The organism is Salegentibacter profundi, assembly GCF_054121475.1.
In genome coordinates, this window is record NZ_JBSYGG010000001.1 from 57,672 (window position 1) to 102,059 (window position 44,388).

Annotated in this window: 48 protein-coding genes and 1 riboswitch (1 of these 49 cut by a window edge); of the genes, 31 read left to right on the forward strand and 17 right to left on the reverse strand. The window is 38.3% G+C overall.

The annotated features are described in order from the left end of the window. Positions 1-374, reverse strand: the start of a protein-coding gene (locus ACW6NC_RS00280) for a TonB-dependent receptor (protein WP_457862936.1). Its footprint begins 1,918 nt before the window's first position; only the first 374 of its 2,292 coding nucleotides appear in the window; its start codon is at positions 372-374; the stop codon falls past the left edge of the window. Between the two features lie 157 nt (positions 375-531). Between ACW6NC_RS00280 and ACW6NC_RS00285 the strand changes: the two genes are divergently transcribed. Next, positions 532-2,283 carry a M14 family metallopeptidase gene (locus tag ACW6NC_RS00285; RefSeq protein WP_457862938.1) on the forward strand — a complete coding sequence of 584 codons (1,752 nt, stop codon included), beginning with the start codon at positions 532-534 and terminating at the stop codon, positions 2,281-2,283. Here the strand turns inward: ACW6NC_RS00285 and ACW6NC_RS00290 are convergent. Continuing rightward, positions 2,251-2,874: an NUDIX hydrolase gene (locus tag ACW6NC_RS00290; RefSeq protein ID WP_457862940.1), complete on the reverse strand. Its 624-nt coding sequence runs from the start codon at positions 2,872-2,874 to the stop codon at positions 2,251-2,253. The genes ACW6NC_RS00285 and ACW6NC_RS00290 overlap by 33 nt on opposite strands. Before the next feature lie 7 nt (positions 2,875-2,881). Here ACW6NC_RS00290 and pyrE point away from each other — a divergent pair, with 7 nt between their 5' ends. Together pyrE and ACW6NC_RS00300 are read left to right on the forward strand one after the other, a co-directional pair. Continuing rightward, positions 2,882-3,523: an orotate phosphoribosyltransferase gene (pyrE, locus tag ACW6NC_RS00295; RefSeq protein ID WP_457862942.1), complete on the forward strand. Its 642-nt coding sequence runs from the start codon at positions 2,882-2,884 to the stop codon at positions 3,521-3,523. A 2-nt stretch (positions 3,524-3,525) separates the two neighbouring features. Next, positions 3,526-3,918, forward strand: coding sequence for an SRPBCC family protein (locus tag ACW6NC_RS00300; protein ID WP_457862944.1), 393 nt, complete (start codon positions 3,526-3,528; stop codon positions 3,916-3,918). A 54-nt stretch (positions 3,919-3,972) separates the two neighbouring features. Here ACW6NC_RS00300 and ACW6NC_RS00305 read toward each other — a convergent pair whose 3' ends face one another. Continuing rightward, complete coding sequence (locus ACW6NC_RS00305) at positions 3,973-4,704, reverse strand: biotin--[acetyl-CoA-carboxylase] ligase (protein ID WP_457862946.1); 732 nt, start codon at positions 4,702-4,704, stop codon at positions 3,973-3,975. A gap of 94 nt (positions 4,705-4,798) precedes the next feature. Here ACW6NC_RS00305 and rsfS point away from each other — a divergent pair, with 94 nt between their 5' ends. The 6 genes from rsfS (at position 4,799) to ACW6NC_RS00335 (ending at position 9,705) form a co-directional block, all read left to right on the forward strand. Next, positions 4,799-5,170 (forward strand): ribosome silencing factor, encoded by a 372-nt coding sequence (rsfS, locus tag ACW6NC_RS00310; RefSeq protein ID WP_081209067.1) that lies wholly within the window; start codon positions 4,799-4,801, stop codon positions 5,168-5,170. Between the two features lie 19 nt (positions 5,171-5,189). Then, the gene (gene ftsH / locus ACW6NC_RS00315; protein WP_457862947.1) at positions 5,190-7,262 is read left to right on the forward strand and encodes an ATP-dependent zinc metalloprotease FtsH; all 2,073 of its coding nucleotides are present in this window, start codon (positions 5,190-5,192) and stop codon (positions 7,260-7,262) included. 97 nt (positions 7,263-7,359) lie between these two features. Next, positions 7,360-7,971 carry an LUD domain-containing protein gene (locus tag ACW6NC_RS00320; protein ID WP_457862949.1) on the forward strand — a complete coding sequence of 204 codons (612 nt, stop codon included), beginning with the start codon at positions 7,360-7,362 and terminating at the stop codon, positions 7,969-7,971. A gap of 3 nt (positions 7,972-7,974) precedes the next feature. Next, on the forward strand, positions 7,975-8,778 hold the full coding sequence (locus ACW6NC_RS00325; protein WP_457862950.1) for a phosphatidate cytidylyltransferase: 804 nt from the start codon (positions 7,975-7,977) through the stop codon (positions 8,776-8,778). Beyond that, positions 8,768-9,427: a phosphatidylserine decarboxylase family protein gene (locus ACW6NC_RS00330; protein WP_457862952.1), complete on the forward strand. Its 660-nt coding sequence runs from the start codon at positions 8,768-8,770 to the stop codon at positions 9,425-9,427. Before ACW6NC_RS00325 ends, ACW6NC_RS00330 begins: the two co-directional genes overlap by 11 nt. 2 nt (positions 9,428-9,429) lie before the next feature. Beyond that, positions 9,430-9,705 (forward strand): acyl-CoA-binding protein, encoded by a 276-nt coding sequence (locus ACW6NC_RS00335; RefSeq protein WP_457862954.1) that lies wholly within the window; start codon positions 9,430-9,432, stop codon positions 9,703-9,705. Positions 9,706-9,744: 39 nt separating this feature from the next. Here ACW6NC_RS00335 and ACW6NC_RS00340 read toward each other — a convergent pair whose 3' ends face one another. Beyond that, complete coding sequence (locus tag ACW6NC_RS00340) at positions 9,745-12,375, reverse strand: valine--tRNA ligase (protein ID WP_457862956.1); 2,631 nt, start codon at positions 12,373-12,375, stop codon at positions 9,745-9,747. 208 nt (positions 12,376-12,583) lie between these two features. Between ACW6NC_RS00340 and ACW6NC_RS00345 the strand changes: the two genes are divergently transcribed. Further along, complete coding sequence (locus ACW6NC_RS00345; protein ID WP_457862958.1) at positions 12,584-12,970, forward strand: DUF1573 domain-containing protein; 387 nt, start codon at positions 12,584-12,586, stop codon at positions 12,968-12,970. A 47-nt stretch (positions 12,971-13,017) separates the two neighbouring features. Here the strand turns inward: ACW6NC_RS00345 and ACW6NC_RS00350 are convergent, their stop codons facing one another. Continuing rightward, on the reverse strand, positions 13,018-14,352 hold the full coding sequence (locus ACW6NC_RS00350) for an aspartyl protease family protein (RefSeq protein ID WP_457862960.1): 1,335 nt from the start codon (positions 14,350-14,352) through the stop codon (positions 13,018-13,020). Positions 14,353-14,451: 99 nt separating this feature from the next. Here ACW6NC_RS00350 and ACW6NC_RS00355 point away from each other — a divergent pair, with 99 nt between their 5' ends. Then, a complete protein-coding gene (locus ACW6NC_RS00355; RefSeq protein WP_457862962.1) occupies positions 14,452-15,642 on the forward strand; it encodes a pyridoxal phosphate-dependent aminotransferase in 1,191 nt (396 codons plus the stop codon). Positions 15,643-15,648: 6 nt separating this feature from the next. After that, a complete protein-coding gene (murB, locus tag ACW6NC_RS00360; RefSeq protein ID WP_457862964.1) occupies positions 15,649-16,662 on the forward strand; it encodes a UDP-N-acetylmuramate dehydrogenase in 1,014 nt (337 codons plus the stop codon). Between the two features lie 98 nt (positions 16,663-16,760). Next, positions 16,761-16,849, forward strand: a riboswitch (TPP riboswitch). A gap of 132 nt (positions 16,850-16,981) precedes the next feature. Here murB and ACW6NC_RS00365 read toward each other — a convergent pair. Beyond that, entirely contained in the window at positions 16,982-17,596 is a 615-nt protein-coding gene (locus ACW6NC_RS00365; RefSeq protein WP_457862966.1) for a fasciclin domain-containing protein, read from the reverse strand. Between the two features lie 165 nt (positions 17,597-17,761). Between ACW6NC_RS00365 and ACW6NC_RS00370 the strand changes: the two genes are divergently transcribed. The 7 genes from ACW6NC_RS00370 (at position 17,762) to ACW6NC_RS00400 (ending at position 24,834) form a co-directional block, all read left to right on the forward strand. Then, complete coding sequence (locus tag ACW6NC_RS00370) at positions 17,762-17,977, forward strand: membrane or secreted protein (protein ID WP_457862968.1); 216 nt, start codon at positions 17,762-17,764, stop codon at positions 17,975-17,977. Positions 17,978-17,981: 4 nt separating this feature from the next. Then, positions 17,982-19,085: a glycosyltransferase gene (locus tag ACW6NC_RS00375; RefSeq protein WP_457862969.1), complete on the forward strand. Its 1,104-nt coding sequence runs from the start codon at positions 17,982-17,984 to the stop codon at positions 19,083-19,085. Beyond that, a complete protein-coding gene (locus tag ACW6NC_RS00380) occupies positions 19,076-19,648 on the forward strand; it encodes an RNA polymerase sigma factor (RefSeq protein ID WP_457862971.1) in 573 nt (190 codons plus the stop codon). Before ACW6NC_RS00375 ends, ACW6NC_RS00380 begins: the two co-directional genes overlap by 10 nt. A 73-nt stretch (positions 19,649-19,721) precedes the next feature. After that, positions 19,722-20,600 (forward strand): lipoyl synthase, encoded by an 879-nt coding sequence (lipA, locus tag ACW6NC_RS00385; RefSeq protein ID WP_457862975.1) that lies wholly within the window; start codon positions 19,722-19,724, stop codon positions 20,598-20,600. A 13-nt stretch (positions 20,601-20,613) separates the two neighbouring features. Continuing rightward, positions 20,614-21,621 (forward strand): type I glyceraldehyde-3-phosphate dehydrogenase, encoded by a 1,008-nt coding sequence (gene gap / locus ACW6NC_RS00390; protein ID WP_457862977.1) that lies wholly within the window; start codon positions 20,614-20,616, stop codon positions 21,619-21,621. 40 nt (positions 21,622-21,661) lie between these two features. Further along, complete coding sequence (locus tag ACW6NC_RS00395; RefSeq protein WP_457862979.1) at positions 21,662-23,881, forward strand: ATP-binding protein; 2,220 nt, start codon at positions 21,662-21,664, stop codon at positions 23,879-23,881. 131 nt (positions 23,882-24,012) lie between these two features. Then, positions 24,013-24,834, forward strand: a complete 822-nt coding sequence (locus tag ACW6NC_RS00400) for a hypothetical protein (protein ID WP_457862981.1) — start codon at positions 24,013-24,015, stop codon at positions 24,832-24,834. Here the strand turns inward: ACW6NC_RS00400 and lpxK are convergent. Beyond that, complete coding sequence (lpxK, locus tag ACW6NC_RS00405; RefSeq protein ID WP_457862983.1) at positions 24,818-25,840, reverse strand: tetraacyldisaccharide 4'-kinase; 1,023 nt, start codon at positions 25,838-25,840, stop codon at positions 24,818-24,820. The two genes, ACW6NC_RS00400 and lpxK, sit on opposite strands and share 17 nt — an antisense overlap. A gap of 90 nt (positions 25,841-25,930) precedes the next feature. Between lpxK and ACW6NC_RS00410 the strand changes: the two genes are divergently transcribed. From ACW6NC_RS00410 to ACW6NC_RS00430, 5 genes are all read left to right on the forward strand, one after another. Continuing rightward, a complete protein-coding gene (locus ACW6NC_RS00410; RefSeq protein ID WP_457862985.1) occupies positions 25,931-27,025 on the forward strand; it encodes a Nif3-like dinuclear metal center hexameric protein in 1,095 nt (364 codons plus the stop codon). 2 nt (positions 27,026-27,027) lie between these two features. Next, a complete protein-coding gene (locus ACW6NC_RS00415; RefSeq protein WP_457862987.1) occupies positions 27,028-27,810 on the forward strand; it encodes a zinc ribbon domain-containing protein in 783 nt (260 codons plus the stop codon). Between the two features lie 143 nt (positions 27,811-27,953). After that, a complete protein-coding gene (locus ACW6NC_RS00420) occupies positions 27,954-28,562 on the forward strand; it encodes a hypothetical protein (protein ID WP_457862988.1) in 609 nt (202 codons plus the stop codon). A gap of 3 nt (positions 28,563-28,565) precedes the next feature. Then, positions 28,566-29,228, forward strand: coding sequence for a peptide-methionine (S)-S-oxide reductase MsrA (gene msrA / locus ACW6NC_RS00425; protein WP_457862990.1), 663 nt, complete (start codon positions 28,566-28,568; stop codon positions 29,226-29,228). Positions 29,229-29,333: 105 nt separating this feature from the next. Further along, entirely contained in the window at positions 29,334-30,827 is a 1,494-nt protein-coding gene (locus ACW6NC_RS00430) for a potassium/proton antiporter (RefSeq protein WP_457862992.1), read from the forward strand. Here the strand turns inward: ACW6NC_RS00430 and ACW6NC_RS00435 are convergent. Continuing rightward, entirely contained in the window at positions 30,824-32,179 is a 1,356-nt protein-coding gene (locus ACW6NC_RS00435) for an FAD-dependent oxidoreductase (RefSeq protein ID WP_457862994.1), read from the reverse strand. The two genes, ACW6NC_RS00430 and ACW6NC_RS00435, sit on opposite strands and share 4 nt — an antisense overlap. Positions 32,180-32,378: 199 nt before the next feature. Between ACW6NC_RS00435 and ACW6NC_RS00440 the strand changes: the two genes are divergently transcribed. From ACW6NC_RS00440 to ACW6NC_RS00455, 4 genes are all read left to right on the forward strand, one after another. After that, entirely contained in the window at positions 32,379-32,624 is a 246-nt protein-coding gene (locus ACW6NC_RS00440) for a hypothetical protein (RefSeq protein ID WP_457862995.1), read from the forward strand. Between the two features lie 109 nt (positions 32,625-32,733). Next, positions 32,734-32,892, forward strand: coding sequence for a lmo0937 family membrane protein (locus ACW6NC_RS00445; RefSeq protein WP_457862996.1), 159 nt, complete (start codon positions 32,734-32,736; stop codon positions 32,890-32,892). Between the two features lie 100 nt (positions 32,893-32,992). Then, the gene (locus ACW6NC_RS00450) at positions 32,993-33,148 is read left to right on the forward strand and encodes a lmo0937 family membrane protein (protein ID WP_106197114.1); all 156 of its coding nucleotides are present in this window, start codon (positions 32,993-32,995) and stop codon (positions 33,146-33,148) included. 96 nt (positions 33,149-33,244) lie between these two features. Continuing rightward, on the forward strand, positions 33,245-33,901 hold the full coding sequence (locus tag ACW6NC_RS00455; protein ID WP_457862998.1) for a hypothetical protein: 657 nt from the start codon (positions 33,245-33,247) through the stop codon (positions 33,899-33,901). Here the strand turns inward: ACW6NC_RS00455 and ACW6NC_RS00460 are convergent. Further along, entirely contained in the window at positions 33,898-34,815 is a 918-nt protein-coding gene (locus ACW6NC_RS00460; RefSeq protein ID WP_457863000.1) for a serine hydrolase, read from the reverse strand. The two genes, ACW6NC_RS00455 and ACW6NC_RS00460, sit on opposite strands and share 4 nt — an antisense overlap. Before the next feature lie 29 nt (positions 34,816-34,844). Then, positions 34,845-36,122 carry a kynureninase gene (gene kynU / locus ACW6NC_RS00465; RefSeq protein WP_457863002.1) on the reverse strand — a complete coding sequence of 426 codons (1,278 nt, stop codon included), beginning with the start codon at positions 36,120-36,122 and terminating at the stop codon, positions 34,845-34,847. A 129-nt stretch (positions 36,123-36,251) separates the two neighbouring features. Here kynU and ACW6NC_RS00470 point away from each other — a divergent pair, with 129 nt between their 5' ends. Continuing rightward, positions 36,252-36,893, forward strand: a complete 642-nt coding sequence (locus tag ACW6NC_RS00470; RefSeq protein ID WP_457863004.1) for an O-methyltransferase — start codon at positions 36,252-36,254, stop codon at positions 36,891-36,893. Here ACW6NC_RS00470 and ACW6NC_RS00475 read toward each other — a convergent pair. The 6 genes from ACW6NC_RS00475 to ACW6NC_RS00500 all read right to left on the reverse strand — a co-directional run bounded on the left by ACW6NC_RS00475 (position 36,886) and on the right by ACW6NC_RS00500 (position 42,304). Beyond that, complete coding sequence (locus ACW6NC_RS00475) at positions 36,886-37,443, reverse strand: phosphatase PAP2 family protein (protein ID WP_457863005.1); 558 nt, start codon at positions 37,441-37,443, stop codon at positions 36,886-36,888. The two genes, ACW6NC_RS00470 and ACW6NC_RS00475, sit on opposite strands and share 8 nt — an antisense overlap. An 11-nt stretch (positions 37,444-37,454) precedes the next feature. After that, positions 37,455-37,736: a Sec-independent protein translocase subunit TatA/TatB gene (locus ACW6NC_RS00480; RefSeq protein ID WP_457863007.1), complete on the reverse strand. Its 282-nt coding sequence runs from the start codon at positions 37,734-37,736 to the stop codon at positions 37,455-37,457. Between the two features lie 87 nt (positions 37,737-37,823). Then, a complete protein-coding gene (locus ACW6NC_RS00485; RefSeq protein WP_457863009.1) occupies positions 37,824-40,127 on the reverse strand; it encodes a M1 family metallopeptidase in 2,304 nt (767 codons plus the stop codon). A 57-nt stretch (positions 40,128-40,184) separates the two neighbouring features. After that, complete coding sequence (locus tag ACW6NC_RS00490; protein WP_457863011.1) at positions 40,185-40,691, reverse strand: DUF6702 family protein; 507 nt, start codon at positions 40,689-40,691, stop codon at positions 40,185-40,187. Between the two features lie 29 nt (positions 40,692-40,720). Further along, a complete protein-coding gene (locus ACW6NC_RS00495) occupies positions 40,721-41,467 on the reverse strand; it encodes a hypothetical protein (RefSeq protein ID WP_457863013.1) in 747 nt (248 codons plus the stop codon). Between the two features lie 42 nt (positions 41,468-41,509). Beyond that, positions 41,510-42,304 (reverse strand): hypothetical protein, encoded by a 795-nt coding sequence (locus ACW6NC_RS00500; RefSeq protein WP_457863015.1) that lies wholly within the window; start codon positions 42,302-42,304, stop codon positions 41,510-41,512. A gap of 111 nt (positions 42,305-42,415) precedes the next feature. Here ACW6NC_RS00500 and pepE point away from each other — a divergent pair, with 111 nt between their 5' ends. Both pepE and ACW6NC_RS00510 read left to right on the forward strand, forming a co-directional pair. After that, positions 42,416-43,123: a dipeptidase PepE gene (gene pepE, locus ACW6NC_RS00505; RefSeq protein ID WP_457863661.1), complete on the forward strand. Its 708-nt coding sequence runs from the start codon at positions 42,416-42,418 to the stop codon at positions 43,121-43,123. Then, complete coding sequence (locus ACW6NC_RS00510) at positions 43,123-44,037, forward strand: glutaminase (RefSeq protein ID WP_457863017.1); 915 nt, start codon at positions 43,123-43,125, stop codon at positions 44,035-44,037. Before pepE ends, ACW6NC_RS00510 begins: the two co-directional genes overlap by 1 nt. A 75-nt stretch (positions 44,038-44,112) precedes the next feature. On the opposite strand, the gene rpsT is transcribed toward ACW6NC_RS00510, so the two are convergent. Next, complete coding sequence (rpsT, locus tag ACW6NC_RS00515; RefSeq protein WP_081208987.1) at positions 44,113-44,361, reverse strand: 30S ribosomal protein S20; 249 nt, start codon at positions 44,359-44,361, stop codon at positions 44,113-44,115. Positions 44,362-44,388 lie beyond the last annotated feature (27 nt).

Genomic DNA, 44,388 nt, shown 5'->3' on the forward strand with positions numbered 1-44,388 from the left:
GAAACCAGACTCACAGCCGACGGTAAATCCTGTAACCTTCCGGGAATTGCCATACTATTAATAATTACCTCAGATAAGTTTTCCAGGGAAGGATTAAGATAAAAAACCTCGGTCTGGTCAGCACTAAAGACATCAACTTTAAGCCTTTCAAATCCAATTCCGGATATAATGAGAGTGGTAGGAAAATCCGGAATGATAAGGCTAAAATTCCCCGCCTTATCGGACTCGACGATGGTTCCGGTGGCAGGGTTTTCGATTTGTGCATTTAAAACCGGTTCGGCAGTAACGGCATTTATCACTTTTCCATTAAAATTCTGTCCTGTAACCAGCTTTGAACCAAGGAGAACTAGTAGGAACAATAATAATTTTTTCAATATTTTTATATTTAAGACTTTTGAATAATAAATTGTCAGGAGTAAAAATACCTCATAGCCAGCAGGCATGCAAGTTGAAATCGATTAATAATATCCAGAGGGTTTTGCTGCTAAAGGCCTTTTAAGTAAGTTTATGCCTAAAATATATAGTTTTTTTATGAAAAAACTCAGTATAGTAATCCTTGGGGCTTTTTTACTGATTTCCTGCGATCTGGAAAAATATCGTTTGGTGAACGATTTCGATTTTTTAACTAAATTTGAGAAATCCGAAGGTAGAGAAACAGGTACATATGAAGAAGTCATAGCGTTCTACCAGGAACTCGCCAATGCACATACCAATATCGGCCTGGAAGAAATAGGGACTACCGATAGTGGAGAACCTCTTCACCTTGCCATATACAGTGCCAATGGCAATTTTAACTTTGAGAACTTAAGGGAGGAAAACGGAATCATTCTCATTAACAATGGAATACATCCGGGAGAAAGCGATGGAATAGACGCCACGATGATGTTGTTTCGTGATTTGGCTGGTGATTCTATTTCAACTCCCGAAAATACTGTTGTTGCTACTATTCCAGTTTACAATATCGGGGGTGCCCTTAACCGGAATTCTACCACCAGAACCAACCAAAACGGACCTGAAGAATACGGGTTTAGGGGGAACGCGCGAAACTATGACCTGAACAGGGATTTCATGAAAGCTGATACTCGAAATACCCGGAGCTTTTATGAAATTTTTCATAAGGTCAAACCCGATGTTTTCATTGATAATCATGTGAGCAATGGGGCCGATTACCAATATACACTTACTCATTTATTCACCCAACACAACAAGCTAGGCGGAGAGCTCGGGGAATATTTAAATGAAAGAATGATGCCCGCCATTGAGGACTCTTTAAAAAATAAAAATTGGGAGATTACCCCTTATGTGAATGTTTTCAATCAGGTACCCGAAAAAGGCTTTCCCCAATTTCTTGACCACCCCAGATACTCTACCGGGTACACCACTCTTTTTAACACCCTGGGTATGATGGTGGAAACCCATATGCTGAAACCATATCCGGAAAGGGTTCAGGGCACCTATGAGTTCTTGAGTTCTGTAATTAATTATACCGACGCTCAAAAAGAAACCATCAAAGACCTCCGGGATAGGGCAAGGAGAAAATACCTGACAGAACGTTGGTATCCAACCGATTTCAAACCAGATAGATCAAACCCTAGTAAAAGGGATTTTAAGGGTTTCGAGGGAGAAATGATCCCTAGCGAAGTCACCGGGGGCCAGCGGTTAAAGTATGATCGCCAGAAACCTTTTACAAAAGAAATTGAATATTATGATAATTTTATTGCGCAGGACCGCATTGAAATTCCAAGGGCCTACATCATACCACAGGGATGGTGGAATGTCACCGAGCTTCTGGAACTCAATGATATCGCACTGGAACCTCTGCCGCAGGATACAATTATCCTGGTAGAAACTTATCGGATTAAGGATTATGAAACTTCAGAGAGGGCGTATGAAGGCCACTATATGCATAAAAACACCAAGGTGAGTAGCAGGATAGATTCTGTCCAGTTCAGAAAAGGAGATTTGTATGTGAAAACATTTCAGGACGGGGCCAGGTATATTATAGAGACCCTGGAACCCACCACCCCTGATTCATTCTTCAACTGGAATTTCTTTGATCCGATTCTTCAAAAAAAAGAGGGTTTTTCACCTTATGTCTTTGAAGATATAGCCAAGGAAATGCTGGACCGGAACACTGAACTAAAAGAAGAGTTTGAACAAAAAAAACGCAAGGAACCCGAATTTGCAAATAATGCTTACGCCCAGTTAAACTGGTTGCATCAAAAATCTAAACATTATGAAAAGTCACATCTACGCTACCCGGTCTTTAGAGTCCCTCGGTAGGTATTCCTTCGGAAAGAGTTCTCTGATATTGGCATAGGATTTTCTGAGTGCTTTGCGAGACTTTTCAAGGTTTTTCCATTTTGCCTTCTCAATTCCCTCTTTTTCTTCCGGAATTAGTTCACCGGAATAATCTGAATGCATTTGGTACCAATGAGTTACTTTTAATCTGAATTTCCCTTTTCTCTTAAATACATGGTAGGTCTTAGCCAGAAAACCAGTGAGCTTTAAATTTTTAACTCCAGTCTCCTCCTCGGTTTCCCGCAAAGCGGAAGCAGCAATTTCCTCACCTTTTTCTGTTTTCCCTTTTGGGAGATCCCAGCGCTTATTTCGGTAAATAAAAAGGATCTCATTTTTGTCATTGAAAACCATACCCCCACCTGCAGTTACCACCGGCATTTTCTTGAACAAATGCTTAAGAAGTTTATCCTCTTTTTCGTGATAAAGGTTTACAAACAATAATTCTCCCCTATTAATTTGTTTAATGATCCGCTTGAGTTTCACCTTTTTAATAGGAAAAGAGGTGTATTTTTCACCCAAATCTTTTTCTGTAGAAAGGATTATTGGAATATCATTGACAAAAACTTTATACATTTGTATTATGATTTTGAATAAAGAAACAGCAATCAAAACTGCTGAACTACTCCTGCAAATTAAGGCAATAAAATTAGATCCACAAGAACCCTTCACCTGGGCCAGTGGATGGAAATCGCCAATTTATTGTGACAATAGGATTGTTTTATCCTATCCACCAATCAGAAATTACATCCGGGAACATTTTGCTCGTCAAACAGAAGAACTCTATGGCAAACCCGATGTTATTGCCGCCGTTGCAACCGGTGCCATAGGTATCGGAATGCTCGTTGCCGAGTACTTGAGTCTGCCATTTATATATGTAAGACCAGAACCTAAAAGTCACGGTCGAAAAAATCAAATTGAAGGCATCCTGGAAGAAGGTCAGAATGTGGTCGTTATAGAGGATCTCATTAGCACCGGAAAAAGCAGTTTAAATGCTGTAAAAGCCTTAAAGGAGGCTGGCGCAAATGTCAAGGGAATGCTTGCCATTTTTACATACGGATTTAACACTGCGGAAGATAATTTCAAGCAGGCGGAGGTGCAACTGCATACCTTAAGCAATTACGATTATTTATTAGAAACCGCAGAGCGTACCAATTATATAAATGCTTCGGAAGCTGAAACCCTTAAGAACTGGCGGCAGGACCCTAGCAACTGGAAAAAATAGATATGCATTTAGAAAGCAACAAAGTTACTACCGGAAAAAATCAGGAAGAAATGTTTGAATTTTTAACCAATGTTAAAAATTACAAGCAACTGATGCCGGAAAGCACGGAGAAATTTGAAGTAAAGTCTGAAGACCGGTTTTTATTTGGTTTAAAAGGAATGCCGGAAATTCAGCTGGAAATAAAAGAAACCAAAAAACCAGAATTAGTGGTTTTAGGTTCAACCTCGGAGAAGTTTAATTTCGCTTTAAATATTCATATTATGGCGGTAGACCAGCAAAAAAGCGAGGTTTTTATGGAATTCGATGGAAAGTTTAATGCCATGATGGCCATGATGGTAAAAGGCCCTCTCCAAAAATTTATAAATACGCTTGCAGAAAACGCAAAAAACCTATAACCCAGACATTTCCAAAATATATTTAAGCCTGGAATTTTCCGGGGTTCCTGATTTTTAATACATGAGCTTAAGCTCTTTGAGGTCGAAGGTTTTGAAAACCGAATTTTCAATCTCCACATTGAGTCTACCAGCCGTAGTTACTCCACGTATAATCCCGGTTAGATAGGATTTATCCGGATATTGGAAAGTAGAAACCAGATCTTTCCTAAACATTCTTTCGGCATATTCCTCGAGTATCATGCTTTGATTTCTGGAAAAAATCGAATTCAGGTCTTTTTCGACAGTTCTTAATACGCCATCGAGGACTTCTTCCAGGTCATGGTTCCTACCAGTAAGTGTTTTTAATGAAGCCGCCTGGGGCAAATCTGGAAAGTCAACCTGGTTAACATTCAGCCCTACCCCTATAATTGAAGCTGACATCTGGTTATTTTTGAGGATATTCTCGATTAGGATTCCACCCACTTTAAAATTACCTGACATTATGTCGTTTGGCCATTTTACTTTAAGGTTAGGAATATTAAATTTTTCCAGCGCCCTGACTATGGCTACTGAAACCACTGCACTAAGTAAAAACTGTCGGTCCACTTCCACCTTTATCTTTGGGTAAAGAATGCTAAAGGTAAGATTCTGACCCGGGCTTGCCATCCATCCCGAGCCGCGCTGGCCACGCCCACTGGTTTGATTTCTAGCAAGGACGCAGCTCGGTTCAAAATCAGATTTTCCCCGATAGAGTTTTCGGGCAAAATCGTTAGTTGAATTGATGGCATTAACTTTGATTATACGCATAGGTGATAATGAAGTCGCAAAGGAGTTAAATCTTGTGTTAACAGGCTCTAAAAAAGCCTAAAAAGTAATAACTTTGCGAAAATAAAAAATTTTAATGGTAAAAAAGGAAACCAACAGCGATCAACTTATTGCACATATAATAAAAGGGATAGAAGAGGTAAAGGGAAATGACATAGAAATTCTAGACCTTAGAGAAATAGAAAATACAGTTTGTGATTATTTTATCATCTGCAATGGTACTTCAAACACGCAGGTAAACGCCATAGTCAACTCTATCCAAAAAACGGTAAGTAAGGCCCTTAAAGATAAACCCTGGCATATTGAAGGTAGTGAGAATGCGGAATGGGTTTTAATGGACTATGTGAATGTAGTCGTCCATGTTTTCCAAAAACATATAAGGGAATTTTACGACATTGAAAGCCTCTGGGGTGATGCAAAGATCACTTCAATCGAGACTAATTACTAAACTTTAAGACCTACCAGGTATGGCGAAAGAACAACCCAAGAAAAATATCGATCCCAAGAAACCAAAATTCAGCGCATATTGGATCTATGCGGCGATAATATTAATATTTTTAGGAATTAATTTCTTCAGTGGTGGCGGTTTCAATGAACCGGCCAAAACAAATCCTGCTGAATTTCAGACCTTTCTTAGAAACGGCGATGTCAAGAAGGTTCTCATAATCAATCGCAATCAGGCCCAGGTATTTCTTACCGAAGAGGCTAAACAGAAGGAAATTCATAAAAAAACTCAGGACCCTGAGATTTTTGCTACTGGTGAAACCCCGGCTTATACCTTTGAATTTGGAGATCTTCAGAATTTTGAAAACAGCATCTCAGAGATAAAGCGGGAAGAAAACCTGGACACAGTGGTCACCTACGACACGCAAAGTAACGTCTGGGGTGAAATATTCATCACTTTATTGCCATTTGTACTTATTATAGGGATCTGGATCTTTATTATGAGGAGAATGAGCAGTGGCGGTGGCGGTGGTGCCGGAGGCCAAATCTTCAATATAGGAAAATCCAAAGCCAAGCTTTTCGACCAGAATACAGATGTAAAAACCTCTTTTAAGGATGTTGCCGGCCTCGAAGGTGCTAAAGAAGAAGTTCAGGAAATCGTAGATTTTCTGAAACAGCCCGAAAAATACACTTCCCTAGGAGGTAAAATTCCTAAAGGAGCCTTACTTGTTGGCCCTCCAGGTACAGGGAAAACACTTTTAGCAAAAGCTGTTGCAGGGGAAGCCAAGGTACCTTTCTTCTCTTTATCCGGTTCGGATTTCGTAGAAATGTTTGTAGGGGTAGGTGCCTCGAGAGTAAGAGACCTCTTCAAGCAAGCTAAAGAGAAATCTCCATCTATAATTTTTATTGATGAGATAGATGCAATTGGGCGTGCCAGAGGTAAAAGCAATTTCTCTGGTTCCAACGATGAGAGAGAAAACACGTTAAATCAATTGCTAACCGAGATGGACGGGTTTGGCACCAATACCAATGTGATCGTGGTTGCTGCAACAAACCGTGCCGATGTCCTGGATAAGGCATTAATGAGAGCAGGACGTTTCGACCGTCAGATATATGTGGATTTACCAGACCTAAACGAAAGAAAAGAAATATTTGAAGTTCATCTTAAGCCTTTAAAGAAAGTAGCGGAAGAACTTGATACTGAATTCCTTGCAAAACAGACTCCCGGATTTAGCGGAGCAGATATTGCTAATGTTTGTAATGAGGCTGCCCTTATTGCAGCCAGAAAAGGAAACAAAGCTGTTGGAAAACAGGACTTCCTGGATGCGGTTGATCGTATTGTAGGTGGATTGGAAAAGAAAAATAAGATCATTACCCCGGAAGAGAAAAAAGCTATTGCCTTTCATGAAGCTGGACATGCCACAGTTAGCTGGATGCTGGAACACGCAGCTCCCCTGGTAAAAGTAACTATTGTGCCCCGTGGACAATCTCTGGGGGCTGCCTGGTATTTACCCGAAGAAAGGCTTATCGTAAGACCTGAGCAGATGCTTGATGAAATGTGTGCTGCTCTTGGCGGCCGCGCAGCTGAAAAAGTTATTTTTGATAAGATCTCTACCGGTGCATTAAGCGACCTTGAAAAAGTAACCAAACAGGCTAAGGCCATGGTCACCATTTACGGCTTGAACGAGGCTGTGGGTAACCTTACTTATTATGATTCCTCTGGCCAGAGTGAATATAATTTCACCAAGCCTTACAGTGAAAAAACTTCAGAATTAATAGATAAGGAAATCTCAAATCTTGTTGAAGCCCAGTACAAGAGAGCTATAGCACTTCTCACAGAACACAAAGACAAGCTTACTCAACTTGCAGAAATCTTACTGGATAAAGAAGTTATTTTCAAGGATGACCTTGAAAAAATATTTGGAGCTAGACCTTTTCAAAAAGATAAGCATCTTGCCGAGGCTGAACAGGCTAAAAAAGAAGCTAAGAAGAGATCAGAAACTAAGGCATCATCTGAGAACTCCGAAAACCCTTCTGAGAAAGGGTCCTCCGACGCCGAATCTGAAATTTCAGAAAACGACTCCGTTAACAAATAGTTTACAACCCTAGTTTAAAAAATCTTATTTTAATGTTAGTTAAAGTAAGATTTTTTACCTTTGGTTAAAATGAGCTTTAGAACCACACCCAAACTCTATGAGTCTATTTAGAAGATTCCTAAACCCTAAATCTAAATCAGACAAAAAACAGGAAACCCCTGAAAATGCTGATCGGGGTAAATATATGCCGGAAGTAAAGCTTCCTACCGATGAGCGTTTTATGCTTAATTTCAAAAATAATGGAGGTAAATTCCTCTATTGTGAAGATGAATCAGAAATTAGGGACGCTTTTGATAATATTTTATTGGAGAACGATTGGTATGAATCAGAATGCTGCTGTTTTGATCCGAATCTCATGGATAGGTTTAAGGGCTTCAATCTGGAATTCAACAGATCAGGCTCAGCAGCCTTTTACCTCTCCACCTGTGAATTTCTAGTTGCCAATGATGGTTCTATCTTAATTTCTTCAAACCAGATAAAAGAGTGTAAACTTCAGGAATTACCAGCCAGTTTCGTGATCATTTCCTCTACCAGCCAATTGGTAGACACTATTGGTGAAGGGCTTAGAGGTATTAAATCCCGTAATAAGCAGAGCATCCCCTCTAATATCACCACAATTAAAAACTTCGAAACACAAAAAGAAGGTGATTTCATGAGTTACGGAAGTAGCACGAAAAACCTATATTTGCTCCTGCTGGAAGATTTATAACACATGAGGGAAGCAATTATTAGGACAATTTCAGGATTATTGTATATATCCATTTTGGTTGCTTCAATCCTTCATGATGAGCTTGTGTTCGTTAGTCTTTTTTACCTATTAGGTCTGGTTTGCCTAATTGAGATGCAAAAACTTCTTCACCTTAAGAGTTATGCCCTTTATGGTGTGCAGGCACTTTTATTTTACCTTTTCAGCTATTTAAAATTCAATCAGGATGCAACCATACTTCTTTTATTCATCACCATTTTTGTAAATCTATTCCTGGTTAAAGACCTTATGGTGGTTCAAAAAATTCCTGTTTTTGAAAAAAAGAAATATATCATCATTATTTTTTATCTGATTTCTTCTGTAATATTTCTAACGCTGCTTCCTACTATTCACGGTTTCTTCCGCCCTAATTTGATAGTTGGTATCTTTATTTTGATATGGACCAACGATACTTTTGCTTACATTGTAGGAAAGAATTTTGGAAAAAATAAACTTTTTGAACGCATTTCCCCTAAGAAAACTATTGAGGGCTTCCTGGGAGGATTAATATTTAGTGCGGTGGCAAGTTTTTTTATTTTTTATTACACCCAATTCCTGAGTTTCCCACTTTGGTTAGGCCTTGCTGTAATCCTTAGTGTTTTCGGGACCTTGGGAGATTTAATTCAGTCTAAATTCAAAAGACAGGCCGGCGTAAAGGATAGCGGAAAATTAATGCCAGGCCACGGTGGATTGTTTGACAGGCTGGATAGTATTATCTTTGCCAGCCCATTTGTATATGCATATTTATACTTATTGAATTATGTTTCATAAAGAAGGATATAAAATTATGGCCTTTACTGCAATAATCCTTATTGCAATAAATGTGCTTTCATATAGTTTAATAAACAGGTACTGGATTAAATTTTCAGTTTTGCTGGTTTCCATTCTTTTGTTTTTGTTGATCATTCAATTTTTCAGAAACCCCAAAAGAAGAACCCAGCATAATGACGCACACATCGTGGCACCGGTGGATGGTAAAGTGGTGGCTATAGAGGAGGTTTATGAAAAAGAATATTTTAAGGATAAAAGACTTCAGGTTTCAATTTTTATGTCCCCCCTTAATGTACATGTAACCAGGCACCCAGTAAGCGGTACTGTAATATACAGCAAGTATCATCCAGGAAAATTCCTAGTCGCCTGGCACCCGAAATCCAGTGAGGAGAATGAAAGGACCACGGTTGTAGTTAAAAATGTACTTACCGGAGAAGTGCTTTACAGACAAATTGCGGGAGCCTTGGCAAAACGCATAGTGAATTATGCAGAAGAAGGCTCTGAGGTCATCCAGGGAAGCGATAGCGGGTTCATTAAATTCGGATCCAGGGTAGATGTACTTCTACCAGTAAATACGCCATTAATGGTTAAATTAAATCAAAAGGTAAAAGGCGGTTTAAGTGTGATCGCAAAAATTGAGGAGGATTAAAAATGTCAGATTCAATACAAAAAAGATTCAACAAGGCCTATGAGCTAGCCAGCACTACCGACCTGAGTTTCCCACCGGATATTATGTTAAGCTTTTATGCTTATTATAAAAGAGCTACGGAAAAGAACGGTTTTTATTTACCCCCCTCGGAACAGGGAGACCTCCGAAGTGCTTTCAAGATCAATGCTTTGGTACAGGTAAAAGACCTAAGCAAAGAAGACGCTCAGGAAAAGTATATTGCCCTGGTAGAAGAACATATTGGTGAAATATCCCAATAGCGGGTAGATCACCAATATATTAATATCCTCTCATTTATTTTATTGCAAATTCTTTAAGCTAGCCTGCAGCGCTTCGATCTTCGCTTCAGCATCCGCCTTTTTGGCTTTTTCAATAGCCACTACCTTTTCAGGAGCATTATTAACAAATCGCTCATTGGAAAGTTTCTTCTCAACCGCTTTTAAGAATCCACGGGTATAATCAAGTTCCTCCTCCATCTTATTAATTTCGGCTTCCACATCTATTGCCCCAGTAATAGGAATATAATATTCATTTGACCTTACCCGGAAACTTAAGGCACCTTCCACCTGTGTGTCAACGCTTTTAAATTCAGAGATATTACCCATCTTTTTAATAACCGGATCAAACATCTTGGAAGTATCCTCATTATTCAAAATCATAAAATCTATTTGATTTTTAAAAGGTATATTTTTTTCCTTCCGGATTTTTCTGATACCTGCTATAACTTCCGATGAAAACATAAAGTCATCTATAATTTTCTGGTCATAGGCCTTAACTTCAGGCCATTTTGCAACGATCAACGCCTCCTCAGGAGATCTGTTTGTAATTTCCTGCCATATTTCTTCAGAAACAAAAGGCATAAATGGATGAAGGATCTTAAGGTTATCTTCCAGAATCGATATTACCTCTTTATAGGTCTTGGCATCAATGGGTTGACCATATGCAGGCTTGACCATTTCTAAAAACCAGGAACAATAATCGTCCCAAACCAGTTTATAGGTACTCATTAAAGCATCACTAATCCGATATTTTGAAAAATGATCCTCGATCTCAGCGAGGGTTTTTCTGAATTTGGAGGTATACCAGTTAATGGCTATTTTTGAGGTTTCTTCCTGCTCCTTTTCTTCGGAGACCTCCCAACCTTTAACCAGTCGAAAAGCATTCCAGATTTTATTGCTGAAAGCACTCCCCTGCCTGCAAAGTTCCTCATCAAACATCAGGTCGTTTCCGGCAGGAGAACTAAGTAGCATTCCCACTCTTACTCCATCTGCACCATACTGTTCTATCAAGCCAAGAGGGTCTGGCGAATTCCCCAGGGACTTGGACATTTTACGGCGCTGTTTATCCCGTACAATTCCCGTGAGGTACACATTTTTAAAGGGTTTTTCTCCCCGATATTCGTATCCCGCCATAATCATACGAGCTACCCAGAAAAACAGAATTTCAGGAGCGGTAACTAGATCGTTGGTAGGATAGTAGTATTTAATCTCAGGATTATCCGGCTCCAGAATTCCATTAAAAACACTCATTGGCCATAACCAGGAAGAAAACCAGGTATCAAGGGCATCCTTATCCCTGGAAAGATCGGTTTTTTCAAGCTCCGCATTACCAGATTGCGCTCTAGCTTTCTCCAAAGCTGCTTCTTTAGTCTCGGCTACAACAAAATCCTCCTTCCCAGTTCCATAATACCAGGCCGGGATCTGATGACCCCACCAAAGCTGCCTGGAAATATTCCAGTCTCGAACATTTTCCATCCAGTGTTTATAGGTGTTGAGAAATTTATCTGGAACAAGGTTAATATCCTTATTGACCACAGCCTCCAAAGCAGGCCTTGCCATTTCTTTCATTTTAAGGAACCACTGATCACTAAGTTTGGGTTCAATTACTGCACCGGTCCGTTCACTTGTCCCAACTTTATTGGTATGTGCTTCCGTTTTAGCCAGGACATCCAGTTTCTCAAGTTCCAGAATTATTTCTTCTCTTGCTTCAAAACGGTCCTTTCCTTTATAATGTAAACCTTTATCATTTAAGGTAGCATCATCGTTAAAGATATCGATGACTTCCAAATTATGCTTGTCACCAAGCATTTTATCATTTTCGTCATGGGCAGGAGTAACCTTCAAACAACCTGTACCGAATTCCATATCCACATATTCATCTTCAATTATGGGTATTTCACGATTACATACAGGTACTATGGCCTTTTTACCTTTGAGATGTGTAAACCTCTGATCATTAGGATTTATACAGATAGCAGTATCTCCAAGAATAGTTTCCGGACGTGTAGTAGCAATGGTTACCGTTTCATTACTATCAACAATTTTATAGTTGAGAAAATACAGGTTTCCTTGTGTTTCCTGGTAGATCACTTCCTCATCTGAAAGTGTTGTTTTTGCTTCCGGATCCCAGTTTACCATGCGATAACCTCGGTAAACGAGGCCTTTTTCATAAAGATCTACAAAGACTTTAATTACCGATTCCGACATTTCTTTATCCATGGTAAATTTGGTACGCTCCCAGTCACAGGAGGCTCCCAGTTTCTTAAGCTGCTCCAAAATGATCCCTCCATGGGTATGGGTCCACTCCCAGGCATGCTGTAGAAATTCTTCCCGGGTGAGACTATTCTTATCCACCCCTTCTGCCTTAAGTTTAGCTACTACTTTAGCTTCAGTAGCGATAGATGCATGATCAGTTCCGGGAACCCAGCATGCATTATATCCTTTCAACCTAGCTCTTCTTACTAAGACATCCTGAATGGTATTATTCAGCATATGACCCATGTGTAAAACTCCAGTGACGTTTGGAGGAGGTATTACAATGGTATAAGGTTCGCGTTGGTCTACTTCAGAATGGAAATACCGGTTTTCCATCCAGTATTTATACCATTTTTCTTCTACTTCTTTGGCATTATATTTCGAAGCTATCGCCATAATTGGTCTGGTTTTTGAAAATAATGGCAAAAGTAACTATTAGTTAAGGAATTTAAAAGGAGTTGAATTGAATATAATTTTGTCAGTAACTCTAATTCAACTTATATTTACTATTCCGAAAAAACTAAATTATGCTTTCCGCAGGAAGGCCATGTTCAACCAAAGTTCTTAAAAGCTTATGCTTTTAAAGACTTCTAAATTATGAGATATGAAAAAGTTTATTGCAATCGCTGTTTTGATCTTAGCTGGAGCTAGTGTTGCTACTGCCCAGAATACGGCAAAAATGGAATTCAAAACAGAAACAATTGATTACGGCGAAATAAAAAAAGGTAGCGACGGTGTCAGGGTATTTGAATTCACCAACACCGGAAATGCTCCTTTAATTATTGAGAATGTCACATCCAGTTGTGGATGCACCATTCCCAAAAAACCTGAAGAGCCTATTATGCCGGGCGAAACCGGGGAAATCGAAGTAAAATATGACACAAAAAGGCTTGGTCCTATTAGAAAAACAGTTACGGTGTATTCCAATTCTGATGTTCCAACAAAAGCCCTTAAAATAAAAGGGAAAGTTATAGATAACGATACCCTGTAATCCGGTATTGATCACAAAAAACTCCTGGTTAATCCCAGGAGTTTTTTTTATAGTATTCGTCTTAACCTGAAAGTAAATTTCATTTCCTTTAATCCTCTTTCTACCTTCAATTTTATCTGCTTACCTTCCCGGGAGGTAAATAATTTCGATATCTTTTCAAGAGAATATTTATGAGCAGGTTTACCATTTATTTCTAAAATTATATCCCCTCTTTGGAGTCCGGCTTCTTCAGCCGGCGACTCCGGCCTGATTTCAGCAATTTCATATTGTGGTGCTAAAGAAAATTTAAGCTGATAGGTATTCTCTAACACCTTATTTCCATCGGCCTGGACTTCCTCCACATCAAAAAAAGGCGGAGGGGTATCATAGGTTCTTATAAACTTTTGACCACTATGCTGAACCACTACTCCACTCATATTATATTCAAAAGGCTTTCTGAAATCTGCATTGGGTTTAAGACGGAGGTTCCTGCCAGGGTAGTCCAGTGTGTAATGGAAGCGTTTAAGAACCTGACTTCCTATACTGCCATTTCTATTATCATAAAGCGACAGGTTTTCTATAAAAAGACTATCGGGAAAACTTGCAGTAACTTCCTTTAGTTTCAAATCACCCAGGGATAAAGATCTAATTCTACTTCGATTACCATAGACACTTCCACTGATACTATAGCCCAGGAAATCTTCAAAGGAAGGTTGAGGCACGCCAACACCCCGTTTTTCATCCTCAAATATCCAAACAGCATCTCCAGATCCACTATCCAATAAAAAAACTAAATTATGGTCCTGGTCATCCAAAACAATTTTAGCTTCCAGATAAGGCTTGTTCTGATTAAAAATCAAAGGTATATCCACACAACGTCTACACTTTTTATATCTATATCTTGCCGGATTGTAAACCTTAAGGAATTTCCTCCGGTAATTAAATTCAACAATGAAGTTTCGAAAGAAATCATATCCCAGTATACCATTGAGCTCAATACCAAGGCGATCGGAAAGCCCGATTAATTCTTCTTCTACGATATAAAGGGTTTCTCCTTCACTTACGGCATCACCCAGTTTTATCGTATTATTTATTGCTTTTAAGGCCATAACTGGCTCCCCGGCCCCCAAACCTCTAAGAAAGATTCTGCTGGTATTTTTAACCTCAGGGATTTCTCCATCTACAGTAAAAATTAAGGTGACATTTACTCCGGTATCCAGCAAAAATGAAAGCGGCACCCCATTAACTTTTACTGGAACCACGACAAGGTCATTGACTAATTCAAAAGGCAACTTAAAATAATCCTTTTGATTATTTATTTGATATTGATTTTGGGCCGTAAGAGGTAGGGTTAAAACCGTTAACCAAAACATTAACAACCAGATAATGCCATGTCTCTTCATTCTTCTATAATTTATGAAAAATTCCCAAATTATGACCATCAGCCAGCTTACATTGTGACAATTATTTTGCATTTTTGCATCCTATTAAAAACGTAAATCATGCCTAATATTTCAAATAAGGGTAGAAGTATGCCCGAATCGCCGATACGAAAGCTGGTGCCATATGCTGAAGCAGCAACCAGAAAAGGTCGTAAGATCTACCAGTTAAACATTGGACAACCCGACATACAAACACCTCAGACCGCACTTGACGCAGTAAAAAGTAATGATATTGAGGTACTGTCTTACAGCCATTCGGCAGGTTTTGAATCATACCGAACCAAATTGGCAGCATACTATAAGAAGAATGATATTCCGGTAAATGCAGATGAAATTATTGTGACAACGGGTGGCTCCGAAGCACTGATGTTCGCCATGGGTAGTATTACCGATCCAGGAGATGAAGTAATTATTCCCGAACCATTTTACGCCAATTATAATGGCTTTGCTACGGCCTCAGGAGTAAATATTATTCCGATAAAAAGTTCGATAGAGAATAATTTTGCTTTACCTCCTATTTCGGATTTTGAAGCGCTAATAAGCAATAAAACCAAAGCCATAATACTCTGCAATCCAGGAAACCCCACTGGTTATTTATATACCAAAGAAGAGATTGAACAACTGGCAGATATCGCGCTAAAACACGATCTCTTTATTGTAGCTGATGAAGTTTACCGCGAATTCGCCTATGATGGGGTAAAACATCATTCTATTATGAGTATTCCTAAGCTTGCCCAAAACGCTATTATGGTCGATTCGGTTTCTAAGCGTTACAGTATGTGCGGGGCGAGGATTGGATGCCTGGTTTCAAAAAACCAGGAAGTAATGAAGACGGCCATGAAATTTGCACAGGCGCGACTAAGCCCACCGACCTTTGCCCAAATTGCAAGTGAAGCGGCTTTAGAAACACCACAGGAATATTTTGATGATGTAATAGAAGAGTATACCAAGAGGAGGAATATTCTCATAGAAGGCCTTGAAAAAATCGAAGGTGTAAAGGTAGCCAAACCAAAGGGAGCATTCTATTGTATAGCAGAACTCCCTATAGAAAATGCTGATGACTTTGCCCAATGGTTACTAGAAGAATTTGAAATGAACAATGAAACCATTATGGTGGCTCCTGCAGCGGGATTCTATTCCACTCCCAATACCGGACTAAATCAGGTTCGAATTGCTTATGTACTTAAAAAGGAAAACCTGATCCGTGCCATTGAAATATTGGAAGTAGCCCTAAAGCAGTATAACAAGTAAGCTGGTATGCAGGTTTGCGAAAATATTTCTTTAAAAGAATACAATACCTTTGGGATTGATGTTAAGGCCAAGAAGCTTATTTCGGTTGCTTCCTTGGCTGAACTAAAGAAGGTACTTCGGCAAACTTATGCATCAGAACTTTTTATCCTGGGCGGGGGAAGCAATATGCTATTGACCGGGGATATCAACAAAACTGTCCTGCATATTGGTCTTAAAGGGAAAAAAATTATTTCCCAAACCGACAATGAGGTCGTAATTGAAGCCATGGCAGGAGAAAACTGGCACCAATTCGTTTTATGGACATTAAATCAGAATTTTGGAGGCCTTGAAAACCTTTCTCTTATCCCCGGCAATGTCGGCACAGCACCAATCCAAAATATCGGAGCCTACGGCGTAGAGTTGAAAGATGTTTTTGAATCCTGCACGGCAATAGAATTACAAACGCTCGAGGAAATAGTTTTTCACCCTCAAGATTGTGAATTTGGATATAGGACCTCCGTTTTCAAAGAGCGATTAAAGGGCCAACAAATCATCACCTCAGTAAGGTTTAAATTAAGTAAGAAGGCACATAAATTACGAACGGATTACGGAACTATAAGCGATTGGCTGCTTCGAGAAAAGATAGAAAATCCCGGCATCAGAGATATTTCTAATGCTATAATAGCAATCAGGCAGGCTAAATTGCCAGATCCTCGTCTTTTAGGTAATAGCGGAAGTTTTTTTAAGAATCCAATTATCAGCAAAGAGAACTATTTAGAACTTAAGAAAAAATTCCCCAAAATACCCTCTTATCCCATAGATAAAAGCCGGGTAAAGGTTCCGGCGGGCTGGCTTATTGAAAAAGCAGGATTTAAAGGTTTTCGCAGAGGAGATGCCGGTGTACATCAAAATCAGGCTTTGGTCCTGGTGAACTACGGCGAGGCGACAGGAGAAGAACTCTTAGAACTGTCCCGTGAAATCAGAAATAATGTTAATTTAAAATTTGGAATAAAGCTGGAAGCCGAAGTGAATATATTCTGATAAAATGTAGGAAAATATTTAACTATCCCTACGAATAAAGAATTCTTTTTTTAAGAATTCTTTATCAACTCACCACTTCATCTTTCTTTATCTTTATAATATCAATATCGGGGTGCTTTAGGCTGAGATTATACCCGCATTACCTGATCTGGATAATCCCAGTGTAGGGAATATTGAGTCTATCGAGGCTAAATGCCTTAATAGAGGCTTCATTTCCTTTACGGGAAATGAAGCTTTTTTTATCTTCAACATATGGGTAAAGGCCTATTATTCTCCCAGAATTTGAGTATTTCTTTCCTCAAATTATAAAAGAAAATAGTTAGGATTTTTTTCTCATCATTACCCCATCAATGGTATGGATCACACCGTTTGAAGCATCTATATCAGTTTGAATAATTTTAGCGGTATTGCCGTTTTCATCCTTAAGCATAATATCATCCCCACTTTTAAGGGCCGTAAGGCTTGACCCGGTCAAGGTAATTATAGTATATTCCCCATTGCCCTGGTCTATTCTTTCCGAAAGTTCTTCTGCAGTGATCTCATCCTCGACCACGTGATAATTAAGGACTTCATTTAATTTTTCCCGGTTTTCATTCTTCATAAGGGTATCCAAAATTTCCTGGTTCAATTTTCCGAATGCCTCATTTGAGGGAGCAAAAACAGTAAAAGGCCCCTCCTCTTCCGTGAAGGTCTTAACTAGCTTTGCATTTTGGAAAGCATTAGACAGGGCGCTTAACGAATCATCTTGGGTAGTTTTGGCAGCAATGCTGTTGGCCTCCCATTCCAAACGCTCTTCTTCAGCCTGCAGTTCGGCAGCACGCTGAGCTTCTTTTCGTTCTAATTTTTCTTGCTCTTCTTCTTTCTTTCCCTCCCCACAGGAGATAAATACAAAAAGTCCGAAAAATAAAATCATCAAAATTTTACTGCTATTCATAACTGGTCATTAAGAATTATAAACGGTAAATTTATTCTTCAACCGATACATTATTAGACATTTACGTATAATGTTTAGTTAAATAATGTAAAGCTTATCCTAATCCGCTCCCTCATTTTACCAATCTTGTTTTTATTCTTATTTTTGCAGAAGAAATCTATTACAATGAAATTAATAATCATAAGCATAATATTACTGGCTCTTGCCTTCGCAGGACTCGCTATTAAGATCTGGAGCAAAAAAGACGGAAAATTTGCTGGAACCTGTGCCAGCCAAAGTCCCTATTTAAATAAAGAAGGCGAATCATGCAGTTTCTGCGGAAAAATGCCAGAAGAAATGGGTAATTGTAGCACCAACAAAGAAGGGAAACAGACTACTTAACTGAATGGCCCTAACTTTACTCGGTTTTTATCTTTTATCCGGTTTAATCATCTTCTTCTTTTTTATTGCCTTTCTGTCATTCTCCAATGCCAGGTCCAAAAAAGGCAATAAAATTGGTTTTCCCGTTTCAGTAATAATTTGTGCAAAAAATGAAGCGGAAAACTTAAGGGAGTTTCTTCCCGTTATTCTGGAACAGGAATACCCAGATTTTGAGGTGGTCGTAATCAATGACGCATCTAATGATAATACCCTCGAAATCATCGAGGAATTCCAGAAAATAGACGGGCGTATAAAAATTGTTAACGTTCAGAATAATGAGGCTTTCTGGGCAAATAAGAAATATGCACTTACCTTGGGAATTAAAAAGGCCAGAAACTCCCATCTTTTGTTTACCGATGCCGATTGCGCTCCCCAGTCAAAGCGATGGATTTCCGGAATGGTTGAAAATTTCAGTCCTGAGAAAAGTATCATTCTAGGATATGGTGGTTATTTCAAAAATAAAAATTCCTTTTTAAACAAATTGATCCGATTTGAAACCTTGCTTACTGCTATACAGTATTTTTCCTACGCACGGATGGGAATTCCTTATATGGGAGTAGGCCGAAATCTGGCCTATACTTCTGAATTATTTTATGCGCATAAAGGTTTTGCCAGCCATTTGCACCTGCGCTCGGGAGATGATGATCTTTTTGTAAATGAAGCCGCCACAGCCAGCAATACAGACATTTGCTTTGATCAAGAAACCATTACAAGAAGCGTTCCCAAGAAAACTTTTAAAGAATGGTTTGATCAGAAAAGAAGGCATGTCTCTGTTGCCAAACACTATCGGTTAAAACATAAATTGTTACTTGGTGGTTTTTACAGCTCAAAATTATTATTCTGGTTTTTACTACCTATTCTTTTGATCGCCAATATTTATCCGGTAATTGTTTTATCAGCTTTAGGTTGTCTTTTATCACTGGAATTGTTAATCTATTACAAGTCGGCACGGAAACTGGGAGAAACGGATGTTGTTTGGTTATTTCCGTTTTTAGAAGTATTTTTAATCTTATCGCAATTAAGCATTTTTATAGCTAATATTTTCTCAAAACCGAACCATTGGAAATAGAACGGGAGGAGCTGCTTGCCAAAATAAAAGCCGCCAAAAACGGGAGCCAGGCTGCATTCAATTATCTTCTGGATAGATTCTGGAATGATGTGTATGGTTTTCAGCTTAAAAAGACAAGAGATGAGTATGAAGCTGAAGACATCAGTATACAGACTTTTTCCAAAGCTTTTAACAAGATTCATACCTTTGACGAGAATCATTCCTTCAGCACTTGGTTAATTGCCATCTCTAAAAACCTGCATGTAGATCTTCTTAGAAAAAAAAATGCTTCTATACGATCAAAAACCACTTCGGAAAACGTCACTGCAGTTCACCGCATTGCCGATGAAACTCCTACCATTGAGGACAAATTAATCAAGGATCAGCACCTTGCTCAATTACTAACAGATATCAAGCAGTTAAAACCCCATTACCAGGAAGTCATCAATCTGAGATATTTTCAGGAGAAATCTTACAAAGAAATTGCTGAGGCCCTTGATGAACCCATGAACAACATCAAAGTCAAACTTCTTAGAGCAAAAAAACTTTTGGCTGAGATTATAGAAAACAGAAACAGGCTTTAAACCATTAGAACAAAGGCTGTCTAATTTATGCAATTAGTCAGATTATTGTATCTTTGACCAATTGAATTTTGCTATGAGTACAGAGACAATTCCCCAAAAAGAAGCCAGAACAAAATCCAAACCTAAATGGTTAAGGGTTAAGTTACCTACAGGAAAGAAATACACCGAATTACGCAACCTGGTAGACAAATATGATCTCCATACCATTTGCACTTCCGGAAGTTGTCCTAATATGGGAGAATGTTGGAGTGAAGGAACGGCCACTTTCATGATTCTAGGAAATATCTGTACCCGATCCTGTGGGTTTTGCGGGGTTAAAACCGGAAGACCAGAAACAGTAGATTGGGATGAACCGGAAAAAGTAGCCCGTTCCATTAAACTTATGAAGATTAAACACGCGGTAATTACCAGTGTAGACAGGGATGATTTAAAAGACATGGGGTCTATCATCTGGGCTGAAACGGTAAAGGCGATACGACGAATGAACCCGGAAACCACCTTGGAGACCCTTATTCCGGATTTCCAGGGAAATCAAAGAAATTTAGACCGCATTATTGAAGTTAGTCCGGAGGTTGTTTCCCATAATATGGAAACGGTAAAGCGATTAACCCGGGAAGTAAGAATTCAGGCAAAATATGACCGAAGCCTTGAGGTTTTACGTTACCTGAAAGATCAAGGAATTAATCGCACAAAATCAGGTATAATGCTCGGACTTGGAGAAAAGGAGGAAGAGGTTATCCAAACGCTGCACGATTTAAAAGATGCAGGAGTGGATGTAGTAACCATCGGCCAATACCTTCAACCCAGCAAAAAACATTTGCCGGTCAAACAATTCATCACTCCAGACCAATTCAAAAAATATGAGGCTATCGGATTGGACCTGGGATTCCGACATGTTGAAAGTAGTGCCTTGGTTCGCTCCTCTTACAAAGCTCAAAAGCACATAAATTAAGCATAGGCTTCCAATGGCGACAAAAATCAATTTAGCCATCAATGGTTTTGGTCGTATAGGACGCAACCTTTTCAGGCTATTAATTGGACATCCCAATATTAAGGTGGTCGCTGTAAATGATATTTCCGATCCCCGTACCCTAATTCATTTACTGAAATACGATTCTATTCACGGGGTTCTTAAAAATGAGGTTAAGCCTTGCCCAGAAGGTTTTACTATTGACGGAATACCTGTAAAACTTTTAAACGAATCTCACCCCAAAGCATTAAAATGGCAAGATTATAAAGTTGATTATGTCGTAGAAGCCTCCGGAAAATTTAAGACTTCTGCAGATCTAGAGCATCATTTAAAAGAAGGAGTAAAAAAAGTTATCCTATCTGTTCCGCCACAGCAGGATTCGATTAAAATGATAGTTTTAGGAGTCAATGAGCATATTCTAAACGGGAGAGAGAGAATTATTTCGAACGCCTCGTGTACAACCAATAATGCTGCGCCAATGCTCAAAATAATTCATGAAAATTTTGGAGTAGAACAGGCTTATATCACCACAGTGCATTCTTATACATCTGATCAAAGCCTGCATGATAAGCCACACCGTGATCTTAGACGAAGCAGAGCTGCAGCTCAATCAATAATTCCAACCACTACAGGGGCTGCTAAGGCTTTAACTCATATTTTTCCAGACTTAAAAGAGGTCATTGGAGGCTGTGGAATTCGGGTTCCCGTACCCAATGGTTCTTTAACCGATATGACTCTTAATATCAAGAGATCTACTTCTATCGAAGAGGTTAACAACCTTTTTAAACAAGCCTCTCAGGAGAGTCTTGCAGGTATTTTAAATTATACTGAGGACCCCATTGTTTCTGTTGATATCCAGGGAAACCCATTTTCCTGTATTTTTGATGCCCAAATGACTTCAGTTATTGGCGGAAGACTTGTGAAACTTATCGGTTGGTATGATAATGAAATAGGTTATTCCAGTAGGCTTATCGATTTAATTTCAGTGGTTAATGATAATTAACTATATTTAACAACAAATTAGGCGCCAACCACCCCAAGTGATGAACTTTACGCATATATGGGTATTTTTTATATTTTTTCCCCTTGCCTTACCATCTCAGGATGTTGACGAGGTTGAAGATACCAATGTAAGGATTCAGAGACTCCTAAGGGATGCTGAAGAATCAATTAATATTCTGGATTTCGACAAAGCCCTTCAGCAATTAAATACTTCTCTGGAATTCTCAAAAGCCATCGATAACAAAAAATACATCGCCCTTACCAGTAGTATTCAGGCTAAATTGTACTATATCCGGAATGAGTATGGCAGAGCTACCACTGAATTGAATCGTGCTATTTCCATCCAGCGGGAAATCGGAGACGAGATGGGGCTTGCCTATAGTTATATTACGTACGCTAAAATCCTGAATTCTGAAAAAGATGCCATTCGAGCTCACAAGTATTTGAATCTTGCAGAAAGCCTATCAGTTAAAAATGATAATACGGATTATTTTGGAATCATCCATCTAAACCGAGGGATTATAAATTTAAATCTAGACCAGAAACCATCTTTAGCTTTATCCAATTTTAATAAAGCAGAAAAGTATTTAAAAGATGATGAGACTCCTAACCTTTATGAGATCTCCCGACTACATTATTATCGAGGTAGAACCCACGCAACATTACTGGACTATAATTCAGCCCTGACCGATCTCAGAATAGCAAGAAATCTTGGAATGGAACAACGCTTCAATGGAGTCCTAATGAGTTCTAACAAAGTTCTAAGTCAGGTTCATGAGGCAATAGGCAATCCCGCAGAAGCATTGGAATTCCTTAAGATCAGTAATAGGATCAGGGATTCTGTTTTTAATATGAATAAAGAAGCCATGGCAGTAGATGCCACCACGCGTTATGGAGTGGACGCAATGAAAAGCAGCCTTAATGAACTGGCCCTTCAGAATGCCGAACAGGAACGGTCATTAAAAGTAAATAAACTCACCACCATATTAAGCGTAGCCCTAATTACTATTCTCTCTTTATTAACCTTGTCCCTATATAAGAATAATAATCTTAGGGCAAGAGCCAACGAATTACTGCAGAAAAAAAATACCGAACTTACCAAAGCCAAAGAAAATGCAGAAAAAGCATCCATGGCCAAGGCGCAATTCCTTTCTACAATTACCCATGAACTACGCACTCCATTATATGCGGTAACTGGGCTAACTCATTTATTATTGGAAGAGAGTCCTACCGAAAATCAGAAAGAGCATTTAAATTCTTTAAAGTTTTCCGGGGAATACCTTTTATCACTAATCAACAACATTCTGGATCTTAATAAATTAGAAGCCAATAAGGTGGAAGTAATGGAGGCCAGTTTTAATCTGGAGAAAAGAATTTCTGATGTACTGATCGCCTTAAAAAATTCAGCTGATGAGAAGCATACGAAGATCCACTTTAACTTCGATAAAAAAATTCCCCGCAAACTAAAAGGGGACCCCTTAAAAATCTCACAAGTCCTTATCAATTTAATAGGAAATTCCATAAAATTCACGGAAAACGGAGATATCTGGATAAGTGTTAGGAAAATAAAACAAGATGGACCATTTATTTGGTTAAATTTTGAAATAAAGGATAATGGCGAAGGCATCACTAAAGAAAAACAAAAAGCTATTTTTGAAAATTTCACCCAGGGTTCTACCCAGATAAACAGAAAATTTGGTGGTACTGGACTTGGCCTATCTATTGTTAAAAATCTTCTTCATTTACTTGGAAGTGAGATTACCCTGGAAAGCGAACTTGGAAAAGGGTCTTGTTTTACCTTTGAACTTAAATTTGAAGCCGAAGAATTTTCAAAAACCGAATCTCCTGAACTCCCCTCCTCTTTAGAAAATATGGAGTTGATGAAAGGCAAAAAAATACTGGTGGTTGAAGATAACAAAATCAACCAAATGATCACCAGGAAGATTCTCGAAAAAAACGGCACCATCTGTGATGTCGCAGATAACGGCACCGATGCAATAGAAAAAATAAAATCCGAAGATTTTGACCTTGTGCTAATGGATATTCATATGCCTGGGATAAGTGGTATTGAAGCTACTGCAGCAATTAGAAAGTTCAATGGAAGCATCCCGATCATCGCATTAACCGCAGTCACTCTTGATGATAATCTCGATGAATTTTATGCCAATGGTTTTAGTGATATCATTCCCAAACCATATAAAACAGAAGAGTTTTACAGCAAGATTAACAATCATTTAGCACTAAGGGAATCAACCGTTTAGCCATTTGGCATGTGCTTTGCAAAATCAGGCTAATAAATTATATATCGCAGATTGTAATAAATATATAGTTTGAATTAGCCTAAAAGAAAATGGGGTGCCTGCGCACCTCATTTTTAATTTAACAACCAGCTATGAATTCAAATATTTATTGCAAAATCACTTTTGTTTTTTTTCTAAACTTGGCCACCGGAGCTATAACTGCTCAGGAAACAAAATCCGGCTCTGAGTTTTACGAACAAATTCGTGAGCTTGATTTTGAGGAAAGGGAGTCTTTAATTTTGAAGGAACTAAAAGCGGGTAATTTTCCTCAATTTATTTTGAACTGGAAGAAGATAACAAGCCTACAAAAAGACGCTTCGGGTAAGCTCCGAACTATTAATTTGTATGTTTCCCCCGATTACCTTTCGATAGGAAACCAAGAGGATTATTTTATTATTCCATTAAGTCCATCAACTGCTCAAAAAGTTGCCAATAAATACGATGCATCCCTACCCACTCCAAAACTAGCCGATATTATTTACCGCCATGCGGAATTAAAATTAGAACCATTCAATTATATCCCCCGAAAAAACAGGAATGAAACGGTAGATATTTTTTACGACCATTCCCGCGTAGTACAAGCACAGATAAAAGCTGCAGGTTTTAAAGCCGGAATTTTCGTTGCCGGTACCAAGAAAGATATTGTGATATCTAGTAAACTCAACGATCCGGACAGAAACCACCATGTATCTATATATGGTTGGCATCAATTAAACGGAAAGCCGATTCAGCCTCTCTATAATGGCCATTTCAACACCTATGTAGATTACAGTCACGGGGCGAGGCTCATTGCCAACTATATTCTCATAGATGGGAAAGAGTATAATTACCGGGATATCCTAAAGGATAAAAATCTTTTTAAATTACTGAGTTACCATACAGAACCTTTAAAAAGAACTACCTACTCCCCTTGAAGTCTACCTGGTTCACATAGGCTAAGATTTCTTCAAGAAAGGCCATTTCCTCATTTAAAAAAGAAACCTCTATAGGCAGATAGAAGAGTTTCTCATCAGGGATTTTATTATAAAGACGCATATAATCTTTCTCAGTGGTGAGAATCAATTTCTTTTTCTTCAGCATAGCTATTTCAGATGAATTAAAATTATGGTGATCACCAAAAGCAAGATGCTCAAATTGCAGCTTTTCTCCTTTCAAATATTCCAGCAGAGGTTCTGGTTTGGCCACACCGGTAACCAGGGTGAATGAAGTATCTATTAAATTTCCGATTTTATCCTTTGATCTTGCAGAAATTATTTCATCTGAATATCTGATTGTAGTAAAATACAATTCCTGATAATTCCGCAGAGAAAGTTTTGTTCGAATCTGTTCCTGAACGGAGATACTAAGATTTGCAGGACATTTGGTCACAATAATAATATCGGCTCGTTCTGCTCCAATCCCAGGTTCTCGTAAGTTACCAGTGGGTAACATAAAATCATCTGGATATAGGTCAGCAAAGGCGGTGAGTAGGATATTCAAACCTGCTTTTACTCTTCTGTGCTGAAAGGCATCATCAAGCAATATTACCTCAGGATTTTCTTTAAGTAAATTCTCTATACCATTCCGTCGATCCGCATCAACCGCAACAAGAGCAGATAAGAATTTTTTCTTGAATTGAAGTGGCTCATCTCCCACCTCTTCCGCAGTTTCTGTTCCATCTAAAAGCCGATATCCACGAGTTGTTCGTTTATAACCACGGCTAAGACTGGCTGCACGATACTGCTTACCTAAAACGTCGAGCAAAAATTCTATCATAGGTGATTTTCCTGTCCCCCCGGTATTAAGATTACCCACACAAATAACCGGCACCCTATAGGAAATAGATTTAAAGATTCCACTATCATAAAGAAAATTCCTCACGAGCATTAAAATTCCATAAAAAAGTGAAAAAGGCAGGAGGATTTTTCGCAAAAGTTCCATAGGGCGAACTATAATATTTATATTTGAAGTTAAGCTAGCTCAAACAAAATTAACAAAAGCAGGCTTCTGCTTTCAATATAATTAAATTAAATGCGGATTCAGGAAGTAATTAATATACTGGAAGATTTTGCGCCCCCCTATTATGCTGAAGATTTTGATAATGTAGGACTTCTTACCGGAGATGTGAACACCGAGGTAAAAGGAGCACTACTCGCCTTGGACACCCTGGAAGAAGTCGTAGATGAAGCTTTAGAAAAAAATTGTAACCTTATAATTAGCTTTCATCCAATTATCTTTTCAGGATTAAGAAAACTCAATGGAAGAAATTATGTGGAGCGCACCGTAATAAAAGCGATAAAGAATGATATCGCTATCTATGCCATTCACACTGCTCTGGATAATCAGTACAAAGGGGTCAACGACATGATTTGTGAAAAGCTGGGATTAAAAAACAGAAAAATTCTTATCCCGCGCAAACAAAGCATAAAAAAACTCAGCACTTATGTCCCTATCAACAATACCGATGAAGTGCGAAAAGCCCTTTTTAAAGCTGGAGCCGGAAGTATTGGAAATTACGATAATTGTAGTTTTAACCTTAAAGGATCAGGAAGTTTTAGACCTAATGAAGAAGCAAATCCTGTAATTGGGGAAAAAGGAGAGGTACACTTTGAGGAAGAGACACAAATAAATTTAACCTTTCCCGCACATCTGGAAGGAAAGATTTTGAAGGCACTTTTCTCTAGCCATCCATATGAAGAAGTCGCTTATGAAATCGCCACCTTGGATAACTCGAATCAACAAATAGGAATGGGGATGATAGGAGAGCTTGACTCAGCACGGAATGAAGAAGACTTTCTAGAGGAGGTAAAAGAAATATTTAAATCAAAATGCATTAGACACTCTGAATTACTTCAGAAACCTGTAAGAAAGGTAGCTGTATTAGGCGGCAGTGGTAGTTTTGCCATCGAAAATGCCAAATATGCCGGTGCAGATATCTATTTAACCGCTGATCTGAAGTATCACGATTTCTACAAAGCCGAGAAAAAACTGGTGCTGGCAGATATCGGTCACTATGAAAGCGAGCAATACACAAAAAATCTGCTACATTCTTATTTGACAAAAAAAATTAGTAATTTTGCAATTATTTTAGCAGAGACAAATACCAATCCTATCAAGTATATTTAACTATGGCAAAAAAAAACGAAGTTACTGTAGAAGAGAAGTTAAGAGCATTGTACGATCTTCAACTGGTAGATTCAAGAATTGATGAAATCAGAAACGTTCGTGGCGAACTTCCTTTAGAAGTGGAAGATTTGGAAGATGAAGTAGCTGGGTTAAATACTCGTTTAGAGAAACTGGATGCCGATATTGAAGTTATTGAAAATGATATAAAAAGCAAAAAAAACCAGATAGACGAGTCTAAAGCCACCATTAAAAAATATTCTGAACAGCAAAAGAATGTACGTAATAACAGGGAATTCAATGCACTTTCAAAAGAAGTTGAATTCCAGGAACTGGAAATAGAACTAGCAGAAAAGCATATTTCGGAATATAAAGTTCAGATTGAGCAGAAAAAAGAAGTAATTGAACAAACCAAGGATCGTTTGGCCGAAAGAGTAAAGCATCTTGAGCATAAGAAAAATGAATTGGATGAAATTCTTTCAGAAACTGAAAAAGAAGAACAGGCCCTTATCAAAAAATCCGAGGAGTTCGAAAAAAATATCGAAGAACGTCTGGTTAAAGCCTATAAAAGAATTAGAAGTAATGTAAAAAATGGATTGGCTATTGTTCCGGTGGAACGCGGTGCCTCCGGAGGTTCATACTTCACTATTCCACCACAGGTTATCATGGAAATCGCAGGGCGCAAAAAGATCATTACCGATGAGCATAGTGGCCGTATTTTGGTCGATGAAGAACTCGCCAAGGAAGAACAGGAAAAAATGAGCAATTTATTTACCAAAGTAAGTTAGTAGTTGCTTAAGTTTAATTTATAAAGCCCCATACCTAAAGGTACGGGGCTTTTTTATTAGTTGCTGTTTAAGTATTGATTAACAAGTATTTCACACTTAAACATCATATAAATTCTACCTTTAGATGTTCAAAACCTACTGAAATGAAAAAATATTTAATATTACTTACTTTGGCTTTAGGCCTCCTTTCCTGCAAAAATCAGGAGGATAAAAAAGAAGTGGAGAGTCAGGAGACAAAACAAATAGATGATGGGTTAACCTATCCAGATTCAGAAACAACGGATTCAGCGTCAAAAAAGTCGGAGAATGATTCAACCCGTCCAAATGACAATAGGGAATCACCTGGAAATATAAATGGAGGAAAAACCCAGAATGAAACTCAAGCAAGTATAGATTTCACCAAATATGTGAAGATTGGTGAAAATGATGTCAATTGTAGCTGCTTTTGTATTGATATTGTTTCCACAGGCCAGTCTGAACTCTGTCTGAAAGATAAAGAAATCTATATAAATGCACGATTTTCTCAAGAGGGAGCCACTACCCTGGTCTATTTTACCGGGCCTTCCACAAAAAACACCAACGAGGAACTCCCTTGGGAGGAATTTGACACTCAGACCCCTATTGCCGAAATTACTCGAACTGCAGAAGGAATAGAACTCGACTGGAAAGGCTTTTCTATAAATGGTGAATTGGCAGTAGATTATGCTATTTATGGAAAAAAAACTTTGGAAGGCTCATACCGAAAATTATAGAGGATGAAACGAATTATATTTAGTTTACTAGCAGTAGTACTCTTTTCTTGTAAAAACAATGCACAAGAGGAATCAGTAACTAGACCGGAAATAGCCAACGCAGAACCCGTTGAGGTCCAGGCGGAAAACGGGCTGGAAAAAGCCTATTTCGCAAGTGGATGCTTCTGGTGCGTAGAAGCTATCTACGAAAGTATTGAAGGTGTTAAGGAAGCAGTCTCCGGATATTCTGGGGGCCACACCAAAAACCCAACTTATGAGTCAAGCAATACTGGCAAAACCGGTCATGCTGAGGCTGTGGAAGTACTCTACGACCCGGAAATAGTGTCCTTTAGAACACTTGTTGAGGCATATTTCGGTTCACAAGATCCCACCCAGGTTAATGGCCAGGGACCCGATCAGGGCTCGCAATACCGTTCGATTATATTTTTTCAGAATAAAAAGCAAAGACAGATTATTGAGCAGGTAAAAGCAGAAGTCGCATCCGATTATAAAAAACCGGTTGCGGCTGAAATTCTCCCCTTTCAGAAGTTCTGGATAGCAGAGGATTATCATCAGAATTACGAAAAAAATAATCCAAACAATCCTTATATACAAAAAGTATCTATTCCCAGGCTTAATAGATTTAAAGCTAAATTTCAAGATATTCTTAAGAAAGAGGATCATTGACCCCAAACTAATTCAAAAAAAATAGCAGCATGTGGCTGCTTTTTTTTTGAATTGATTCTAATGCTGCCTCCAAAACTGTATTTTTAGCCTCAAATTTTTGTGTAGATGAGTATCACCATTGAAAATGTTCTCCTGATTGGTTCTTTGTTGCTATTCATTAGTATTTTAGCAGGAAAGACTTCTTATCGTTTTGGGGTACCAACTTTGGTGCTTTTCCTAGCAGTAGGAATGCTTGCAGGCTCAGAAGGAATTGGGAATATTCATTTCAATGATCCTGGCCTTGCCCAATTCATTGGTATTGTCTCCCTGAATTTTATCTTGTTTTCCGGTGGTCTCGATACCAGTTGGAAAAGTATACAACCTGTACTCTGGCAGGGAATATCCCTATCTACGCTCGGCGTGCTCTTCACAGCATTGGGACTTGGAACTTTTGTATGGTCTATTACGGATTTTACTATTTATGAAGCTTTGCTCCTTGGGGCCATTGTTTCTTCAACAGATGCTGCTGCGGTTTTTTCTATTTTAAGATCAAAAAATCTAGCTCTCAAATCTAAACTAAGGCCCACACTTGAGCTAGAAAGCGGTAGTAATGACCCTATGGCCTATTTTCTTACCATAGCATTCCTAAGCCTTGTGCTAAGTCCGGAGAAGAGCTTATGGAGTATCATCCCTTTTTTCCTTCAGCAAATTCTTATAGGTACAGCGATGGGGTTTTTAATGGGCAAACTCAGCAAAATTATCATCAATAAGATCAGACTGGATTTTGAAGGGCTCTACCCTGTCCTGGCTATTGCATTAATGTTTATTGTATTTTCCGCCACTGACTTCCTGGGAGGTAATGGTTTCCTTGCCGTTTACCTTAGTGGGGTCTATCTAGGCAACCACAGCATAATTCATAAAAAGACCATTATGCGAATGTTTGATGGACTAGCCTGGTTAATGCAGATAGTTTTATTCCTAACCTTAGGTCTTTTAGTATATCCATCTCAGGTATTACCTATAGTTGGAATAGGAATTCTAATTTCTGGCTTTTTAATCTTTATCGCAAGACCCCTTGGGGTAATGCTCAGCCTCGCATTTTTTAAAATGAAAATGAGGAGGCGGCTGTATATTTCCTGGGTAGGGCTTAGAGGTGCCGTACCTATTGTATTTGCAACCTATCCCCTTATCGCAGGAATTGAAAAAGCGAATATGATATTTAATATCGTATTTTTCGTTTCTCTTACATCTGTTTTATTACAGGGAACTACTCTATCCCTTATTGCCAAATGGCTGCATGTTGCACTCCCAATGAAGGTAAAACCGAAATCTCCTGTTGATGCATTCATGGCAGATGGTGCAAAATCTTTGCTGAATGAGATCGAAATCCCAGAGAATAATCATTCAATTGGAAAGAGAATTGTTGATCTAAAATTTCCGAGAAAGGCTATAATAGCCATGATTTCCAGAGGAGATAAATTCATCACCCCCAATGGCAATACCATTATTGAATCTAATGATATTTTAATAGTACTAACCGAAGATAAGGAAACGCTACATGGGGTATATCAAAGCTTAAATTTATCTCCAAAATTAAAAGAGGAAGAAGAGGAGGTTTAAGGATGCTCACTTTTTTCAATGATTCCCATCATTTTATCCTCTACCTCCTGAGAATTCCAATTTTCTTCAATATTCGGTATTTCCATTACTTTATCCATTACAGCACGCTGCCAGTCACCAATTGCCAATGCCTCAGTATATGGTTTATCGGAAAAAGTTACACGAGAATACATAGGAAGCCATAGCTCTGGATATTTCTCACCAAAACGCCTTTCGATCTTCTTTCGAAGGATAAATTCAGGATCAGCTGTTTTACTACTCATCTCCAAAAAATTACGGTAACTGAGTTCAGCAATGGCGTCGGCATTTGGTTTTCGCTCATGTTGGTATTCAGTAAAAATTTTTTCCCAGTTATCACCATAGGCTTTCATTTTTTCAAAAAGAACTGAAACATCTTCAAAACCAGCATTCATACCCTGACCATAAAATGGTACGATAGCGTGTGCCGAATCACCTACCAGAGCAACTTTATTCCAGTAAGTCCAGGGAAAACATTTAATGGTCACCATGGAACTGGTGGGGTTTTTAAAAAAATCTCTTTTCAGATTAGAAATTTCCTCCTTTATATCAGGAAAATGTGATTCAAAAAAAGCCTCTGCCTGAGGCTCTGTAGTTATACTCTCGAATGAAACCTCCCCTTCAAAGGGTAAAAACAGCGTACATGTGAAACTTCCATCGAGGTTAGGCATAGCAATGAGCATAAATTCCCCCCGAGGCCAAATATGAAAGGAAGTTTTATCTAGTTTATGGCTTCCATCTGGATTTGCAGAAATTGTAAGTTCCTTATACCCTACCTCTACAAAATGCTGAGAATAATTAAAGCGGCTGTTACGTTGCATTTTATGCCGGACACGGGAAAATGCCCCATCAGCCCCGAAGATAAGATCATATTGGTACTCCTTCCACTGGCTTTTTTCAGAATCTCCCGTGTATAAATGGGCATTAACCAAATCGATATCCCAAACTTTTTCTTCAAATCGAAATTTTACCCCCGAAGATTCAGCAAGTGTTATCATTTTACGGTTAAGAACTCCCCTGGAAATCGAATATATAGCTTCTCCTTTTTTTCCATATGGTTGGAAATAAAGAGGCTGCGAAGAAACATGAAGCGCTCTTTTATCTAAAGGAAGGGCAATCTTTTTAATTTCCTCCTCTATTCCTATCTCTCGTAAGGCCTTCCATCCACGATTAGACATTGCCAGATTAATGGACCTTCCTGAAAATTCTACTTTTCGAATATCAGGACGCCGATCAAATACTATTACTTTATGACCTTCTTTTTGAAGGTAAAGAGCCAATAAAGAACCAACTAGGCCCGAGCCAACTATGGCTATATTTTTTGAAGACTGCATAAATATTGATGAAACCGATTTAAAATCACCGGGATTTGTCTACGAAAATAATTAATTCCTAATACCTAAAGCCGGTTTTAATCCAAATACACTAAAAATTGCTAATATTTTTATAAAAAAACCTAAAGCCGGGTTAAGAGCTATAAAGGTCCAGGGTGAAATCTATAAATTTAAATAACCAACCAAAGTAAAATTAACTATGGATGAACAAAAATTAGAACAGATGCGATCTGTTCTTAATAAACTTGAAGATATCAAGAATTCTCAAGAGAGTATAATTGATAAGATAAATCATGTAATTACCGATCTATTTCAGCACCCTGATAAGGATTTAGAGAATGTTATGGAAGCTGCTCATCAAAAGGCTTCAGATAATGTGGATGCCATTCGGGAAGCCATGGAGGATTATGAAATGAGAATCAACAAAATAGAATCCCAGGGTTGATGTTTTTTCAGTGTTTTTTTAACAATTAGGTTAAACACTCGTTAAATCAATCAAAGCAACTGTTTTGATATTGTAATTTAGTTTACAATAACCATAAATTAGAAAAAAAATGAGAGATCTAATCTGGCTTATAGTTGTAATCTTAATTATTGCCTGGCTTATAGGATATATAGGTTTCGGAGAAGCTGTAGGTAATCTTATTCATATCTTACTAGTACTTGCAGTCATTGGGATCCTATATCGACTAGCTACTGGCAGAAGACCATAATCACCTCGGAATCAACCAGATTCAAGGGAATAAATTTAAAATCATTATCTTTAATACAATCAATTAACCAACGCAACTTTGTTGCCTAAAAACCACTATTATGAGAGATTTAATTTGGCTGATCGTAGTCCTGTTAGTTATTGGATGGCTAATAGGGTATTTTGCTTTTCCTGATTTAGGAAGCATTATTCACATCCTTATTGTTATTGCCGTTATCTTGATTTTATATAAGCTGCTAACTGGCCGCCGACTATAATCAGAAGATTAAAATAAATTATACATAACATACCCTTGGGAAAATTACCTGAGGGTATTTTATTTTCTATTATATTTATATTCTAAGATCAATTCCATGAAAAGAGCTGTACTGTTACTTTCCCTTGTTTTTATTTTTGCCTGCAAAAACGATAAGAATCAAAATAATACTTCAGAAGATACCATAGATTACAAAATTGCCAAAGCCCATGGTTTCAAAAACTTTGAAGATGTGAAAGAAATCAAATTCACCTTTAACGTGAAAACAGGTGATTCAGTAAGAACAAGTCGGAGCTGGCACTGGAGCACAGGTAAGAATCAAATAAGACTAACGGAAGGAGATGTTAGCCGCACTTATATCAAAGATGGCAGTATAGCCGATGACGAAAAAGAATTAGACAAAAAATTTATCAATGATTCTTACTGGTTATTATTTCCTTTTCAGATAATATGGAGTAATGCTCAAATTTCGGAAGAAAAGATAACCAAGGCTCCAATCAGTAAAGAAGAAATGCGCAGCATCACGGTCTCCTACCCTTCAGAAGGCGGTTACACTCCTGGAGACAGCTATGAAATCTATTACCAGGATGACCTTATCCTCAAAGAATGGGTGTATAAATCAGCAGATGGAAGTAGAGAATCTCCAACTACATGGGAAGATTACCAAGACTTCAATGGATTAAAAATCGCTAAATCCCATAAATCCCCTGATGGAAGTTTTGAGTTGTTTTTTACTGGAATCGAGGTAAATTAATAGCGTAAGCCTCGAACCAGCTCATCGGAATTCTCTGCCGGTTCCCAGTTACTTTCGGGCTCAAAATAATTCCATAACATTTTAGAAATATTTCGCTGCAATTCCCAGGCTTCATTTTCATAATCCCAGGAAGTATCTGAATTATTTTTAGTCGCGATATAGAAAACATAATCCCCGGAAGGCGCATTTACGAGAACAGCTTCAGATCGGGATTTACTGACCATTCCCTGTTTTGCCGCAGCCTGAATATAGGGAGGAATTTGAGAAAGTGCATAATCGGTATAAAAGGAGCTGGTCAACATTCGATACATTTGATCACTGGCAGCTTCACTTATCAGTTCTCTATTTCTTATCTTAACAAGCAATGTTGCCATTTCCCTGGGAGTGGTTTGTCCCCAGCCATATTTCTCCCAACTTTTTTCTCTTCCTTTAGTTCTTGAATTTACTCTTGTGATTTCCATCCCCATTTTTTTCATTAGAGGATTAATAGATGTCCCTCCACCGGCTAGTTCCTGACTCCATATGGAAGTTACATTATCGCTGTAGGTAATCATTAAAGCGGCTAAGGTCCTCAGGTCGGTGAGGGTCGAATCTTTATAAAACTGCATTAATCCAGAACCACCATATTCCCTAGAATCTCTATATAATAAAGTGTCGTTAAGACTTAAATGACCTTTTTCGATCTTATCAAATAATCCTATGAGAATTGGAATTTTGACAATACTGGCTGTAGGAAAAATTGTATCAGCATTTACTCCAGCCTGCTTTTTGGATTTTAGATTATAAACATACACCCCAGCAGTACCATTAAAATTTTTAGTATACGCTTCAATTTTATCCTGCAGGTTAGTATCTTTTTCCTGTGCAGTTAAAACTCCACAAAACATCAAAACTATACATGTGATTATTTTCATTGCCATTAACTATTATAACCCGGTTAAGATTACATTTTTCGAATTCCTTCTTTGAGCACCTTCCCAAATTTAAACATATCTTCAAATGAACAATAAAATGGTGCCGGGGCCAGCCTGATCACATTAGGCTCCCGCCAATCGGTGATCACCCCATTTTCCATCAGGTAAGTAAACAGCTCCTTTCCTTCTCCATGCAAAAAGACTGAAAGCTGTGTACCGCGCTCGTCCTGAGCTTCGGGAGTGATGATTTCAAAGCTGCTTTCAACTTCCTTATCAATTTCCTTTAAAATATATTCAAGATAAGCCACTATTTTATTTCGCTTTTTAATAAGCGCAGGCATCCCAACCTCATCAAACATTTCAATAGAAGCAAGGTAAGGAGCAAGAGCTAAAACCGGGGCATTACTAATTTGCCATGCGTTTGCTCCCGTTTCAGGTTGAAATTCTGATTCCATTAAAAATCGACGTTCTTTACTATGTCCCCACCAGCCTTCAAAACGCGGAATATCTTTTTTTCCATGAAATTTTTCATTCACGAAATAACCTGAAACGTTTCCTGGACCACTGTTCATATATTTATAACTGCACCAGGCGGCAAAATCCACGTCCCAGTCACTTAGTTTCAATTCGATATTTCCAGCCGCGTGTGCAAGGTCCCAGCCTACAACTGCTCCTATCTGATGGCCTTTTTTTGTAATACGTTCCATATCCAAAACTTGACCGGTATAATAATTTACCCCACCGATCAAAATAAGTGCACATTCCTCACCGATTTCCGCAATTTTGGCCAGGATATCTTCGGTTCTAAAATTATGTTCCCCTTCTCTTCTTTTAAGTTCAACTATAGCATCTTCTGGCTTATAGCCATGAAAACGCACTTGGCTGGAGATCATATACTGGTCGCTGGGAAAAGCCTTTTCCTCACAAATAATTTTATATCTTTTTCCCGACGGCCTATAGAATGAAACCATTAGCAGGTGAAGGTTTACCGTTAAGGTATTCATTACGGAAACTTCGCTAGGTTTTGCACCAACTATTTTCCCCAATTTTTCAGAAAAACGTTCATGGTAATCCCACCAGGGTTTATCAGCATAAAAGTGACCTTCTACTGCAAGATTTGCCCAATCGCTCATAATCTCCTCAACATATCTTGTGGCAGTAAGTGGTTGTAGCCCAAGAGAATTCCCGGTAAAATAAACCACCTCCTTCCCCTGATGCTTTGGGAAAATAAATTGATCCCTGTATTTCCCTAATTCGTCCTGTTTATCAAGTTCCCTGGCGAACTCCAGGGTGTTTTTAAAATGCATGGTGGTCCTTTAAATAATTTAAGTAAAAATACAATTTAAGCTGAAGTTTCATAATAATCACCTTTTGGCTTGACCTAATTTCCCGGTAATCCAGTTATCTTTGCCAGTATCAATGTTAGATCTAAATTTATGCATTTTCTTCCTAAAGCCATCGATGATTACATAGTAGAACACTCAGCAAGGGAACCGGAGTTATTAGCAAAGCTTAACCGAGAAACCTACCAGAAGGTCTTACAACCAAGGATGCTAAGCGGGCACTATCAAGGGAGAATTTTAAGTCTTTTATCAAAAATAAAAAAACCCCAATCAATTCTGGAAATCGGAACCTACACCGGGTATTCCGCCCTTTGTCTGGCAGAAGGACTTACCCAAGGTGGAATTTTGCATACCATAGACATCAACGAGGAGTTGTACGATTTTCAGCATAAATATTTCCAGGCCTCAGCCTATAAAGATCAGATAAGACAATACTTAGGGAATGCTCTTGAAAAAATTCCAGAGATACAATCTAATTTTGACCTGGTATTTATAGATGCTGATAAGCCGAATTATCCAGCATATTTCAATTTAATTATTGAAAAAATGAATAAAGATGGGATAATTCTTTCCGACAATGTACTATGGAGCGGTAAAGTGATTCAAACTCCAGATAAGGATGACGAATCCACAAAGGCTTTATTGGAGTACAATGACCTTTTAGCAACCGACCAGCGTCTCGAGACGGTGATTCTACCTATAAGGGATGGCTTAACTATAAGTCGGGTTAAATAAATCTTCTTCCGGATCTATTATAAAGCCAAAAGAAGATAAAGGCAAAAATCACACCTACCAGTGCACCAACCAATAGATCACTAGGATAATGAACCCCGACATATACTCGGCTCATTATAAATAGAAGTGGCCAAATATAAACCACATATATCCATCGGAATTTATCTCTTAAAGTTAATACTATAAAAGTCGAGGCCACCATAGAGGAGGAAGCGTGACCGGAGAAAAAGCTATAGTTGGTGGGTTCCTGTAGGATCCTTATTAAATCTACAAGCTCAGGGTTGTTATTCGGTCTTAACCGAGCAAGAAAAACCTTTACGGAATTGGTAAACCCCCAGGTGGTTAAAAAAGCACTTAATAAAAATAAAGAAGAAAATCCTGCTTTTTTCCAGTGATAGGCGATAAAGTATAAAAGGAATAAAAAAATGTAAAAGGGGATCCAATTCTCTATTCGGGTTACAAAAATCCAAAAATTATCGTAGGATTCAATTCCTAAATTATTAAGATACACAAACAATTCCCGGTCCCATTGCTTAAGCTGTTGCCACATTTCAACAGGTTTTAGAATCTACGTTTAACCGAACCAGTAATTTCGTCAATATCTTCTTTTACCTTATCGATCTCTCCTTTAACATCCTTTGAAATATCAGTATCTATACCTTGCTTTTCGGCACTTTTCTGAATTTCACTTTTAATATCATTGGAAGCATTTCTTAGGGTACGCATCCCTTTACCAAGCCCCCTGGCGATCTCCGGGATCTTATCAGCCCCAAAAACCATCACTAGAATAAACATGATAAAGGCGATCTCAGCGCCACTTATAAATAATGGATGTACTACCATAACGCGCAAATATAACTACAAATTTAACTATAAAAAAAGCCGACTCGTTAAAGTCGGCTTAATTATTTTAAATTTGATAACCACAATTTAATTATCCAGACTTTTTTTAAACTCCTCAAATTTATCCGTGGTCTTTTCCTGTGGCCAACTATTGTTATTCACATCTACATCAGCAGTCTCAAGATCCGGATCTACAACTATAGAGGTAATTTCTTTTTCCGAAGCGATTGCTTTGGTAACCTGGTCATCATTTTTTCTCCAAAGCTGTACAGGATAAGTGACTTTCTCTGAAGTGCCATCTCCATAGGTATATTCCACTATAAGTGGCATAGGAATTCCACCAGGTTTTTCAAAAGTAATCTCATAGAAATATTTCGGATTTTTCATTTCGGCACGCTCTTCTTCAGAGAAGTTATCCATTAAATACTGGTTAAGGGTAGATGCATTTTTCAATGGGTCTCCTCCTTCCATAGCTTGGTCATATTCTTCGCTTCCTTGCTCTACAACATAGACCCCGTCAAAATCCTCTGGTGCTGTACCATAGCGCTCAAGAAATTCAGTACCTTCTTTGGTCGCTTTATCAGTGAGATAATAGTTCTTTACTGACTTCACACCCATATCCACATTATCGGTGGTATAGAACCAACCTCTCCAGAACCAATCCAGGTCTACCCCTGAGGCGTCTTCCATAGTTCTAAAGAAATCCTCCGGAGTAGGGTGTTTAAACATCCAACGCTTAGCATATGTTTTATAAGCGTGATCAAAAAGGTCTTTCCCCATAACAGTTTCTCTTAGAATATTAAGCGCCGTCGCTGGTTTTCCATAGGCATTATTTCCTAATTGAATTACCTGTTCAGGGTTGGACATGATTGGAGCAATGAACTTCTGATCTCCTTTCATATAAGGAACTATTTTAGAAGGGATACCTCGTCTGGAAGGATATTGTTCAAGAGGTGCGATCGCCTCAGGATATTTTTTACCAAATTCCTGCTCTGCCAAGAATTGAGAGAAAGTGTTCAATCCTTCATCCATCCACCCCCATTGACGCTCATCACTATTGACAATCATTGGAAAAAAGTTATGACCAATTTCGTGTATGATAACACTTATCATCCCGTATTTCACCCTATCACTATATTGACCGTTCTCATCTGGACGACCGTAATTCCAACAAATCATTGGATATTCCATCCCCTGATTTTTAGCATGCACTGAAACTGCTTTATGGTAAGGGTACTGAAAGGTTTGGTCGGAATAACTTTCAAGAGTTGTGGCTACAGCCCGAGTTGAATATTCTTCCCATAAAGGATTCCCTTCTTTCGGGTAAAGAGAGACTGCCATCACCTCTTTTCCCTGAACATCAGTATTCATCATATCCACAACAAATTTCCTGGAAGTAGAGAAGGCGAAATCCCTTACCATGTTAGCCTTATATTTCCAGGTTTTGGTTTTGTTGGAAAATCCTTTTTCAGCTTTCTCAGCTTCTTCCTGTGTTACGATGATCACAGGCTCATCAAAGGATTCTTTTGCATCTTCATAACGCTTGAGCATCTCCCTGGTATACACTTGTTTCCGATTCTGAAGTTCTCCCGTGGCCTCCATAAAATGGTCTGCAGGTACAGTAATATTAACCTCATAATCTCCAAAAGGAAGCGCGAATTCTCCATTACCCCAGAATTGCATATTTTGCCACCCCTCAACATCATTGTATACGGCCATCCTTGGGAAAAACTGTGCAATTACATAAACATTATTACCATCTTCTGGAAAGTGCTCATAACCTGATCGAGCTCTATCGGTAACATGATTGTTTATATTATACCACCAATCTATGGAAAAAGTATAGCTTTCTCCTGATTCCAAAGGTTCTGCCAGGTCGATTCTCATCATAGTTTGGTTGATGGTATAATCAAGCGGATTCCCGTCTTGATGAACCCTCTCAATATTGAACCCACCATCAAAAGATTCTTTCAAAAACTCCTTAGTAAATCTTTCAGGGCTAGATACCGGGTTTATACTACTGGGATTCTTTTCCTGAGCTGGTGAATTTTTGGCCCTGATGTTCTGATCCAGTTGTAACCAAAGGTATTCCAGTTTATCAGGAGAATTATTATGGTAAGTAATGGTTTCATTTCCGGTTAATTTAGTATTCTTATCGTCAAGGGTGATATCCATTTTATAATCCGCCTGATTCTGATAATAAGCCTCTCCCGGTGCCCCGGATCCTGTACGATATTGATTTGGAGTTGAAAACTCATCATAGAGCTGTCTAAACTTGTTTTGATTGGTGTGGCCTTGCCGGTGATCCGGTTGTTGTTGCTCTTCCTGAGCCGAGATACCAACAAAAAAGAACATTAAAAATGTAGCAATTAAGAATTTAATTTTTCTCATGAAACTGAATTGTTATTTAATTTTTCTAAAAATAGGACTTAATGTAAGTTAAATGGTTTAATTTCTGAAATTCAAAATTTTTTCACCTGCATTCTTGTGAAATAAAAGACTTTTGGTAATCCCGTTGCTTTTTACGTGAACTACGTTTTTCTGATCATCAAAAAGATCGGTTAAAATTGAATTGGAAATACGAATTTCAGTAAAAGGAGTAACATCTTCCACTTCGATATAGAGAATTATCTGATCATTATCGTATTCTTTTCCCAGATACTTTAACTCATGCTCCTTACCATTTGATTTAAGCTGAAGCTTCTGCCCTAAATATCGGGCAATCATTTCTTTCACTGGGCCTTCTTGAGCACCTTCTATAAGGCGGATTTTCTTATTAAAACGTTTTTGTAAAACATTTTCAAAATCATCAACAAAGACGTGGGATATGATCTGAAGTGACCGATTCTCAAGGTTGTAATTAACTTCAGTAACGCTAAGGTAATATTCATGCGCGCTGACTTTTGAGGATGCCAAAACGAAGAAAAAAACAAAGAGAATAAATATCTTTTTCATTCAAGGGTTTTATTTTTTTTCATCAAGATTCAGTCCAAACTGACATGATTTTTATATTGGGATATGATAGTATTATAAAATTCTATGAGACCCAGGAGATCTTTCCTATTAAACAACTTTAGAAAACCAGGATTTTCTGCACAATAATACAGAAAATTCATCACCTCAGTCTCTTCCAGTCCTAATTCATTTTGATAAAATTCCTCAGAAAACAATTTTCGGGCATCAAGGATTTGCTTAACTTTCTTTTGATTTTCCCTGGCCTGCTTAAGTTTCCTTTTCTCTCCACTTAATGCCCCGTAAATTAAACCTACCGGGTCTGAAGGACTGCTCAACCCCATAATTTTACGCGCTACAATATCGGGAGGTTTCTTACTGGAATAAGGAATTCCAAAATCTTTCCTATCAAAAGTTTTTAAATTTTTTATATCTCGTTTTAGGTTACCGGAAAGTTTATGAACTTGCACCTCCATGAGTTCATGGAGTTCATTTTCCAATGCGATTTCAAAAACTTCATCCAGCATTTCCGATTTTATCACAAGGCTCACATTCTTATACTGCACAGAAGAAAAAACAATGGAATCTCCCGGCTCCGCGGTTAATGCGAAGGCTCCTGTTTCCTCACTGAGGGTGCCTTTTTCGGAAGAAATATTAATAATATGTACCGGTGAAGGAAGAGAATCATTGGTGATTTGCCCTCTAAAAAACTTCTCCTGAGCTCGAAGGGAGAAATTGAATAGGACAGTCAAGGAGGCAACTAACACTAACCTTTCCAAGCTGAGACTTTAAGGTAATACAAAATAATTTGTGATGTTTTATTAATTTTCAATCTGATCTTTATAATCTTTGCTTTTTGAGATAAGAAATTCTATCAGGTCAAGTTCATTACCTTCCTGCATCATCTCGCCAGTGAGACCGTTATCTGAAGCGTAGAAGATAAAATCGTTGATATTATCTTTTTCAATATCCAGGTTTTGCTGAAAAAATTCATCATCATATAATTTTCGGATATATTCATCCTTTTCCTGTTGTTTTATTTGATTGCTTCCGTTACTATCGCCCACCAAAACCTTAAAAATATTCACGAAATTTAGCCCATGTATAAGCCGGGTCTTACTTGCAGCCATTGCTTCATTTTTACCGGGTCCCGAAAGGGCATCTGGTTCGGTAACAATATTCATTTTTTTCAATTCAGCTGCACTATAGCGTGGTAAATCCGGGTCTGAGACCACCATACGAGCCACATCGACATTTACGTTACCGGAAAGGTCATGGGGCAGGACAACCACCTCGGGAAGTTCAGTAACTGCCTCATTAATAAAGACATTCAGTTCACCTGAATCAACAACCCCCTCATCCACTACAACAATGAACTTCTGAAATTGTAAAGCGGAAAAGCTTATACTATCATTTATTGCTACAGCTATCCTGAATTCACCATCAGTATTGGAAATAGTCCCTCTTTGGGAAGTTTCATTATAAACAGTCATCCCTTCGGGATTATCTCCTTCTGGAACAATAATTTTACCCTCTACTATCACTCTTTGTGTCTCCTGACAAAGAAGTGGAAAAGCAGTGGTCAAGAGAATCAAAGTAAACACAAAGCGTATCATAACATATTTTCTTTAACTTAAAGGAACAATTTATCTTCTTATGAGAAGGATAAGTCTCAGGTAAATTTTTGTTAAACCTGCCTTTTCCTCTAAATTTACAAAAAAACCATGATGAAAAAAGCACTTTTAGCCAGCACCTCTACCTTATATAACCAAGAATACCTCGAATATCTCATCCCGGAAATAAAAAAATTTTTCCAAGGAATAACCGAAATCTTATTTATTCCATATGCGCGACCAGGTGGAATTACACATGAGGAATATACCAACCTAGCTGCTGTTGCATTCTCCAAAGCCGGAATCAACTTAAGAGGGATACAGGAATTCCAAGATCCCGAATATGCAATAAAAAATGCTGAAGGGATTTTTACAGGCGGAGGTAATACTTTTTTACTGGTTACCCAGTTATATAAAAATAAGCTCATGAAGATTTTGCAAGAGGCTATTGATCATGGCACACCATATATGGGTACCAGTGCTGGAACTAATATTGCCGGACTCACTATGCAAACCACTAATGATATGCCCATAATATATCCTCCATCTTTTAAAACATTGGGAGTTGTTCCCTTTAACATTAATCCTCATTATTTAGACCCTGATAAAAATTCAACACATAAAGGAGAAACCCGGGAAACAAGAATCAAAGAATTTCACACAATAAATACTCAACCTGTAATTGGGTTACGGGAAGGAAGCTGGCTGGTAGTTAACGGTGATAAAATTACGTTAAAAGGAAAACCAGATGCCATTATTTTCAAACCAGAACAAGTACCTTTCACAATAGAAACCGGAACTTCCTTAAAGGATTTACATTGATGGATTACCAGGAAATATTGAATACTATCCAAGAGGAAATGAACTACCGAGATGTAGAAGGCAAGGTAGCCTCTTACATTCCAGAACTTGCTAAAGTAGACCCTAGAAAATTCGGAATGCACGTTTATTGCGGAGATAACCAACACTTTTGTTTTGGTGACAGCAATGAAAATTTTTCCATACAAAGTATAGCAAAAGTTTTTTCCCTATCCATGGCGATGATTTTAATGGGTGAGGACCTATGGCAACGGGTTGATGTGGAGCCTTCGGGCGATCCCTTTAATTCTTTGACTCAGCTGGAATATGAACAAGGGGTTCCTCGAAATCCTTTTATAAATGCGGGGGCTTTGGTAATCTCAGATATTTTGGTTGACCAATTAGAAGATCCTAAACAAGAATTACTTGATTTTGTCAGAAAGATCTCGGGTAACCCAGAAATAAATTTTGATAAAAAAATTGCAGCTTCTGAAAAATCTACCGGATATCGCAATATAGCTTTGGTAAATTATATGAAAGCATTAGGAAATATAAAATGTGAGGTTGAACCGATTGTCGATTTCTATTTTAATCTCTGTAGCCTCTCGATGACCTGTAAAGAATTGGCACAAGCATTTATGATCTATGCTAATAAAGGGAAGGTCCTCGAAACAGGAGAAGAAATCCTTACGCCAACTACTGTAAAACGTATAAATGCCCTAATGCAAACATGTGGATTTTACGATGAAGCAGGGGAGTTTAGTTTTGAGGTAGGACTTCCTGGGAAAAGTGGCGTTGGAGGTGGGATAGTAGCGATTCACCCAGACCAGTATTCAGTAGCGGTCTGGAGTCCTATACTTAACCATAAAGGGAATTCAGAGCTGGGGATGAAAGCCCTGGAAAGACTAACCACTCTTTCTGGCCTTTCAGTTTTCTAGGTTTCTAAAAAAAAGCACAAAAAAATGCTTCCCGTTCTCACAGAAAGCATTCAATAATTGAACACTGTAATAATCTTATAGCGCTGCTACGTGCTTAGTAAGTTTAGATTTAAGGTTAGCAGCTTTATTATCGTGTATAATGTTTTTCTTAGCTAATTTATCCACCATAGAAACTACAGAAGGAAGCAAAGTTTCAGCTTCTTTCTTATCAGCCTCACGCAATTTTTTGATTGCGTTTCTAGTGGTTTTATGCTGGTAGCGATTCCTAAGACGTTTTGCCTCATTGCTACGTATCCTCTTCAACGCTGACTTGTGATTTGCCATTATATTCTTCTTTAATTAATCTTTTCT

Bases quoted from the DNA above. Each gene is read 5' to 3' on its own strand.
- ACW6NC_RS00430 (WP_457862992.1), top strand. From the start codon at position 29,334: ATGAGTATCACCATTGAAAATGTTCTCCTGATTGGTTCTTTGTTGCTA.
- gap (WP_457862977.1), top strand. From the start codon at position 20,614: ATGGCGACAAAAATCAATTTAGCCATCAATGGTTTTGGTCGTATAGGA.
- ACW6NC_RS00400 (WP_457862981.1), top strand. From the start codon at position 24,013: ATGAATTCAAATATTTATTGCAAAATCACTTTTGTTTTTTTTCTAAAC.
- ACW6NC_RS00285 (WP_457862938.1), top strand. From the start codon at position 532: ATGAAAAAACTCAGTATAGTAATCCTTGGGGCTTTTTTACTGATTTCC.
- rpsT (WP_081208987.1), bottom strand. From the start codon at position 44,361: ATGGCAAATCACAAGTCAGCGTTGAAGAGGATACGTAGCAATGAGGCA.
- ACW6NC_RS00355 (WP_457862962.1), top strand. From the start codon at position 14,452: ATGCCTAATATTTCAAATAAGGGTAGAAGTATGCCCGAATCGCCGATA.
- ACW6NC_RS00420 (WP_457862988.1), top strand. From the start codon at position 27,954: ATGAAAAAATATTTAATATTACTTACTTTGGCTTTAGGCCTCCTTTCC.
- ACW6NC_RS00300 (WP_457862944.1), top strand. From the start codon at position 3,526: ATGCATTTAGAAAGCAACAAAGTTACTACCGGAAAAAATCAGGAAGAA.
- ACW6NC_RS00455 (WP_457862998.1), top strand. From the start codon at position 33,245: ATGAAAAGAGCTGTACTGTTACTTTCCCTTGTTTTTATTTTTGCCTGC.
- ACW6NC_RS00475 (WP_457863005.1), bottom strand. From the start codon at position 37,443: ATGTGGCAACAGCTTAAGCAATGGGACCGGGAATTGTTTGTGTATCTT.
- ACW6NC_RS00345 (WP_457862958.1), top strand. From the start codon at position 12,584: ATGAAAAAGTTTATTGCAATCGCTGTTTTGATCTTAGCTGGAGCTAGT.
- ACW6NC_RS00410 (WP_457862985.1), top strand. From the start codon at position 25,931: ATGCGGATTCAGGAAGTAATTAATATACTGGAAGATTTTGCGCCCCCC.
- ACW6NC_RS00490 (WP_457863011.1), bottom strand. From the start codon at position 40,691: ATGAAAAAGATATTTATTCTCTTTGTTTTTTTCTTCGTTTTGGCATCC.
- ACW6NC_RS00485 (WP_457863009.1), bottom strand. From the start codon at position 40,127: ATGAGAAAAATTAAATTCTTAATTGCTACATTTTTAATGTTCTTTTTT.
- ACW6NC_RS00395 (WP_457862979.1), top strand. From the start codon at position 21,662: ATGAACTTTACGCATATATGGGTATTTTTTATATTTTTTCCCCTTGCC.
- msrA (WP_457862990.1), top strand. From the start codon at position 28,566: ATGAAACGAATTATATTTAGTTTACTAGCAGTAGTACTCTTTTCTTGT.
- pyrE (WP_457862942.1), top strand. From the start codon at position 2,882: ATGATTTTGAATAAAGAAACAGCAATCAAAACTGCTGAACTACTCCTG.
- ACW6NC_RS00340 (WP_457862956.1), bottom strand. From the start codon at position 12,375: ATGGCGATAGCTTCGAAATATAATGCCAAAGAAGTAGAAGAAAAATGG.
- ACW6NC_RS00365 (WP_457862966.1), bottom strand. From the start codon at position 17,596: ATGAATAGCAGTAAAATTTTGATGATTTTATTTTTCGGACTTTTTGTA.
- ACW6NC_RS00320 (WP_457862949.1), top strand. From the start codon at position 7,360: ATGAGTCTATTTAGAAGATTCCTAAACCCTAAATCTAAATCAGACAAA.
- ACW6NC_RS00370 (WP_457862968.1), top strand. From the start codon at position 17,762: ATGAAATTAATAATCATAAGCATAATATTACTGGCTCTTGCCTTCGCA.
- ACW6NC_RS00445 (WP_457862996.1), top strand. From the start codon at position 32,734: ATGAGAGATCTAATCTGGCTTATAGTTGTAATCTTAATTATTGCCTGG.
- lipA (WP_457862975.1), top strand. From the start codon at position 19,722: ATGAGTACAGAGACAATTCCCCAAAAAGAAGCCAGAACAAAATCCAAA.
- ACW6NC_RS00460 (WP_457863000.1), bottom strand. From the start codon at position 34,815: ATGAAAATAATCACATGTATAGTTTTGATGTTTTGTGGAGTTTTAACT.
- kynU (WP_457863002.1), bottom strand. From the start codon at position 36,122: ATGCATTTTAAAAACACCCTGGAGTTCGCCAGGGAACTTGATAAACAG.
- ACW6NC_RS00435 (WP_457862994.1), bottom strand. From the start codon at position 32,179: ATGCAGTCTTCAAAAAATATAGCCATAGTTGGCTCGGGCCTAGTTGGT.
- rsfS (WP_081209067.1), top strand. From the start codon at position 4,799: ATGGTAAAAAAGGAAACCAACAGCGATCAACTTATTGCACATATAATA.
- ACW6NC_RS00305 (WP_457862946.1), bottom strand. From the start codon at position 4,704: ATGCGTATAATCAAAGTTAATGCCATCAATTCAACTAACGATTTTGCC.
- pepE (WP_457863661.1), top strand. From the start codon at position 42,416: ATGAAAAAAGCACTTTTAGCCAGCACCTCTACCTTATATAACCAAGAA.
- ACW6NC_RS00325 (WP_457862950.1), top strand. From the start codon at position 7,975: ATGAGGGAAGCAATTATTAGGACAATTTCAGGATTATTGTATATATCC.
- ACW6NC_RS00510 (WP_457863017.1), top strand. From the start codon at position 43,123: ATGGATTACCAGGAAATATTGAATACTATCCAAGAGGAAATGAACTAC.
- ACW6NC_RS00440 (WP_457862995.1), top strand. From the start codon at position 32,379: ATGGATGAACAAAAATTAGAACAGATGCGATCTGTTCTTAATAAACTT.
- murB (WP_457862964.1), top strand. From the start codon at position 15,649: ATGCAGGTTTGCGAAAATATTTCTTTAAAAGAATACAATACCTTTGGG.
- ACW6NC_RS00470 (WP_457863004.1), top strand. From the start codon at position 36,252: ATGCATTTTCTTCCTAAAGCCATCGATGATTACATAGTAGAACACTCA.
- ACW6NC_RS00335 (WP_457862954.1), top strand. From the start codon at position 9,430: ATGTCAGATTCAATACAAAAAAGATTCAACAAGGCCTATGAGCTAGCC.
- lpxK (WP_457862983.1), bottom strand. From the start codon at position 25,840: ATGGAACTTTTGCGAAAAATCCTCCTGCCTTTTTCACTTTTTTATGGA.
- ftsH (WP_457862947.1), top strand. From the start codon at position 5,190: ATGGCGAAAGAACAACCCAAGAAAAATATCGATCCCAAGAAACCAAAA.
- ACW6NC_RS00290 (WP_457862940.1), bottom strand. From the start codon at position 2,874: ATGTATAAAGTTTTTGTCAATGATATTCCAATAATCCTTTCTACAGAA.
- ACW6NC_RS00480 (WP_457863007.1), bottom strand. From the start codon at position 37,736: ATGGTAGTACATCCATTATTTATAAGTGGCGCTGAGATCGCCTTTATC.
- ACW6NC_RS00450 (WP_106197114.1), top strand. From the start codon at position 32,993: ATGAGAGATTTAATTTGGCTGATCGTAGTCCTGTTAGTTATTGGATGG.
- ACW6NC_RS00415 (WP_457862987.1), top strand. From the start codon at position 27,028: ATGGCAAAAAAAAACGAAGTTACTGTAGAAGAGAAGTTAAGAGCATTG.
- ACW6NC_RS00500 (WP_457863015.1), bottom strand. From the start codon at position 42,304: ATGATACGCTTTGTGTTTACTTTGATTCTCTTGACCACTGCTTTTCCA.
- ACW6NC_RS00330 (WP_457862952.1), top strand. From the start codon at position 8,768: ATGTTTCATAAAGAAGGATATAAAATTATGGCCTTTACTGCAATAATC.
- ACW6NC_RS00375 (WP_457862969.1), top strand. From the start codon at position 17,982: ATGGCCCTAACTTTACTCGGTTTTTATCTTTTATCCGGTTTAATCATC.
- ACW6NC_RS00350 (WP_457862960.1), bottom strand. From the start codon at position 14,352: ATGAAGAGACATGGCATTATCTGGTTGTTAATGTTTTGGTTAACGGTT.